Genomic DNA, 56689 nt, shown 5'->3' on the forward strand with positions numbered 1-56689 from the left:
AACTGGCATTCACTTTTGGCAATTTAATGGGCAAATCACCTATAAAAAATCAAGTTATGAATAATGCAGGTAAAGCTTTCTTTTTGTCTGATAAATGAAGCTGTGTACTAAATAATCGATCAAGTTTTATGTATTTAAAAGGAAAAGCAATCATCACATCAAAATTCGAATAACCTTTACCAACATCATCAAGCGCAAATTGGAAACCATACTCGATTAGCTTTTGAATTATATGAAAAGAATCGATCAACTGATCCATTTGTTCAGATTCAGAAATTTCTAAAACAATTTGATCTGCTCGTAATTGGTTAGTGTTTAGTGTGTGATAGATAAATGCAGAAAATTTAGGATTGATCAAAGTAGAAGGCAGTATATTTATGAATAAGACCGCATCTTTATCACTGAGTTTTGACTCTCGATATGCCCGCATCGCTAAATCGATCGAGGCCGTATCAAGCTCATACAGTCGACCAGCGCGCTTGGCAGCTTCAAATGCCAGCTCAGGATTGGGAAAGTCAACTGATCGCAACAATGCTTCAAAACCAATACAATTATGACTATGTAAATGATAGATGGGCTGAAAATTATGTGTAAAAAGCCTTTTTTCGATAAAATGATCGATTAACATATAATAGCCCCCAAACAAGTTGATAAACTGACACTTTCTATTATAACAAATCTAAAAAATAAACCAATATGATGAGTCGTGAAAGAACATTCAGGTAAATGTTCTGTTTGAGAACAAATTAATGAACTCACTGACACGTGTGAAATGTTAAATTTAGAATTAATCTTCCACATTGACAACTAATTGTGCTATAATGTTTTCTGTATAATTTTGTCCATCTATACATCGGACACACTCAACGAAAACATTGGAGGATCAAACTAAATGGAGGAAACAATCACACTCAAAGAGATCGCTCAGATTGTAAAAAAGAGACTCGGATTAATTATATCCCTAACAATAGGAGCCGCCATAATTAGCGGTATATTTACATACTTTTTTATTACACCGATTTATCGAGCGAATTCGCAATTTCTTGTTAATCAAAATCAATCGACATCAACAGTGGAGTTAAATGAAATAAGGACAAACGTTGAATTAATTAATACGTATAGTGTCATTATTAGAAGTAATCGAATCCTTAACGAAGTCGTCGACGAATTACAATTGACGATCACAGCAGGAGCTCTTGCTGAAAAAATTTCCGTCAGTAATGAAGGCGGATCACAAGTTGTTACCGTAACGGCGACAGATCCCGATCCAGCTATGGCAGTTGATCTTGCTAACGTAACAGTTGAAGTATTCCAAGATCAAATTGATGAATTAATGAATGTTGATAACGTCAATATTTTAAACCCAGCAGTATTACCAGCAAATCCATCGCCAGTCAGTCCAAACCTTACTATGAACATTGCGATTGCATTCGTTCTAGGTGGTATGGTCGGCGTAGGACTTGCGTTCTTACTTGAATACTTAGACACAACTGTGAAAACGGAAGATGACGTTGAAAGAATCGTCGGCCTTCCGGTTATCGGTATCATATCAAAAGTTAAAGACAGTGATTTAATCAATCCGCACCAACAAGCACTCACACGTACAGGAAGAGAAAGGGGCGCAACATTCGATGGCCAAACAAAAAAGACCAGTTAAACAATCGATCAGACATTTAATTACAAAATTGAATCCACGCTCACCAATCTCAGAGCAATTCCGAACGATCCGGACAAATTTGCAATTTACCGCAGTTGATGGTGCCCTCGAGACAATGCTCGTAACATCAGCCGGTCCATCAGAAGGAAAATCATTTACGATCGCTAACTTAGCTGTCGTTTTTGCCCAACAAGAAAAGAAAGTGCTCTTAGTTGATGCAGATATGCGCAAACCAACTGTCCACTATACATTTAGAGTCGACAACCGTCGTGGACTAAGTAGTGTGCTTGTCGGTGAGCACGAACTTGATGAAGCAACGATCAAATCAGATATCCCAAATCTAGAGATCTTACCATCCGGACCGATTCCACCGAATCCATCGGAACTGCTAGGCTCAAATAAAATGCGTCACTTAATTGAAGCAGCAAAAGAATTATACGATCTCGTGGTTTTTGATACACCACCTGTTTTGGCGGTAACCGATGCACAAATTCTAGCTAACTTTGTTGACGGCTCACTACTCGTCATCCGTAGCAAACAGACAGATCAAGAATCAGCAATCAAAGCGAGAGAATTACTCGAACCAGCTAAAGCCAAACTACTTGGCTCCGTCCTAAACGATCTTGAAACATCAAAAGATCAATATTACTATTATGGTGAATAAAACTTGTGCAACTCGCACAAGTTTTTTTGTTGTCAGAAGTCAAGCATGGCTCAAGTTAATGATGAAACAGAATAATTATAGTAAAAAAATAATGTAAATTAGAACTATGCTCCAATTTATTTTTAAAAAAGGTATATTTATTACCGAAAAAGAATATAATGTTACTAAGTTGTGTTATAATAATATCAGCTTAATTAGGGGGGATTCCATGTCTAGTATAATTAGAGTTAAGAAAGTTGAAATTAGGAATTTAAAAAATGTGAAAAAGGGTGCCTTTAATATTAATGTGAATTTCGACAACATGGATAAAGCTGATGTAATCGGATTATATGGTCAAAATGGTTCGGGAAAAACCGCTGTTGTTGACGCATTTCAATTACTGAAAACGTTATTATCCCCTAAAAATAGGGGGTTGCCAAAGCTAGATCAACATTTGATTTATCATAATGAAGAAGCGATTCAACTAACTTTTACTTTTATTAAAAAAAATATAGATGGTGAGTTTTTTATAAAATATCGAGTAACATTAAAAGCAAATGAATCCAATGACAAGGATGATCAGGTTTTGAAAGTATACCAGGAAGAACTTTCATATCGCGAAAATATAAAACATAAAAGGTATAAGTCACTTATTAAAAAAAATAATGATGATATTTCAATCCGCAATCATCATGTAGATTCGATGAGTGAGACTGGGAAAGTATCGGTATTGGTGGCTAATAAGATGTCGAAAGGAAATTCAACGTCATTTGTCTTCAGAGAAGAACTAAAGGAAAGCTTAGAATTGTATTTAAGTAAAGTGGAAAGAAATATTATCAACTGTTTATTGCATGAATTTGATAAAGATTTTCACGTCATTAATACAACGCATTATGGGTTATTAATTGCTAACATAATGATGCCATTTAGTGTTCATATTGATAATAAACGTGGTCATATTCCTTACGATTTAGAGGATACAATGGTTTTTCCTGAAGAGGTTTATGAAGTAATGAAAAAAGTAATCGAGCAAACAAATATTGTTTTAAAAAATATTGTTCCTGGATTAGAAGTAAAAATCAATATGATAAGCAAAGAAAAAATGGATGGAGGGATACAAGGAATACGACTGGAATTACTATCAGTCAAAAATCAGATCGAGCTTCCTTTACGGTGTGAATCAGAAGGAATTTTAAAAATTATTTCAATCTTAACTACTCTAATTGCCGTTTATAATAATCCAAATGCATGTGTGGTGATTGATGAACTTGATTCTGGTATCTTTGAATATCTTTTAGGTGAAATTTTAGAGGTTATATCTGAAAGTGGTAAAGGTCAACTCTTCTTCACATCTCATAATTTGAGGATTTTAGAAGTATTACCGATCAATAATTTATGGTTCACTACTGCAAATGCTGAAGATCGCTACATTCAACTAACAGGTGTAAAGAAGTTAAACAACGCAAGAGATGTTTATTTGCGTGCAATTCAATTGGGTGGTCAAGAAGAACAAATATACGAAGAAACAAATTCATTTGATATTAAGCGGTCATTTAGAAAAGCGGGCATTTCAAATGAGTAGACGGCTAAAGAAAGTGATCATAGTGCTTGTTGAAGGTGAGACGGAAGAAATATTGTTGATAGAAAGATTGCGAAAGATTTTTCCGGAAAGCCAGATTCATTTTGATGTTCAAAGAGGTGATCTGTTTTTTGATCTTAACAGAAGACAGAGCGCGATAAAAAACGTTATTGGAGATGTAATAACATCAATTATGAAAGTAAGGAAGTATAAAACCGTTAGAATTGGCATCCGCCAATTCTCTCAACCGCACAGAAAAAGCGATCATCGTGAACAAATGAACTAAACTGACGACTTCCTGATCCATGATTGGGAAATCGTTAGTTTTTATTTTGTAGGAGAAAATTTATGTTACAATAAAAGTAAAGGCATCAAAATATGAGACATTAAAAAGGGAGTTGCTAGCAATGGAGAAAAAAATCAAGGAACTGACTCTACAATTGCTATATTTAACATCATGGCAAGAAGATGATCTCCCCGAAAATATGAGGAGGAGCTGGAAAGGGTATCCATTTGATATTTTAAATGAATTAACGGATCAAGACCTTATTCGGGGGAGTTATAAAGCGAAATCAGTCTATTTAACAAAGGCGGGTATTGAAGAAGCAAGACGCCTACTTGATGAAAATGACATTAATGATGATGACAGATAATTGTAAAACTGCAAATAACATTAAATATGAACGGAGTGAGAAATATGACAAAGGTCGGCAGGAATGATCCATGTCCTTGTGGAAGTGGCAAGAAATATAAGAAATGTTGTATCAATAAACAAAATCAAGTAGAACGGAAACCAATCGAACCATTTTTTAATCATCTATCATATGAAGAAGTGGATGAATTGAGTACTGAACAGATTATTGCCCAATTAAAAGATTTAGGTGTCCCTTTTGAACGAGACCAATTTTTAAAAGATATTGAGGAGTATTATTCAGCGGAGGATATTTCAGAAGATTGGTTTAGCGATTATCAACTCGTTATTGGTGGAAGAATGGAAGACTTCCCTTGGTTAGCAGCATCTATTTTGTGGGATCGATTGGCCAAACCAAAGAATTTATCGATGGAAAAAATGTATCAATTGATTGAGGATGGTTATGATTGCTTAGGGAAAGATGATCCTGTTTCAGCTTGTGATCATTGGTTGAAAGCTTGGGAGGGGATTAAATATAGGGTAAGCCCTGTCTTTCAAACCCTTGATTACTTGGAAGAACGCTACAGAGGAAGCTTTTATGTCAGTGAATTTTGTCAAAACTTAGAGATGGAACTTTTCAATGCAAGTTTAGAAGATCCTACTTATTTAGAAATTAGAATACAGTATTGTCAGGAGTTTTGTCGTCTTTTCCCTTCTGAGGATCAGAATATTATGTTTAATATGAGACGTGCGATTGCAGACTCTTATGGATCGCTAAAACAATTCAATGAAGCGGAAGCTGCGTTCGAACAATTAGCCAAAGATTTTAGTGATAATCTGTGGACCTTTATTGCGTGGGGAGATTATTATTCTGAAAAGCAAGATCGCGATATCCAGAAGGCGAAGGAAAAGTATGAAAAAGCTTTATCTATTGGGAAAGCCACCAATGACGCAGATGCTTTTGTGGTGGAAGAGCGCCTGGAAAGTTTAGAGGAGTACCCTTTTTAAGAAAAAAGGGAGGGAACTGGCCAGTGCCAGTTCCAACTGCCATCGAATCGGTCAAATCCTTCAATTTGTGAGCGATCGCCCGCAACCATCGTGCGTTCGCCCACAAATCGAAAATATCGCCCGCAACGACTGTGCGATCGCCCGCAAATCCCAAATTTCGCACGCAAACGCTGGATTTCGCGCGCAAACGCTGGATTTCGCGCGCAGATCGAAAATTTCGCGTGTAAATCCCAAATATCGCGCGCAGATTCACAATTTCGCGCGTAAATCTCAAATTTCGCGCGCAAATCCAAAACATCGCGCATAACCCAATATATTCCACCCAACCCAAACAGTCAGATCCCTTGCAACTCCACCCCAAATCCTCTATAATGGTACCAGGTAATAAGAAAAGTAAATAGTTCAAGCCTACAAGGGGAGCTGATTTAAGTCGGCTGAGAAATAACACGTATTGTTCTGACCCTATGAACCTGTTAGTTAATTCTAGCGTAGGGATGGTGGCTTTTTTGATGGCATTTATGCAAAGTAACGAGTAATGTGAGCGGGTTCCCCATCAGGAAGCATCCCCTTGGCACATTACTTTTTTTATTTTCTAAACGGTGTTCAAAAAGTCCGGAAAAAATGACACGGCGAATTTCTTTGTTAGCTTGCTTTTTTAGTTGCTCATGTATTTAAACACATACATTGTGCTACTCAAAGCTGCGCTGCCTCGAAAATCTTGGCCCATTTTATCCTCCTTTTGAACTCGATTAAAAGCAAAATCCAAAAAACAAGGGGGAATTTTTACAATGCAATCAAAAAGAACGTTATTTTTAATCGAAATTGCAATCTTTACAGCACTAGCACTCATCTTAGATCTACTACCGTTTCTATCATTTAAAGTTTGGGCACAAGGTGGATCAATCTCATTCGCGATGATCCCAATCTTTATTGTTGCCTTTCGTTGGGGATTAAAAGGCGGGCTAATTTCAGGTTTCCTATTAGGTATCCTTCAAGTCGCAACAGGAACCGCCTGGATCGCACACCCAGTTCAAGGGCTACTCGACTACCCAGTCGCATTCTTAGTCCTGGGCTTTGCAGGTTTGCTCGCGCCAGCCGTCCAAACAGCCTTAAAAAATAACAATACAAAACGCTTTATTAGTATGGTCACACTCGGCGTACTGATCGGCGTGACACTCAGATTTATCGCCCACTTTGTTGCGGGCGTCGTTTTCTTTGACTCACTAATTGATGGTATGAATATCTGGGTCTACTCACTCGTTTACAATGGCTCATACCTCATCCCATCATTTATCATTAACGTCGCAGCAGTTAGTTTCCTATTCAACAAACGCCCGAATCTAATCGCAGCAACAACAAAGTAAACAAAATCAGATCCGCTCACATTACCAATCAAAAATCGGCACATCCCACCAGATGCGCCGATTTATTTATACAAACTTAAACCAAACGTCATAAATGTGAACAAATAGTGAAAAATGACCATTTTTAAACACACTAAAAACACTCTAAAAAAATCATGCTATTAAGTACATAGAACAATTGTTATAATCGGCTCGCAATTAGTTCTAATTACCCTAAAATAACCTAAACGCCCACCAACGAATAGGCAATTGTACTCAATTAAAAGTATAGAATTATGGTAAAGAGTCACAAAGCTGGTTCCATTCTATGAAGATAACTGGTATAATTAAAATGCTGTAGAAAAATAGAAGCTAAGGAGGTTGTTAATCGATGATTGACATCCATTGTCACATTTTACCCGGCGTAGACGACGGTGCTAAACACCTAGAAGACAGTGTCGCCATGGCACAACAAGCCATAACAGAAGGCATTCATACGATTATCGCAACCCCACATCATAAAAACGGGCGCTACAATAATCCAAAAAACTCAGTCCTAGCCGACCTGACCAGACTCAACGAGCGAATCCAACAAGAACAGATTCCACTCACGATCATACCGGGACAAGAAGTCAGAATCCACGGCGAACTGATCGAAGGCTACCAACAAGACGAAATCCTAACATTAACAGGAACAAGTCGCTATCTCTTTGTCGAATTACCAACAAACCATATTCCACGCTACACGGAACAAATACTATTCGACATCCAAATGCGAGATCTCGTCCCGATCATTGTGCACCCAGAACGAAACACGGCACTCCAAGAACAACCAGAGCGCCTCTATCACTTCGTTCAAAACGGCGCACTAACCCAAATTACCGCCGGCAGTCTAACAGGCAAATTTGGCACAAAAATCAAAAAATTTACCAATGAAATAATCGAACATAACCTAACCCACTTCGTCGCATCAGACGCACACAACACGAAATCACGCGGGTTCAATATGCTCGACGCCAATCAAGAAATCAACCAAAATTACGGGCAACACACACTCTACACATTCATGGACAACGCCCAACATATACTCGACAACGAGAAGATCTACATTGATGAACCAGCAAGAATTAAACGCAAAAAATTCTTCGGACTCTTTTGAAAAAACTCACCCTACTTATATAGAGGGGACTGACAGATTCACTCACGAATAACGTTGGCACACGCTAACGAATAGATACAAAAAAAGGGGCAGATTTGAAATGGCAAAAGTTAAAAAGGCAATTATTCCAGCAGCAGGTTTAGGGACACGATTTTTACCAGTGACGAAAGCAATGCCAAAAGAAATGCTACCGATTGTTGATAAACCAACAATTCAGTATATCGTTGAAGAAGCAGTCGCTTCAGGGATCGAAGACATTATTATCGTGACTGGTAAAGGAAAGCGTGCGATTGAAGATCATTTTGACTTCGCACCAGAACTCGAACAGAATCTAAAAGAAAGAAACAAGCTCGACTTATTACATAAAGTTGAACAATCAACGAACTTAGCTGATATTCACTATATTCGTCAAAAAGAACCGAAAGGACTTGGACATGCGGTTTGGAGTGCCCGGAAGTTTATTGGTGATGAACCATTTGCCGTTCTTCTCGGTGACGATATCGTTGAAAGTGATGTGCCATGCTTAAAACAATTAATCAACCAATTTGACGAAAAACAATCATCGATTATCGGTGTTCAAACAGTACCAACTGAACTTACTGAACGTTACGGAATTGTCGATCCAGGCGAGAAGGTCAATGGCCGACTCTGTGAAGTTGACCACTTTGTTGAAAAACCAAAACTAGGAACAGCACCATCAAATCTAGCAATCATGGGACGCTACATCTTTACACCAGAAATCTTCCGCTTTTTAGAGCGCCATCAAATTGGTGCAGGCGGAGAAATTCAGCTAACAGATGCAATCCAAATGCTAAATGAAATTCAAAAAGTATACGCTTATGACTTCGAAGGTCGTCGTTACGACGTTGGAGAGCAACTTGGCTTTATCCAAACGACGATTGAATTTGCACTTAAAAACAAAGAAATCGGCGCAGACGTGAAGAAAATGCTACTCGACTTAACTGACAAATTTTAATGAATAAATGGAAAAGTGGTGGGGTCTCCCACCGCCAACATCAATGACTTTCAGAATTTTCAAAAAAGGAGCGAGTGATCATGTCCTATCGCAAACGACTAACTCTACTGATATTGCTTGACTCACTAATCGTCGGATCAGCTATCTTTCTAGCATCATGGGTCGTTTACCCATCAAGACCGCATTGGTCAACGAGAACCATTGTTATTAGTGCAATTGCCTTACTCACGTTTCACTTTGTATTCGCCTTTTTGTTTAAGCTCTACCAAAAGGTCTGGTCATATGCGAGTATTAGAGAATTGCAAGCAATTGTTTATTCAGTCACTTTAACGAATTTAGCAACAGCGATCGTCCAATTCTTAGTCAATGACTTTACTATTTATCGCCGAGCAATGCTCGTAACCTGGCTGATTCATATTACACTCATCGGAGGCTCACGTTTTATTTGGCGCGTCTTCCGTGATCATTATATCAATCCGAACCCAAATCAAAAACGCACACTCATTGTCGGTGCAGGTGATGCCGGTGTGATGATCGTCAGACAACTGACAAATGGTCAAACAGACACGGATTTAAGACCAATCGGCTTCATCGATGATGACCCAGCTAAACAAAAAATGCACGTCTATAATTTGCCTGTACTCGGAACAACACTGGACATTGAACAAATTGCAGAAACACAAGCAATCGATCATATTGTGATCGCCATCCCGTCATTACGAAATGGCGAACTCGCAGATATTGTCACACGATGCAACGAGACAGATGCAAAAGTTCAAATCTTACCGAAAATAGAAGACCTTGCAACAGGAAAAGTTTCCGTCCAAATGTTACGAAGCATTGACGTAGAAGACGTACTCGGGCGTCCGCCAGTCAAACTCGATATCGGTTCAATCTCAACATATGTCACTGGCAATACAGTCATGGTCACAGGCGCAGGTGGCTCAATCGGATCCGAAATCTGCCGACAATTAATGCGCTTTACACCAGCTAGAATTTTATTAGTTGGCCATGGCGAATTCAGTATCTATTCAATTGAAAAAGAATTACAAAAAAAATATGGAAAAACAGGCACAGAAATCATTCCAATTATCGCAGACGTACAAGATCGCGACCGGATTTTTAATATCGTTAAACAATATCAACCGTGGATTATTTACCATGCAGCAGCACACAAACATGTGCCATTAATGGAACATAACCCACACGAAGCAATTAAAAACAACGTGATCGGAACGAAAAACGTCACTGAAGCAGCCGATGCTTTTAACGTACATACCTTTGTCTTAGTCTCAACCGACAAAGCCGTTAACCCAACAAACGTAATGGGCGGGACAAAACGACTTGCGGAAATGATCGTCCAAGACTTAGCAAACCGAAGCAAAACAAAATTTGTTGCCGTCCGCTTTGGTAATGTACTCGGGAGCCGTGGCTCAGTCATCCCATTATTTAAAGAACAAATTGAAGAAGGCGGACCAGTCACGGTGACACACCCTGAAATGACCCGTTACTTTATGACCATTCCAGAAGCAACAAGACTTGTGATCCAAGCAGGAACCCTCGCCCGAGGCGGAGAGATTTTCGTCCTTGATATGGGCGAACCCGTCAAGATTGTCGACCTAGCCAAGAACCTAATTAAACTATCAGGCTATTCAACTGACGAAATCGAAATCAAGTTTTCAGGCATTCGCCCAGGCGAAAAAATGTACGAAGAACTACTCGGAGAAGACGAAATTGATCCAGAAGAAGTCTATGAAAAAATCTATATTGGCCGAACCGATCAAGTTGACATCACAGAAGTCTTACAATTAATCGATCAATTCGAACAACTTGATAACATCCAAGTCAAAAACGCCATTATGGACATCGTTTTTGCCGAACAAAAGATCAAATCTAGCATTTCTTAATCAAACTGTAATCATATGATGTATATTTTTTAACAAATCTCAGTTAAAATAAAAGTTAAGTCTAAGAATGTGAGTTTAACTGACAAGTAACAGTACACAGGGGGAAAACAATCATGAGCTACAATGACCATCAAGAGACTAATCGACATTTTATTATCACTATTAGGCATCATTTTGTTATCCCCCATTTTTCTTATTCTAATTATTGCTATTAAAATTGACTCGCGAGGACCCGTGCTTTTCAAACAAAAGCGCATCGGGCTCCACAAGAGTCATTTTTGGATGTTGAGGTATGGTTAAATTACGCGCAAAGAGAGTGAAATATAAGTAGGCATTGAAAACAACGTGGGGCTATTTTTGATGAAACTGGTTGCTATGATTGCAATATTGGGAATTTTTAATGTGGTAGCTGTTCGAAAATTAAAGGGATTCAAAAGCAAGGCGTGAGAAAGTGCGGACCGCTGATTTAAAGGGCTGGATATGGAGATTAGGGGACTATATAAAATGTGCGGATGCGAGTGGCTGATAATGCATGTAAAGTTACTCGTGAAGATGCTAAAGGCAAAGCGGATTTAGAAGATGAGAAGTACAAAGCAAGGATCAAATAACAAAAGTAAAGAGTGATTTTATTGAACATGTCAAAAGGACACAAAATAAATTGTAGAAGGATAAGAGTTAATCCTATTGAATTCGATGCGCTTTAAAGTCAACTGAAAAGGATTTCTTTAGAACTCAAATTAATGATTAATTTACAAGGTGAGAACAATGGATAAAAAACCCGATGGCTTTACTTTAATAGAATTAATTGTTACAATCGCAATACTAGGCATCGTTGCTGCGATAGCTATTCCTAGATTAACTGGGTTTAAAAACATGGCAGATGAAAGGGTATGTGTTGCTAATCGAAAAATTGTAGAAAAGACGTACACCGCTTTTCTGCTTGAGAACGAGATAGGTGACGTTGGTTTTAATAGTTTTATGTTAGCGAATTTTAATGAAGTCTGTCCATCTGTCGGTGTGATCGGTTATGAAGATGATAAGGTTAAGTGCAGTGTACATGAAGTTGGAAGTGAAAGTGATGAAGATGATCCGTCTGGGGATGAAGTTCCTTGGTTATAAACGGCTCTCCGCTATCTAGTGTTGAAGTATTAAATTGCTAGTGATAATTTAGTACAATTGTTTTGAATCACTTCATGATGTATCTACTATTGACAGTGACTTGCTCAAAGCCAAATGGGACAAAGGAATGAGTTCAATTGCTCACTCAACATTCACCACCTGTTACGCAAATAACTGGGCTCGATTTAGATTTTAAGCAGTCAGTTGAATTAAACACAATATAGCGAGGAACCTTATAAACTTTTTATTGAGTCGAAAAGACAATTACAGGCTTACAATTAGTTGTTTAAATGATCGTAGAGTTCTGTAATTAATTACTAATTCGGCAAACTCTTCTATTGGATGTATATGGCGAGGAGAGTATCGGAATAAAATTACTATATACGGTATGTGATAAATGTTCTCATACAATATATTGCGCAAATTTCATCTATTTAATATATTCATTTCGACGTGAGTATGCTAATAGGATTACAAGATATAGTAGCTCAAAAATATCGGACCACAACATTTAGAATTGAAAAACTGTAATTTGTAATTAACTCGAAAAGATAATTACAGGCTTAAAGCCAGTAAAATCAAGGCTTGCAGAGATTTTGTAATTTGTAATTAAGAATTCGCCAAACTTTTTATGTATTTAACGCCGAATCGACGTGAGTATGCTGAAAGGATAAAGAGGCTGTAAGTCAGTGATATCAAGGGTTTGAACAGAAAAACAAAAATGTACATTTTGAAAAATCAACATAATACATAAATTTGAAAATTAAGGTGCTCAACATAGGAGCACTTGTACTTACATAGGAAATTACATTACATGAAGTGAGGTATGGAAGATGAATTATTTAGTAGTAGTAGCACATCCAGATGATGAAGTTTTAGGCGCAGGAGCGACTATGTATAAACTGGCACAGGAAGGTCATACAGTGAATGTGTGTATTATGTCTGGAGAAGTTAAAGCAAGAAACCATAGACCTGAAACTGATGAACTTCTTGAGGATGTTAATAACTCATTAAGCTTATTAGGCGTTAAAAAAGTCATTAAAGGCGAATTTCCAAATATCGAATTCAATACAGTACCTCATCTCAAATTAGTTCAATTCATAGAAAAAGCAATGGAAGAAACTAGGTCTGAAGTTGTTTTCACACATCACCCATCAGATTTAAATAATGATCATCTACATACGTCTCTTGCATGCCAAGCTGCAGTAAGACTTTTTCAACGAAGACCAGAAGTTAGTCCATTAAAAGAACTTCTATTTATGGAAGTACCTTCAGCTACTGAGTGGGCATTAAATAAATCTATGAATCAGTTCAACCCAAATACATTTATCGAAGTAGGAGAAGAGGCTGTAGATAAGAAGATAGAAGCTCTATCTATGTATAGAGGAGTAATGAGACCCTATCCACATCCTAGAAGCAATGAAGCTTTAAAAGGTCTTGCTGCTTATAGAGGCGGACAGGCCGGAATGGTTTACGCTGAAAGCTTTGAAAGTGTGTTTAGAAGAGGGTTTTAATTTCTAGCAAACTCAACATTAAATTGGAGAGGAATTGAAAATATGAAGAAGAAAAGTGCATTTACAACTTGTGTCCAACTGGGTTTAAGTTGTATTGAAGAGATATATAGAATCGGTGGAAAATTAGATCTTCTTATTACATTGAAAGATGAAAAGGCGAAGAACAAGTCTGGAAGGATCTATCTTGATGAAATAGCTGAAAGAGAGAGTACGCCACTTCTAAAAATCAATAATATTAACGATCCTGAGGTCATTGAAGCTCTTAAAAAGCATGAGATTGATTGGCTTTTCATTATTGGTTGGTCACAGATTGCTAAGAAAGAAGTTTTAGAAACACCGACCAATGGTTGTATTGGAATGCATCCTACACTTTTGCCTGTTGGTAGAGGTAGAGCAGCTATTCCATGGGCTATTATTAAAGGGCTAGATAAGACTGGTGTTACTATGTTCAAGCTTGATGAAGGTGTAGACACTGGTGACATTATCGGTCAGGGTGTTATTGAGATTAATGAGAACACTACAGCAACAGATCTATACAAGAAGGTTGATGAGATGCATGTAGAGCTAATATCAAAGTATTGGGATGCTATTGTTAATGACAGAGTAGTTCTTACAAAGCAAGATGAGTCTAAGGCTACTGAGTGGCCAGGAAGAAAACCTGAAGATGGGGAGCTTCTGAGTTCAATGACAATGGATGAAGCAGACAAACTAGTTAGGGCAGTTGCACATCCTTATCCAGGAGCTTTTTATAAAGTTGGAGATAAGATAATTAGAATTTGGTCAGCTAAGGTTGATCCAAATGAAGGAGAAATAAAACTAAGCAATGGGTACTTAACACCGATCGATTATGAAATAGAGGGATAGTATGCAGAAGGCAATTAAAAGGTTAATAGATATCATTCTTTCATTAATAGTATTAATAGCATTTTTGCCTATATGGATTATCGTTGCCATTCTTATTAAAACAACCTCAAAAGGACCTATTTTCTTTCTACAAGATAGACCAGGGCAACACAAGAAGATATTCAAGGTTTATAAGTTTAGAACCATGAAGCCTGGATCTGAAAAGATGGTTAAAGGGCAAGAAGTTATGAAGGATGATGACAGAGTAACTTCCATAGGTAAGTTTTTAAGAAGAACAAAGATAGATGAAATTCCACAGGTGCTTAATGTTCTAAAGGGTGAAATGAGTCTTGTTGGCCCAAGGCCAGAAAGAATCGCATCTCTTGAGGAGTACGATGAGGAGATTTCAAAGAGGCTTAATATGAGGCCTGGCATGACTGGACTGGCTCAGGTGAGTGGGAATATTCATTTGAACCTTCAGGATAGATATAAACATGATGTTTACTATGTGGAACATTATAGTTTGTGGCTTGATGTCAAGATTATCTTTAGAACCGTAGGTGTTGTATTGTTTGGTGAAGATAGATATGTGGATAAGCGTTTGGTTGATCTAAATTCTGCTCAGAGAGGCACATCGGTATGAAAAGAATATTGATTACAGGAGCTGGAAGTTACATAGGCACTTCATTTGAGAATTGGGTTAGTCAATGGCCTGAGAAGTATCAAGTAGACACCATTGATATGAGAGGAAACGAGTGGAAAGACAAACTATTCAGTACATATGATGTGATTTATCATATCGCTGCAATTGTTCATGTCAAAGAGAATGATACTGAGAAGTATTTTAGTGTGAATAGAGATCTCGCAGTTGAAGTCGCAAAGAAAGCGAAAGCAGAAGGCGTTAAGCAGTTCATCTTCTTAAGTACAATGGGAGTTTATGGTAAAGAGACAGGGTTTATAGATGAAAATACTAAGCCGAACCCCAAGACACCATATGCTCAGTCTAAGTTAGAGGCTGAAGAATTATTAAAAGGATTAACGAATGATTCCTTTAAGGTTGCTACATTAAGGCCACCGATTGTTTATGGGAAAGACTGCAGAGGGAATTATCCTAGACTTGCTGGTATGGCTTTGAAGTTACCTATTTTCCCGAAGGGAAAGAATGAACGAAGCATGATTTTTATTGATAATTTGTCTGAATTTGTGAGACTAACGATAGATAAAGAGTTGAGTGGACTGCTCTTCCCTCAAAATAAAGAGTATGTTAATACGACTGAGCTTGTGAGGTTAATAGCTAAAACTCATGATAAAGAACTTAAAGTAACTGGAGTGTTTAATCCATTTGTGTATTTAGGGATAAAGATGTCAGAGACCTTTGGAAAAGTGTTTGGGTCATTTACCTATGACAAGCAAATGCCAGGTGGTCCTGAGGAGTATAATTATGAAACTTGTTCGTTTAAAGAATCTATTGAGCGGACAGAGAAATAGATATTGGAGGAGTTAATCTATGAACTACCCTAGTTTTTCTGTGTTAATGTCAGTTTACATTAAAGAGAAACCAGAATATTTAAGAGAAAGTATTTTGAGTGTTTTAAATCAAACAGCATTACCAGATGAAATTGTTCTAGTTAAAGATGGGCCATTGACGATTGAGCTTGAAGCTGTGATTAATGAATTTATAGATAATGATATTCTTAAAATAGTTGAAATAAAAGAAAATGTTGGGCTTGGAAAAGCTTTAAATAAGGGGTTATTAGAATGTAGAAATGGAATCATTGCGCGAATGGATACTGATGATATAGCAAAACCAGAAAGATTTGAAAAGCAATTAGAACACTTCATGCATAATCCAACATTAAGTGTTCTTGGATCTGCAGTTGAAGAATTTATCGATAATCCAAATAATATTATAGCGTATAATACTGTCAAAACAGAATATGAGAGTATAAAGAAAACGATAAAGTTTAGAAATCCTATAATTCATCCAACTGTAATGTTTAAAAAAGAAGATGTGATTAATTCCGGGAGCTATAAAGATTGGCACTTGAATGAAGATTACTATTTATGGATAAGGATGATACAAAGAGATTATGTGTTTAAAAATATAAACGAACCTCTTGTATCTATGAGAATCACTAATGAAACATATCTTAGGAGAGGTGGATGGAGATACTTTATCACTCAGAAGAAATTATTTGATTATATGCTTAAGAGTAAAACGATAAATATCTTTGAATACCTTTATAACAATGGGATTAGATTTGTAACAAGAATACTGGTTCCCAATAACATCAGAAAACAAATGTATTTGAAAATGTTAAGAAAGAAGAAAGTGTAAATGTTTTCAAGTTTATTTATAACATAGACAATTAAATGCAATTATGAAAGCTTCATAGACTAGTTAAAGAAATTAAGGATTCAAATGGAACATTTCTTGAATTAAGGGCTTTAGTATAGGGGTGAAAATGTGAAAAAAAGCGGAGTACTATTATTTTTTGTAATATTGATACTTTATTTAGCATCAATGTTATTACATTTAAATGGAATTTTTGATAACGAATTGGGCCTAAATCTATTAAAAATTCAATTAATAGCTCTATTTGGAACAGTGTTACTATTTGCAATAAAAAAGTTTGGTATATATAGCTCATGGTCCCTATTTCTACTTGCATTTTTTCTATTTAATTTATCAAGATTTTTTCTTGATATACTAGGAATCGCTTCGGTAAGCGCATCCGATAAATATGTATTTTATACAATCAGTAGAGAAACAATCATAACGATTTTGAACTCATATGTTGTTTTCTTAATTTTTTATTTATTATCCATGATAGTGATAAAGCAAAATAAAAATGCATTAATTCGCATTGCTAATTCACCAAACTTAGAAAAGGCTACTTCAACTATATTATTATTAGTTGCCCCTTTTGTTGCAGTCAAACTAATAAATGACATTATACAGGTTTTATCAAACAGTTATTTTTCATTATACTCAAATAATTCATCAACATTCAGATTGTTGAACCCATTCTGGTTTGTTTTTTATTTTACGGTTCCAATTTATTTGGCTTCAATACCAAAAAAGAAATACAAAAATCTTATTATATTTATTATTGTTATTATTATCGTGTTAGATTCGATGAAAGGATCTAGAGGGGCACTCTTTAGACCATTATTATTTATTGTTTGGTATTATGCATTATTAGGAAAAAAACTAAGTACAAAAACATCAATATTGGCTGTTGTTTTGACACCTATAGTATCAAATTTATATGTTTTTTTTAGAGAAGGTGGAATTGTAATTAAGAGTTTTTTAAGTTCGTTTTATACTTTTTTATATTCGCAAGGAGTAACAGCCGTTTTCTTTGCAAACTTTTTAGATTATAGAGATGGATTTTCAAGAAACACGAGGTTCTATTTTCTGTCTGGCTTTATAGAACCTGTAAGAAGATATATTACGCAAAGAACAGCGTATAGTTCTGGAAGAAGTCAAAGGTTTGTTGATGTTACTTATTCACTTGACCACAAACTAATGCATGAAATATCTCCAGAGTTATACGCTCAGGGAGTTGGTTTTGGTAGTAATATTGTCGCAGAATTTTACGCCTTTGGTGGATATATAGGAATTGCTATTCTCACAATCCTATTATGCTATTTAATAAACTTATTTGAAAATAAAAGTCGTATTAATAGGGTGATGCTAATAGTTTCCTTCTATTGGGTACAAAACTTAATTTGGGCACCAAGAGGAACTATGTTACCAAACCCAATATTCATACTTTTAAGTTTAATAATATACTATTTTATTAATACTGTAGTTAATAAAAATGATGGAAATTTTAAAAAAAGCAAAGAAGGGGTGAGCTAATGAAGGTTTCAATTGTATATATGGGAGATGTGAATGCTAAAAATGGAGCTTCTAAGGTAGTTAAGTCACTAATAGATAATAAAGCGGAATTCATAAATAATGGGATAACTATTAATAATTTATATGCTTCGAAGCCATATAATCAGGCTGATCAATTTTGGAATAAGAGTAAGAAAAATAATTTGGAATTTAGAGCTAAATTGAAATTGTTTCTTGGTAAAACAATGATAGGTAGTATTATTTCCTTATATCTACAATACTTTAGAAATGCAAAAATATCGGTTAAGAAAGTTATTGAAAGTGATGACAATAGTGATTTGTTAATATTTCATGACATTTTTTCTTGTTATACCTATTATAAGAAGAAGAAAAATTTTGATGAAAACGTAATTTTAGTTTTGCATACCAATGGAGATACATGGAAGATGGTGTATGAATATTTCCCAAAACTGAATAAGAAATTATTTAATAGGTTTTTTAATTACGTAGAAAAGTATGTTTGTGAAAATTCAAATAGAATTGTCTTTGTTTCTGAAATGTCAGCTGCAAATTTTGTAGGTTTGAGACCAGAATATAAAGATAAGATAGCATGTATTTATAATGGAATTGATAGTTCTAGTGATTTAGCGAATGAAATTGATATAGAACGATTAAGAATGATTAGTGTTGGAACTTTAAATAGTAGGAAAGCACAGAATTTGATTATAGAGAGTTTAGCACAGATTGTTGATAAATCAATTAAACTCACTTTGGTGGGAGATGGTGAGAAAAAAGAAGAGTTCTATGAAATTGCAGAGAATAATCAGGTGTTAGATCAAGTGGATTTTTTAGGTAGTAGAAATGATGTTGAGGAGATACTTCGAGGTCATAATCTATTCATAATGTCTAGTAAAGATGAAGGATTACCAATTTCAATTATTGAAGCAATGAAACATGGGTTACCTATTATTGCAACAAACGTGGGAGGAATTCCAGAATTAATAGATGGAAATGGAATTCTTGTAGAGCCTGATGTTGAAAGTATAAAGAAAGCTATTGAAGAACTAAATAATAATAAGACTACTTTAAAAGAAATGTCAATTAAATCAAGAAAAATCTTTGAACAAAAATTTACTGTTAATCGAATGATAAAAAATTATTCCGATTTAATAAAAGAGGTTATTTATGAAAAAAATTAAAGATCTTTATCATAAAAATATTGTAATAAACAGAGTCGGAAGATTAGGAATAAATATAAGAAATTATCCGTTACAAGACTATGAAAAAAGTTGTAGTATAAGAAAAATCCTAGATGTTTGGAATTGCGAAAAGCTTTCAAAAGATATGAAAATGTATTTAGAAGACAGTTCTCCCGATGGAGCACTTTATGGAATTCTCCATTGGATAAAAAAATATGCCGGTATTAGTAAAAAATTAAATTTTTATGTGGAACATGGTCTGTACTTTGGTGATTTAGTTAGAGAAAACGCAGTGGACTCTATATATGACGGCGTAATTACATTCAGTAAACACAGGGCAAAAATAATTAATGAAAAATCAGATAAGAGAGTCTTCACAATTGGTCCATATATTCATTATGCGGATGATTATTATGGGCTTGAAGAATTTAAAAAAATCAAGGCCAAGTTAGGTAAGACACTTCTGTTTTTCCCACCGCATTCTATTAAGGGGCATGATGCAAAATATGATATTTCAAGTATTGTTACAAGATTAAAAGAATTTAAAACCGAATACAACACAATTATGGTATGTATGTACTATAAAGATGTGCAAAGAGGTCTACATAAAGAATTTGAGAACGAGGATTTTTTTGTTGTAACAGCCGGACATTTTTATGATTATAATTTTCTAAGCCGATTAAAAAGTATTATAAAACTCTCTGATCACACTGCATCAATGGCTATTGGCACACATATAGGATACTGCTTACAGCTAGACAAATCACATGAGATAATCAACAAGGACTCAAGCATAACTATTCCTGATGATACAAATAAGTTGTTTAGTAGTATAAAGGAAAGTGAAATCGAAAATAGAGGGCCTAATTATTTGAAAACTTTTACAGAGGATGAAGAAACAATATTAAATGCATTTTTCAATATGGGAAGTATTATAACAATCGAACAACAAAAGATAAGTGATAAATACTGGGGGCTGTCTGAGATCAAATCAAAACTTGACTTAAAAAAAGAACTATTAGGTAATGACGATGGATATTGATAAAAAAGATATAATCTGGAGCTATTTTTCACAAATACTTCAATTTGCAGCAAGTATAATAATCTTACCTATTGTATTGATTAGACTTTCAGAATTCGATATTTCAATGTATTATATTTTCACATCAATAGGTCTTTTCATAAACTTAGTGGATTTTGGATTACAGCCCACGCTATCGCGCTTTGTTTCATATATATACTCTGGTGCACAAACACTTATAAGGGAAGGTTTTGTTGGTAGTGAAACAAATTCAGTTAACTATCGATTATTAAAAGAACTAGTAGTAAGCGTAAAACGAATATATGGATTTTTGACAATCAGCATACTACTAATTTTAGGTACTCTTGGCACTTTTTATATAAGCAGTTTAGCCAGCCAAGACTATAGAACTACAATGATTGCTTGGATTTTATACTTGATTTCTGCATGCTTTAATTTGTTTTACTATTATTACACACCATTATTAATTGGGCGAGGACTCATTAAAGAGTCTCATAAGACAATAGTTTTCTCTAAACTATCATACATTCTTATTGCATATATCGGTGTAGCATTGGGCTACGGTCTAATAGCAATATCGTTAGCGAATTTAATAGGAAGTTTTGTCAATAGATTTTTATCTCACATTATGTTCTTTGATGAAGAGACAAAAAGAAAATTCCAAGCTATTGATGTACGAGTAAGAGTTAAAGAAACGTTAAGCATTATAGGGCACTCTTCAATAAGAATGGGGCTAGTCTCGTTGGGAACTTTTTTAACTTATAGATCTAACATTTTCTTTGCATCTAAATATTTAAGCATCGAACAAGTTGCTTCCTATGGTTTGTCAATTCAAATAGTTACATTGTTAGTGAAAATCGCAACATTGTTCTTTAATACGATGCTCCCTAAATTTAATAATTTACGATTTTTAGAGAAGAAAGATGAATATAAGAGACTTTTTATTATGAGTTGGGGCATCATGGTTATTACTTACTTGTCTGGGGCAACAGTAATAGTTTTGTTTGGAAATAGAATCTTAGAAATAATAGGATCGAATGCGCTATTGTTAAGTGATGAATTGTTACTGTTTATGTTGCTTACATTTCTATTGGAGATTAACCACGGAATATCAATGTCTTTTCTTAGTACAAACAATATTATTGAATATCATAGAAGTTCAATTTTTACCGGAATAGCGACAGTTGTAATTGCATTTATATCATTGGAGTATCTAAACTTAAATGTTTATGGACTCTTGATTGCTCAATTTATATCATCATTAGCTTATAATAATTGGAAGTGGCCATTAGAAGTGAAGAAGCTGCTTAGCTCTAATTATTACGAGTATATAAAAACATTCGTCGATATATCAAAACATGAATTAAGAAAGGTGAGAAAAAATGCTTAATAACAAATCAATTCTAATCACAGGTGGAACAGGTTCATTCGGAAAACAATTCACGGAAATGGTACTTAAAAAATATGATCCTAAGAAAATTATAATTTATTCACGGGATGAATTTAAGCAAGATGTCATGAGAAAAGATTTAGCACAAAAGTTTCCAGAGGAAATTTCGAAATTGAGATTTTTCATTGGAGATGTAAGAGATAAAGATAGACTGTATCGGGCATTTAAAGGAGTAGACTATGTCATCCATGCTGCTGCAATGAAGCAAGTGCCTGCATGTGAATATAATCCTTTTGAAGCGATTAAAACAAATATTCATGGAGCTCAGAATATTGTTGATGCAGCGATTGATTGTGGTGTTAAAAAAGTTATTGCTCTTTCAACAGATAAGGCAGTAAACCCAATTAACCTTTATGGGGGAACAAAGCTAGTTTCAGACAAATTATTTGTTTCAGCAAATTCTTATCGTGGAGATGAAGGAACAGTATTCGCAGTAGTTCGGTATGGAAATGTTTCCGGAAGTAGAGGATCGGTAATTCCTTTCTTTAGAGAATTACTAAACAATGGTACCACGGAACTTCCAATAACAGATACAAGAATGACGAGATTCTGGATGACTCTTGATGATGCAGTAGATCTAGTTGTAAAAGCAGTAGAAGAATCAAAAGGTGGAGAAACTTATGTATTTAAAAATCCATCATACACGATTACTGATATTGCAGAAGCTATGAATCCTGGGGGCAAGATAAATGTTGTTGGAATCAGAGAAGGCGAAAAACTTCATGAAGTTATGATTACCAGCGATGATTCAAGAGGTACCTATGATTATGGTGATCATTATATAATTTATCCAAATTACATTTGGTGGTCAAAGGATCATTACTTTAAAGAAGGTGGCACTTTAATTGAGGAAGGCTGGGAGTATAACTCAGGAACAAATACTGAGTGGTTAGATGTAGAAACATTAAGAAATAAGATTAAAGAATTAGAATTATAGTTGGGAGGAATAATTGTGAATAAACTTGCTATATTAGGCGGCAAACCGACAAGAAATACCTATTTGTCATATGGTAAACAAACTGTAGATGAATCAGATATACAAGCAGTTGTTGATGTGTTAAAAGGTGATTATCTAACCACTGGCCCATTCGTAAAGGAATTTGAAGATAAGGTAGCTAACTATGTAGGGGCTAAGTATGCTGTTGCAGTTTCAAACGGTACTGCTGCTCTTCATATGGCTTGTTTTGCAGCTGGAATAAAAGAAGGTGACGAAGTCATAGTCAGTCCTATGACGTTTGCAGCTTCGGCCAATACTGTACTTTACTGTGGCGGAACTCCCGTTTTCGCAGATATTGATCCAGTGACTTATAACATTGATCCAGATAGAATTGAAGAGAAAATCACAGATAAGACCAAAGCAATTATTCCGGTAGATTTTTCAGGCCAATCTGTTGATATGGACAGAATTAAAGAAATTGCAGATAAACACGATTTAATTATCATAGAAGATGCTGCCCATGCATTAGGTAGCGAATATAAGGGAAGAAAAGTTGGCAGTCAAGCGGATATGGTTGAGTTCAGTTTTCATCCTGTGAAACCAATCACAACTGCTGAAGGTGGAATTGTAACTACAAATAGTGAACATTTATACAAGAAGATGATGATTTTTAGAACACATGGAATCACACGAGATCAAGAAATCTTAAATGAAAATCATGGTCCTTGGTATTATGAGCAACAACACCTTGGATACAATTATCGATTGACTGATGTTCAAAGTGCACTTGGAACAAGTCAAATGAATAAAATTGACGAGTTTATCACTCGAAGAAGAGAGATAGTCAAACAGTATAATGACGCCTTTAAGGACTTAAAAGAAATTAAGACACCTTTTGAAGCTGAGTTTTCTAATTCAGGTTGGCACATTTATGTGATTAAAGTTAAGCCTGAGTTATTAACTGTAACACGTAAAGAAATCTTTGAAGCTTTACAAGCGGAGAATATTGGTGTTAATGTTCATTACCTTCCAGTATATCTTCATCCTTATTATAGAGATTTAGGCTATGCAAAAGGCATATGCCCTAATGCAGAAGAACTGTATGAAAACATGATCACTTTACCACTATTCCCAAGCATGTCTAATGAAGATGTGAATGATGTTGTGGTAGCAGTGAAAAAAGTAATAGATTATTACCGAAAGTAGGTAAGAATATGAAAATAGGTGCAATAATTCAAGCAAGAATGGGCTCAACCAGACTACCCGAAAAGGTTATGAAAAACCTTCAAGGGAAAACAGTTTTAGAACACGTCATAGAAAGAGTTAGACAGTCTAAATTGATTGATGAAATCATAATTGCAACAACAACTCATGAGCGAGATGCAGTGATAGAATCTGAGGCTTTAAGATGTGGCGTAAAAGCTTTTAGAGGAAGTGATGATGATGTCCTATCAAGATACTATTATGCTGCAAAAGAGAATAATCTTGACGTAGTTGTTCGCATTACATCAGATTGTCCCCTTATTGATTCGGTAGTACTAGATGAGATTGTCAAGTTCTATCTAGAAAACAATTATGATATTGCTTCAAATGCTGGTTCTGATTTATCAAATAGAACATATCCTAGAGGGCTTGATACAGAAATTTTTTCTTTTGAAGTTTTAGAGAATGCATTTAATAATGCAAAAGAGAAATACCAAAGAGAGCATGTTACTCCATATATTTATGAGACTTCTGATAGTAATTATTATTATAAGAATAGTGTAGATTACTCGAAGTATAGGTGGACATTAGATACAGATGAAGATTTTGAACTTATTTCAGAAGTATATAAGCATTTATATCATGGAACCCATGATTTTTATTTAAGTGATATCGTCAGATTATTTGAGAAGATGCCAGAACTTTATGAAATAAATGCTCACATTGAGCAGAAAAAAATCTAGGAAATAGGATTGATATCGATGAAAGTTAAAATTTTAACTGAAGGTGGAAAGAATATAGGATTAGGACATATCTCGAGATGTATGTCACTTTATGCTGAAGTTTCAAGGAGAGATATTTCAATTGATTTTATAATTAATGGCGATGTGAGCAGTATTGATTTTTTACATGGAATAACATTTAAGAATGAAAACTGGCTTCAAGGAGAATTTTTGCATAATTATATAACTTCAGATGATTATGTTATCATTGATTCATACAAGGCAGAAAAAGCAGTCTATGATTCTATCGTCAAACTTTCAAGCAAAGCAATGTTCATTGACGATATTGGTAGATTAGATTATCCCGAGGGAATCATTGTGAACCCTTCTTTGGATTCAACCAGTATTGATTATTCAAATTCCCCGAATAGCATTCTTTTAACAGGTCCAGATTATGTCATTGTAAGGCCACCTTTTGTAGGTATAAAAAGAGAAACTGCTTTTAATGGCCTAAATAGAATTCTTATTACAATGGGCGGGACTGATATCAGGAAATTAACACCTCTTCTTATTAATAATGTCTGTAAGAATCTAAAAGATATTGTATTTGATATTGTGATTGGTTCAAAAGAGACACATGAACTTTATGATCAATATTTAGGGTTTAAGAATGTTGCCATACACTATAATATTGATGCAACTGAAATGTTTGAATTAATGATGAGCTGTGATTTGGCTATTACAGCTGCTGGTCAAACAATTTATGAATTATTGGCTACACAAACACCGTTTATTCCGATTCAAATTATTGAGAATCAAGAAAATAATATCAGATCATTATTAAAATACAATTCGAATCAGATTGTTCTAAAATATGATAATAACAATTTAGTAGAAGGCATATTCAACGCTTTGGATATCTATGATGCGAGTGGATATAGACAAGAACAAAACAAACCTTATGAAGGTCTTATAGATGGATACGGAGCAAAAAGAATCATTGATAAACTATTGGAAGATTTGTAGGTGAAAAAATGAAGAAAGTTATATTCTGTGGTTTTGGGAAACTCGGCAGAGACTGCATGAAAGCAATACTTGAAAATGGGTATCAAATTAAATATGTCATGACCCATAGAGAAAATGAGGTCAATAGTGTAGATACATTTGCACAAAGCGCAGGAATAGAATACAGTTATGTAGATGCAAGAAAAAATCTGAGAGACTTAACTGAGCAAATTAAAAGTATAAGTCCTGACTTTCTAATCAGTGTTAATTATAGGTACATAATTCCAAAAGAAATATTTACTTTAGCTGATTTTGCGCTCAATATTCATGGATCTTTACTGCCCAAATATAGAGGCCGTACACCTCATGTCTGGAGCATAATAAACGGTGAAACTGAAAGTGGAATCACATGTCATTTGATTGAAGAATCGGTAGATACAGGTGATATAATATCGCAAAAAGTGATTCCAATTGAACTCAAGGATACTGGATATTCTCTATTAAAGAAATTTGAGTCAGAATATCCCACACTTCTGATTGATTCAATAGAAAAACTAATTAATGGAAGTGACCTTACTAAGCAAGATGATAAATTTGCAAGTTATTATGGGAAGCGAACTCCTGACATGGGTTATATTGATTTTAGAAAGAAGGCAAGTGAAGTTATTGATTTTGTTAGGGCTCAAGCCGAACCTTATCCCGGAGCATATTATTATTTACTGGATGGCAGAAAAATTATTATCAATAGAATTGCTATACATGAAATAAATGATTTCAATACGGAAATCGGTGTGATAATAGAGATGGATAATCGTTACTATGTTCGGTGTGAAGATCAAACACTTAGGATTGAAGATTACAGAGTCATAGATTAGAATGGAGGAAAATTATGTCGATAACAATTGGAGATTTTACAATTGATAATAACAGCAAGACGTTTATTATAGCTGAATTATCAGCTAATCATGGACATGACATCAATATCGCTAAAAAAACAATAAAAGCAGCTAAAGAATCAGGTGCTGACGCTATTAAAGTGCAGACATATACAGCAGATACTCTAACCATTGACTGTGATAATGAATATTTCAAACTAGATAGTGGTACCATCTGGGATGGCCGTACGCTTTATGATTTATATAGTGAGGCTTATACTCCTTGGGAGTGGCAAAGAGAATTGATGGAGTATGCGAGGAGCATAGGACTTATCTTCTTTTCAACTCCATTTGATAAGACTGCAGTCGATTTTTTGGAAGAGTTAGAAGTTCCAGTATATAAAGTAGCTTCTTTTGAGATTATGGATATTCCATTGATTGAATATATTGCATCAAAGGGTAAGCCAATGATTATGTCTACAGGGGTTGCTTCCTTAAGTGATATTGAACAAGCAGTGGATGCATGTAAACGTATGGGAAATAATCAGATTATTTTATTAAAGTGTACATCGGCATATCCTGCGAAAATTGAAGATGTAAACCTTAATACAATTCCAAACATGAAAGATACATTTGGAGTAGAGGTAGGATTATCAGATCATACTCTTGGAATTACAGTTCCAGTCGTGTCAATTGCTTTGGGTGCAAAAGTGATAGAGAAGCATTTCATATTAGACAAATCAATTGGAGGACCCGATTCGAGTTTTTCGCTTGAACCACTTGAATTTAAACAAATGGTCGATTCTGTAAGAGATGCTGAAATGGCTCTAGGTAAAGTTGATTATAGTATGAACGAAAAGAAAAAGAATAGTCGAATATTGGGTAGATCATTATTTGTTGTAAAAGATATTAAAGCAGGAGAGGCATTTACTGAAGAAAATGTTAGATCTATACGACCTAGCAATGGACTCGCTCCAAAGTACTTTAGTGAAATAATTAATCGAAAAGCAACTACTGATATAGCGCGAGGAACACCATTAAGCTGGGACAAAGTGAAATAATCAACCATGAGTTTTGGGGGAGGTGACCAATTAAAATGCCAATACTAATAACCGGAGGAGCTGGCTACATAGGCTGCCATACGGTAAAATATTTTCAAAAACAAAATGAAGAAATCATCGTTGTAGATAATCTGCAAAGTGGCCATGATGCTTCTATTATTGTGGACCATTTGTATAGGATTGATATTAGAGATAAAGATCAATTAGACGAGGTTTTCAAGACTCATAATATCGAAGCAGTTATTCACTTTGCCGCGAACTCTCTAGTTGGAGAGAGCATGGAAAAGCCATATGAATATTACCATAACAATGTCTTTGGAATGCTTTGTCTTCTTGATGTAATGAAAGAGAATAATGTAAATAAGATCGTATTTTCATCAACAGCAGCTACATATGGTGAGCCGAAGAGCATCCCAATCATGGAAGCAGATGAGACAAGCCCGACTAACGCCTATGGCGAGACCAAACTTGCTATGGAAAAAATGATGAAGTGGTTTGACCAGGCTTATGGAACAAAGTATGTATCCCTAAGATATTTCAATGCTGCAGGAGCTTATGAGACAGGTGAGATAGGAGAAGACCATCATCCAGAGACACACCTTATTCCACTTATTCTTCAAGTACCACTTGGAAAACGTGATAAGATTTACATGTTTGGAGATGACTATCCAACTGAAGATGGAACATGCGTAAGAGATTATATCCATGTTATGGACCTTGCTTCAGCTCATTATAAAGCACTTGAGTATCTGAGGAAGGGAAATGATAGTGATATATTTAACCTTGGAAACGGCAATGGTTATTCAGTTAGAGAAGTAATAGAGACTACAAGAAAAGTAACTGGTCATCCAATTCCAGCAGAAGTGAAAGAGAGACGTGCAGGCGATCCAGCAACTCTGATAGCTTCATCTGAAAAAGCAAAGAGCGTATTAGGATGGAAACCAGAGTTTGATTGGCTTGAGAAGATTATTGAAGATGCCTGGAGATGGCATAAGAGTAATCCTAACGGATATGAGAAGTAGATATATAAAGCCCTAACACTGTTTAGGGCTATTTCAACATAGAAGGGCTATCAACACAGCCCAAATACTAAATAGGGGGAGGTCTTAACATCACATGAAAGTACGCAAAGCAGTCATACCAGCAGCTGGCCTTGGAACGAGATTTTTACCAGCTACAAAGGCTATGCCAAAGGAAATGTTACCAATTGTAGATACACCTACAATTCAATATATTATACAAGAAGCAATTGATAGTGGAATTGAAGAGATACTTATCATTACAGGGAAAAGCAAGAGAGCAATCGAGGACCACTTTGATAAAAATGTTGAATTAGAACTGGAACTTGAGAAAAAGGCCAATGAAGAATTATTGAAAGTAGTTAGAGATATTACAGATCTTGTCGATATACATTATATAAGACAAAAAGAAGCCAAAGGATTAGGGCACGCCATCTACTGTGCAAAGACTTTTGTAGGCAACGAGCCATTTGCCGTTATGCTTGGTGATGATATTGTTGAAAATGGAGATGGGAAGCCTTGCCTGCAGCAGATGATTGAAGTTTATGATGAGTATCAAACTTCAGTGTTAGGCGTTCAAACTGTTAAAGATGAAGATGTATGTAAATACGGCATTGTTGATGGAGAGCGTGTATCGGATAGAGTCTATACCGTGAAGGGCTTAGTTGAGAAGCCTGCTGTAGATGAAGTGCCATCGAATGTTGCAATATTAGGAAGATATATCATCAATCCAGGTATCTTTGATATTCTAGCTGAAACCAAGCCAGGCAAAGGTGGAGAAATTCAATTGACGGATGCTTTAAAAGAGCTGGCACTTCAAGAAGATATGTATGCTTATGACTTCATCGGCAAAAGATACGATGTAGGAAACAAGCAGGGATTCCTTGAAGCTACTGTGGAGACAGCTCTTAGAAGAAGTGATTTGAGAGAAGAATTCTTATCTTATTTAGTGAAGGTAGTTGAGAAGGAAGTTGGATCTTTGGGTGAGGTTGCTGCTGGGGGAGAATAGACATCATGATTTGGTATTATGGGTCATTCCACAACCCAAACTCCCCCACAACTCCCCAAGAGACTTTTCAACCACATAAGTAAATTTTGGGAATCGTATATGGGGCGTTAGAAGTAATAAGGGTTACATCAACTAAAGCTTAGATTTGAGAGGTGCCGGGCACGGACAAGTTAACAAGTTGATTAGGGTGATGGAGAGATGAGCAGCTATACAGAATAAACAGATAGGCAAATAGGCTGGTATCAAGATCGGTAGTGAGGGTAACACCTAGATGTGCTGTAATGGTAAACATCACAGATAAGCAGTGATGGTAACTTTTCAGATTAGCAGTGAAAGAGAACTGACAACGGATCAATATTGACTTAACAGAATAATACAGACATAACACATCAAAGAAAACGGGCATGAAGAGAGTAAGTTAGATAGCTTTGCCCGTTTTATTTATAAATGAAGGGGTCAGAATATTGTATTAATGGGTGGGTTTGGTGTTGCTACTATTACAAAGGAGTGATTGTTGGTATGTTCGCAGGATTTAATTTAAAGATTGATTTGTCTGAGATGTTGGATAAAGATGAGTATTATTTTTTGGGCAAATCAATTGATGAAAAGAACAAAAAAAGCATTGAAGAAGACCTAGAAGCATTTATTATTGATGGTGTAATTGATGGATCTTCTTTACAAGAAGAATGGTTCCCGCAGATAAAAGCAGATATATTTATTTCTCATTCACATAAGGACTTGCGCCTTACATATTGCTTAGTTGGTTGGCTTTACAAGAGCTTCAAGTTGAAAGCGTTTGTGGATTCAAATGTGTGGGGATTTGCTGATAATTTGCTTAGAAAGATAGATGACAAGTACTGCGTAAACAATAGCTCTGAAAGTAAATTCTATTCATATGAAAAAAGAAACTACTCCACAAGCCATGTCCACATGATGTTATCAGTAGCTTTAAATAAAATGATTGATAAAACTGAATGCTTATTCTTCCTGAATACACCAGAATCAGTGTCGATAACGGATACAGTACAAAATACAACATTTTCGCCATGGATTTATTCAGAATTATTCACATCTGAAGTGATCCGTAAACAGGAGCTATCTAGATATAGAAAAGGTATTATGGAGAAAAAAGCTATGTTTGAGTCTGCTGAGCTAATTATAAGATACAATATAAGTACGGATCATTTGATCGATCTAAATAAGAAAGACTTGATAGAATGGAGAATGACAAGAATGATCACAAACAACGTTGAACCACTAGATCAACTAGATCAACTTTATTATTTGAAGGGGATCTTTACTATTACTAATTGACTCAATTGTTGCGGAAAAGTTATTAGAAAAGTTGAGTGGGAGGTGAAATATATTGAGCGTAGCAAGTATGAAGGAGTTTGAGAGAGAATATCTTAAGGCTTTACAAGAAGAAAGCGCAGGGCTATTTGCAGGAGCTGGCTTATCAAGAGCATCAGGATATGTTGATTGGAAGGAACTGTTAAGAGAGTTTGCTGACGATGTAGGATTAGAAGTTGAGAAAGAAAATGATTTAGTCGGACTTGCTCAATATTATTATAATGCCAAAGGTAAAAATCGAACATCAATTTCCAGTAAAATCGTATCCGAATTCACGAAGGATGCAAAAAATAATGAAAATTTGAAGATACTTTCGACACTGCCAATTAAGGTTTATTGGACTACTAACTATGACACTCTTATAGAGGATACTCTGAGAGATTGGGCTAACAAGAAGGTTGATGTAAAAAGAACAGTTGAGAACTTGTCGATAACTTTACCAGGAAGAGATGCTATAGTTTATAAAATGCATGGGGATGTATCGTTATCTCATGAGGCTGTAATTATTCGAGACGACTATGAAGCTTACAATGAAAAAAGACAACTTTTTACAACAAGCCTTCAAGGTGATTTGGTTTCTAAAACATTTCTATTTATTGGATTTAGCTTTGAAGATCCAAATCTAATGTATATTTTAAGTAGGATTAGAATTTTATTAGGTGAAGAACATACTAGACCACATTATTGTTTTATTCGAGAGGTCAACGAAAAAGAATATGATAATAAAGAAGATTATATTTATGACAAGACAAAACAGGAATTGCGCGTTCAAGATTTGGGTAGATATGGAATCTCTGCAGTGATGGTCAAAGAGTACGAAGATATTACAGAAGCATTAAAGAGAATTCTATTTAAACACAAGCTAAAGAAAATATTGATTTCTGGTAGTGCTGAAACTTATGGGGATATGAGTACTGAAGAGGCTAGTCAGTTCATATATAATCTTACTCGACAACTAATCAAACGAGACTTTAAAATCATTACTGGGTTTGGCAAAGGGATTGGCAGCTATGTAATTTCTGGAGCAATAGAAGAGATATTCGAAAATAAATATGGTCATGTTGGTGAGTACTTGATTCCACGACCGTTTCCTTTCTTGAGTTTAAAGGAAAAGCAAACTAATGAAATTTCAGAGAAATATAGAAAAAGTTTAGTTAATGATTGTGGTGTTGCAATTTTTGTATTTGGGAACAAATTGGACGAAGAGAGCGGGAAAATCGTCAACGCCAATGGAGTTTATGAAGAATTTAAACTGGCTAAAGAGATGAATAAAGTGATAATTCCTATTGGTTCAACTGGTTTTATGGCAAAAGAAATATGGGATTATGTGAATTCTAATATCGATGAGTATGATTATTTAAGAGACTCAATTGAAATATTGAAAGAAGAAAAAGAAGCAGATAAAATTTTTGCGGAAATATCAAAAATAATTACAATGATGAAAGGGGTTTAACTATGGCACGAAAAGCATTTTTTAGTTTTCATTTTGAACGCGACTCATGGAGAGCCGGACAAGTAAGAAATTCAAACTTAACACAACCTATAAATGGCTATATTGATAAGGCTAAATGGGAGGAAGTCAAAAAGAAGGGTGATCAAGCAATTAAGAATTGGATTGACGAGCAGCTAAAAGGGACATCAGTTACAGTTGTTTTAATTGGAAAAGAAACTGCGGATAGAAAATATGTTAAATACGAAATTGAAAAGAGCATAGAAAGAGGAAATGGGTTACTTGGAATTTATATTCATAATGTGAAAAATGTCCTTGGTGAAACTGATGAAAAGGGAAGAAATCCATTAGATAATTTCACTATAACGGTCAATGGACGAACTAGAATAGCATCAAATTATTTCAAAACTTACACTTGGTCATCAGTTAAAGGATACAATCACTTAGCAAGTTGGATTGACGAAGCTGCAGAACTTGCAGGGTTATAGAGTCATTTACTACTGAGAATTCGTATGGTTAAGAAGGAGGAATTATTATAATGAATGGCCAAAGTTATGCAATTGAGATTGAACATATTATTAGAGAAGTTTTTTCATGTGAAAGATTTGGATTTGGTGGCGTTGCTAATTCTGACTTTATTAGATCTCAACCGTTCACTGCGATCATCGCAGCCTTAGCTTATCAATTTTCAACAGCTGATGCAAACCACAGAAGTGAGATTGAGAAATTTATTGAAGACAATTCATTTTACTCTGATTTCAGCATTGATGAACTTCTTTTTTTTGAGACATCAGAAAAAATAATTGAAGGGACACATATAGATATTGGATTTCCAAATGGTGAAGAGGCAATAAAGAAAATTATCCTGGATTTTAGGAAGGTAGTTAAGTGATACAATTTTTGTATCTGTCGGATATTATCTGGAAATCATCATATAGTTCCAATTTTGAATTTGAGTAAACATGTCCGCTTATTCATGAATACCAGTATCACGTAAAGAGGTGAAGTCGTGGCAGAGAAAACAGACTATTTATTGAAGTGCATAGATTGTGGGGCTGATTTTTTTACAGAAGGAGAAAAAGATTTCTACCTAAGTAAAGGTCTCCATATGCCCAAGCGATGTAAGCCTTGCCGAGATAAAAAGAAGGCCAGGTATAAGGAAGAGGAATCGAAAGCTGCATTTGAAAAAGCTCTTGCAGCTTCACCTTATAAGTACATCAAGAAATCGAATTTACCCAAGAATGATCCTGATACTTCACTTTACATAATAGGAAATGGATTCGATCTAATGCACGGTGTTAAGTCCAGCTATTACAGTTTCAGAGATACATTGGGAAATAATTCATTACGTTTTGCTCTTGAAACCTATCTGAATGTTGAAGATTTATGGGCTGATTTTGAGGATGCTCTTGCTCATATTGATAGAGATGCCATGTTTGGTGTTGTTGATATGTGGCTTGACGATTTCGATGCCTATAATCCTGATGCCCAGGCAGCAGATTTCTTTGCAGCTGTTGATACAGCTACCGGACCGTCACAGACAATAACCCAGGACTTGCCTCGGAGATTTAGAATGTGGGTTGAGTCTTTGAAAGTGCCAGATCTGTCCTTTAGACCGCTTATTGACGTTATAACAAATTCTAAAACACTGAACTTTAATTATACTGAGTTTATTGAAGATCTCTACGGAGTAGACAAAGAGAATATCTGTTATATCCATGGTTGCAGAAGAAAAGTAAAATATCAACAAAAAGAGAAATTGATACTTGGCCATGTTCCTGGCGCAGGAGACACTGGTTCAGTTGGTGACTATAGATTACCAAAGCATAAGAGTGGTTACAAACGATATATGATAGAAGCAGCGGTAGAAACCGCAGCCCGAAACCTTTCATGGTATGATGATGAAACTACTAAATACTCCAAGGATATTATAAAGGGTCATCAAGAATTCTTTGATGAGCTTTCAAATGTAAGTCAGATAATCGTAATTGGCCATTCTCTTTCTCCTGTGGACTGGGATTACTTTAAAGAGATAATTAGTGTGAATCAAAAGAAGCAGGATGTTGAATGGTATTTTAGCTGTCATAGTCCACGCAATATAGAAAGTATTAAGGTTTTTTCGGGAGCTATGGGAATAGAAGCTGAACAGATTACATTATTTATTACATAAAGGATAGAGAGACTTCTTGTATTTGGAGGTGTTTATAATTTGAAGTATGAAAAGCTACCAATAGAGTATTGGGAGAAACGTGATTATTTATTATTTGTTTATGATGTTCTTGGCGATATGCTAAGAAAGGCTGATAAGCTTAGGCTCTCTGATTTTGAAATAAAGTTTGATTCAGAGGAAATAATTCATGATTTTGAAAAGGCAGAGGATATGTTTGAGTGGATGGATAGAAATAACCATCATGATACTTCTCTACAGATGTTTAAGAATCATACCTTTTTCAGCTTGTTAAAAGACTTTTGCTTTTTCATTTACGAATCTCTAAGTTGTGCAAGTAGAGGTAAGGTAACTGTAGCATATTCGTAAGCGTCAAATAATCCCCATCTAAAAATAGGTGGGGATTATTTGACGCTTACTCAATCACGTTAAAGTGATTTTGACTGAACTACTACGTTTCCACTGAAACACTGTAAATGGTACAGTGAACAACGGTAAATAAAATAAGAAGTCGTGAACAGGTCGAGTCTATTGATTATCTGGCGAGACAGGTGAGGTGCGGGAACTTTGTAAGAAAGTAAAATGAAAAATTGATTAGTAATTGGGTAAGGGAATTTTTCATGAAAAAAGGTTTTAGGTATGTGGATTATACTCATTAGGAAACTACATTGAGATGTTTGGATGAGTTAATTAAATCGCTAATGGACTTCACACAAACGATCGAAGAGCATTTAGGTATCAAAGCTAAGAATGAATTCTTACCAATGCAACCAGGTGATGTTAAAGAGGGGTATGCTGATATTGGTGAACTGACTGAATACGGCATTACAATTCGTCCATTAGTGCGGAACTTTCGTCCACAAATGTTGGAGTAAAAGTCCGTAGAAGTGGAGCTATTTTTCAGCAATATTCACAGTGGTCCAACAAAAACCAGTACGTTTTGAAATTTCATTGATAGACAATGATTTATTATTTCTTAAATTTTTGATATGATTGATTTCAGGCATTGCTAGCATCCTTTCATTTCCTCCCACCATTAATTGATTAGACACCATTAACGGTAGGATATTTTTAAGGGGTTGGCAAGCCTATTTTTATTGTGCAACCTTCTCACATTTTGATTGCAATACTCTCAACTTTTATTATGCATTAAACAGCTTGAGTACTTTCACCAATGTTTGATGCCCACTTTAGAGCTTCTTCAGACGTTTGTTCTAAATATAAACGATGATTTGGTGGCATATGCTCTTTTAGTGTGGCGAACTGGCCGAACTTCCCATATAATGTTTGATGAGAGGCAACTCTCATATGATTGAAATAGATCTCAATTATACTGTCTGATACTTTTACATCAACGTCTTTACCAATTAATTCATAGGGTACAGAATAAAACATACTGTTGATAGAGACATGATAATCAGATCGTACTTTGGCGGTACGCCATTCAGACAGTCTATAAGGCATCTCCGGGAGAGGGGAAAGGGCAAATTTCTCTTCTTCCAAAAATGCTGCCCACCTTGATCCTTTTCTGTTTTGAAAAGGTCTATGATTTAATGTCTCTAACTTTCTCCATATTTCCTCATTAAGTTCCTCTATTGAAAAGAATTTTGTATGTCTTAATGCTTGGCTAATCCACGTCGTTACAATATTTACGGATCCTTCTACTTTAGCTTTGTCTTTGGGTGAGCGGACGCGAGCTGGCATAATGATAGATTGATAATGCTCTGCCATTTCTGCATACGTTTTATTTAACACTATTTCTTTATTGTATGTTTTGTAACGCCTGTCCTTAAATTATCAGGCACAAGAATTTGTGGTGCTCCACCTAAATGATCAAAGGTATGCTGATGAAGCCGTATCCATGAAGGCAAGTCCATTCGATAAGAGCCTTCTACATAAAATAATTGAGAACAGGGAAGCGTTGCGATAAAAATATAAACCTTTTGTTTTCCCCTGTATCCGAGTCAATAACCGACATTGTTTTGCCGCCCAATCTACCTCGAGAATTTCACCAGGCTTTCTTCTAATACGCATTGTTGCTTTATACTTTAAGGCATAATCATGATAATGCTCTGCGAAAGTGAGATAAGCGTATGGGATTCTTCCTACACTTTTCGCCTCCCTCACATACTCATCATGCAATAAAGTCAATGTTACGTTGGGCTTTGCCAACTCGTCATGGACTTTATCAAAGTCCATCATATGGCGACCACTACTTTCTTGTTTCTTCTCTGGATAGAGAAAATCTTCTAACCAAGAATCGTTTATACCTTCCTCAAAAGGAAGCTTTACTCCTTTCTTTTCTGCAAGATTGATTACTTCCGTTACTTTCTGACGTGAGTGTTGTGTAATGGAAGCAATACTTCTTAACGACACGCCTTCACTGTGCAGCTTCAGTATCTTCTGATACGGAAACATAAAAAAACCTCCTATACATTTAATGTCACGCTTGAATACGACAATTATCGATAGCGTGCCCATTAAATATATAGAAGCTATATTATTAGTGGTACATTCTTCCGCAAAAAGTGGTAAACTCGTCCGCAATTAATGGTAAAAAGAACCGCAAGGTTGGTACAAATCAAATGCAATAATCAATATTAAGTATTTTTCTGACATATGGGCCTTCCTCATAATTTAATCTAAAATAATTATCTCATAAAGGAAAGTGCCTAGATACGTGTGTATTATTTGACGCTTACTTTTATTCTCACAAATTATACTTATTTTTTGTATTGCCGACAATGTTCGACAACATTTGCGGTATAACTCTGTTATGATGTACCTAAATAACAAATCACAAAGTATTGTTACTATCAGAATTATTTGTAGACTTAATAAAATCAAATTGATAAATACTTCAATTAACAAACACTGAGAATTAAAGAAAGAGACATTACAACTTTCTTATTGCATCATTCATAAAAAAGATGATCCACTCGCTAGAAAATAGCACTATTTTAACTAAAACTTTAGATGCTCATAACCATAGTACTATTTTTATTGTAGAAAGATCAAGGAGCATCACCGAGTGAAACTTAGAAAGAATTCTCTGTGATTGTTAATGTTGTAGATGGAACTATGAAGATTGTTTTTCACTGTCTGTCACAAAAACCATACACGTATACTTCCAAGATTAATGATAGTGGGATTATTGCTATATTCTTGATTAAATATACTGGTTCTTACTTGGGAGCTCTAGATCAAAAATTGTGTACTAAAATGGACAGAAATATGACATAAATGGAACATCTTCATGACGGTAATCAAATAGAAACCGTTACATTACCTATTCTGCATAAAATAATTATATGTATATTAAAATGATTATTGAAATCATCGCTACAGAAGTACTGTTTTAAAAATATATGTAATTGGGAGGGTTTTTGATGATATTAAAAGAGGTTATTCTAAAAAACTTTAGGGGGTATAAATCTAGTACGAGGATCACACTAGGCAAATTAACCGGGTTTATTGGTCAAAATGATTCAGGGAAATCTACAGTATTGGAAGCATTAGATATATTTTTTAATGAGAATAAGGGTGTAGTGAAAATTGACAAGACGGATACCAATATAAATGCTGATTCGAATGAAATCATTATAGGTGTTTGTTTTTCTACGTTTCCAGAAGAATTAATAGTTGATACTAGTGTGACAACTTCCTTAAAAGATGAATATTTACTAAATGAAAATGGTGAGCTAGAAATACACAAGGTCTATATTAATGGTTCATTAAAAAAGACGCTACTTATTACTAATTACCCTGCTAATCCAATTTGTGATGAATTACATTCAAAAAAGAAGAGTGATTTGCTTAAGATTATTGATGACCATGGTATTGAAGTGTCGGATAGAAGAACATCTTCTTTGATAAGGAAGGCGATTTTTTCCTCTATCTCTAACCCAACATTGGTACAGAAAAAAATATCTATCGATAATGAAGGTGGAAAACAGATTTGGACTAAATTAAAAGAGTATCTACCAATTTATGAACTTTTTCAATCAGATAGAAAAAATGAAGATCAAGATGGAGAAATTCAAGATCCAATGAAGTTGTTAATTAAGGAACTACTACAAGATGATGAGATCTCTTCGGTCTTAGAAGGTGTCTCTAATAAAGTCAAAAAAGAGTCGGAGTTACTAGCAGAAAAGACCTTAGAAAAGTTGTCTGAAATGAATCCAGAGATTGCAAAGGAATTAAAACCAGAGTTTAAGGATCCTACCTGGAATAGTGTTTTTAAATTTTCTATAAACAGTGATGAAGGTATAGCGCTAAATAAACGGGGGAGTGGCGTCAGAAGATTAATTTTACTCAATTTTTTTAGAGCGGAAGCGGAAAGGCGACGAAATGAAAGAAATGTACCAAATATAATATATGCATTTGAAGAGCCAGAAACTTCCCAACATCCAAATCATCAAATAATGCTAATTGATGCGTTTAAGGATTTAGCAGCAGAAGATATTAATCAAGTTATACTAACTACACACAGTCCTGCAATTGCTAAAATGTTACCTGTTGAATCTCTTAGATTAGTTAGTCAAAATGAAAATGGAGAGAAGTTAGTTGAAGAACATGGAGATGGGATGTTAGAAAAAATCGCCTCTAATTTGGGTGTGTTGCCAGATGTTGATGTAGAAAACCTATCCAATGTAAAAGTTGCTGTATGTGTAGAAGGAAAGAATGATGTATTCTTTTTAAGAAATATTAATGCTGCAGTACCAGAGTTGAAAGAAATTGTAGATTTAAATGATGATCGGATAATATTTATTCCGATGGGAGGTAGTACACTTCAATTTTGGGTGAATGAGAACTATTTAGATAAATTAAAATTAGCTCAAATTCATATTTATGACAGTGACATTGGTTCTAAACAACCAAATAAGTATAGTCATTTGATAGATACTATAAGAATTCGTGATAATAGTGTCGCATTTGAAACCCAACTAAGAGAGCTTGAAAACTATATCACACCAGATTTATTTTTAGAGGAACATCCTGGAACATTTGATAGGGATTCCTGTGATTGGGCCAGCTTTGATGTGCCAAGATTTTTAGCTCAAATAACGCATAAGTCTAGTGAATCAGCTACTTCTTGGGAAGACCTAGAGGAAAAGAAAATGAAGGATAAAATAGGTAAGTCAAAAAATAGAATTAATGGTGAATTAGCGAAAAAAGTGACTAAAAAACACCTAGATAAAAATAATTATTATGATGAAGTTTCTAATTGGTTTTATGAAATATCTAGAAAAATAAACTAACAGCTTCATAAAGGTTAGAATATTAGCAGTAAGACAAAAGACAAATCATCCTTGGGCTTCGATGGACGATTTAGAAGGACTAAAAAGTGCGGGATTATATTTGGCTGACCCAAATACAGGAAAAGAGGAAATAACTTTAGCGGGAATCCTGATTTTTGGTAGTGAAGAATTAATACATTTAGCTCTTCCACATCATAGAACGGATGCTCTTCTTAGACGAGAAAACTTGAATCGTTATGACGTCCGAGATGACATTAGTGCAAACCTTATGAGAAGCTATGAAAGATTGATGCAATTTACAGCAAAACATCTTAACGATAAATTTTATCTGGAAGGTGATCAGCGCGTAAGTTTAAGAGATAAGATTTTTAGAGAGGTCATTTCAAACTTATTGATCTATTGAGAATTCTCAAATCCATTCTCAGCAAAATTTATTATTGAGAAAAGCAGATTCTATATTGAAGATAGTAATAAACCACATAGAAATGATGTAATTGATCCAAAGAGTTTTTCTCCATATCCAAAGAGACCAACCATTGCGAAGTTCTTTAAAGAGATTGGATTAGGTGTCAGAAATATTTATAAATACAACAAAATATACTCAGATGCAGATCGTAAATTTATCGAAAGTGATGTGTTTAAGACGATTAATCCGTTGGTGGCACCAAAGATTAGTGAACAAGATGAAATCCAAGATACTACAGTAAAAATTACTGAATTTTGTAAAGAGCCTAAAACAAGAAAAGAAACTCAAGAGTTTCTGGATATTCAGAGTAGGAGTTATTTAAATCAAAAGATAATGCGACCATTGATTAAATGAGGCTTGTTAAGGCTACTTATTCCAGATGGACCAACAAGCAAAAATCAAAGGTATTACTCTAATAGATAAGATTTTTAGGCTAATAACGAGTAAAAGTCATTTCGGTGGATAATTTGATCAAAGGTCGGAGTTAATTTAAAAGTGAACCACATTGGCAATTGAATATTGAACCACTCGATCATCTCTCTAAATTATTCTGATTTAGAGAGAGGTTCGAGTGACTATTTTTACATTATTTTTAATTAAAGCGTCTGTTTCTAGTGTCTTTCGCGTTAAGTTTAATATTTTACGTATTTCTTAAGACACCCAAAATACCCCCTTGTAACAGTTTTTCACCCCCTGAGAACTAGGGTTATTTAATTACTCAATAAAAATTTATCCTTATTTACTTTCGACTCTCCTAATTGAAATGCTTCAGTCATTTTTATTAGGTATTTTTTCACTGTTTGTGGCTCGAAATGCTAAATTTACTTATTGAGAACCTCTAATAGAAGTCAATCATCGAAGTTTATATCGAGTTTTCTCTTAAAATACCTCTATAATTGTCATTCCAAATAAAATCATAATGATGATTGAGATTATGACCGCCGTTAAAATATCAAGTTTTTCAACTGATCATCACCTTTTTTGCTTTTTTCATTGTCCACCCATTCTATTGCATTGCAAACTAGAGAGAGTGAATAATTTTTATAAAGTACAGTAAAAATTAATCTCAAATCAACCTTTACATGCGAACGTGTATTCTATATAATGGATTCAAAGGGAGGGGAACAGGTGTACTAAATACTGTTATAAAGTCAATTAGATATAATCAACAATTAATAATGATTTACATGGATATTGAAGGATTGATAACGAAAAGATGGGTTAAAGCTCTTAGTTTATCAGAGGACTCATTTAGAGCTCATTGTTATTTAAGGAAAGGAACGCGTACGTTTAAGGTTGAAGGTGTATTGGCGCTTGTTCCTGTGGTTAGAGATGAAATGGCGGCTACCTTGGTTTGAGGAGGCATAGAAACTTAACAACTCATGTCTAATTGTCACAATTGATTGATGTATCTGTACTTTAACTCTATAATATTATTAAGAATATTATATTATAGCAACTTGGGAAAATGATGTAAATTTCATGAAAATTTAAATAAAGAGCAACTCAATAAAGATACGTAAAATCATTCTATTTCCAAAGAGAACTCTATTGGTATGGGTGTTAATGTATTACACAATCATTTTATAAGGGGGCTTTCGATATGAATTTACAGGAGAGAGGTATTTTAAGAGTGATGTTGCAAAACAAACTTTTTAAATCTGATGGCCAATCTTTTGAGGATCTGTTTGTATCGATCATGAATTATGTGGATAATGACTTTCAATCGATTAAACCTTGGGGGAATATCGGAGATAGAAAAAATGATGGCTATATAAAGAGAACAAATACATACTATCAAGTTTATGCGCCGGAAGAGATTGAAAAAGCATATATGCAGTCAATAAAAAAGCTTGCAACAGATTTTGATGGTTTAATGCAGCAATGGTCTCCGGTAAATTGCTTTTACTTTGTTTTAAATGATAAGTACAAAGGTATTCATCCAGATTTAATGCCTGAAATTCAGAAAATCAAAGATAAACATCATTTAGAAAGTGCAGGAATTATTACGGCTAAGGATATTGAAAATATGTTATTTACTTTAAAAGACGACCAAATTATTAGTATTGTAGGAATACCACCAGATCCATCAAATATCAAAAATATAGATTACTCAGCATTAAATGAAGTGATTACGTATATAATGGAACTCCCTATCCAAACTAAACTAGATGACGATTTGGTATTACCTGATTGGGATGAGAAAATTCAGTTTAACGGGTTGTCCCAAATCATAGCGGACTTTCTGAACACAGCTTCTTATCAGCTGCATAATTTACAAACTTATTTATCAAATAACGGGCACTTTGTTGCAGATGAATTGAAGATTAGAGTAAATGAAGTGTATCAGCAGGAAAAATCAACCAAAAATGGTGATCAGCTTTTTATGGCCATGGTTGAGCAGTTAAGTCCAAAGCAGACTCAGTCATATCAAAATACTGTTATTATTATAATGGCAAAATATTTTGAGACTTGTGATATTTTTGAGGAACCTAAAAAGGAGGAGAATGCATGATTATGCCAACTAAACATACCCACTATCCCCAATCCCTGCTAGGATTTGGTAGCTACCTCCTGACAAAAATTGATTACAAAAGAACAATAGATTCATTATGGCATGAGTATCAAAAGGATTTTTCCTCAAATAACTATCCAGTTAGACAGACTTTTGACAACTTTTTATTGACTCTGGTATTTCTTCACTCTGTTGGGGCAATTGAAGAAAGCAATGGGGGTGTGATCAAGTGCAATTGATAAAGGTATCCTCAAATAAAACAAGTTTTAAAACAGTTCATTTTAATAAAAGTGGTCTCAATTTCATAGTTGCAAAACAGAAAGATGCAGAGAATAAAGAGGTTGGTAGAACTTATAACGGTGTAGGGAAATCTTTATTAATTAAGATTATTCACTTTTGTCTCGGAGCTAGTAAGAAAAGTTATAAAACGTTTTGTAATCAACTACCTGGTTGGGAGTTTACATTAGAATTTGAAGCACAAGGAAGAAATTACGTTGCTAAACGAGCTACTGAGTATCCAAATAAAATCATTTTAGATGGTGAACCTTTAACCCTAGCTAAATTTAATAAGAAGATGGCTGAAGTAAGTTTTAATTTACCTGATGATGTTAGTTATTTAAGCTTTAGGTCTTTACTGCCTTCTTTTATTAGATCGAATAAAAAAAGTTATGTTAGTTTTTATGATACTTCGGGTGCACATCAATCATATCAAAAGATGATATATAATGCTTTTTTGTTGGGCTTAGACGTATTCTTAGCACAAGAAAAACAACAATTAAGAAAAGAGTATAATCGAATTAAAGATTTTGAAACGAATTTTAAGAAAGATGAATTACTCCGGGACTTTTTCTTTGGACAAAAGGATGTTGAGCTGACCATTGATGACCTTAATGATAAAATTGCAAAATTAGAGATGAATTTGGCGGAATTTAAAATAGCCGATGATTATCATATGGTTCAAAAAGAAGCAGATAATGTAGAGAACGAGTTGTTTGAATTAAACAATAAAATCATTTTATTGAAAAATCAAATCCGATCAATAGATAATAGTTTAAAAATAAAACCTAGTGAGGGTAATTTAGAAGATATTAAAAAGATTTATGGAGAAGTAAATGTTCATTTTTCTGATTCTGTAACAAAGACTTTGTCTGATTTAGAATCATTTTATGAAAAGCTGATTTCTAATCGGAACAGAAGATTATTGGAACAGAAAAATAAAATTAAAGCAGAAATAAAAGATAAAGCTAGCTCTGCAGAAAAAATGCAAAAATCATTTGATCAACTGATGAAGTATTTAGGAGAGCATGAGGCTTTAGATGTTTTTGTAACAATGAGTGAAAGATTATCTGACTTAAAATCAAAACGAGATAATTTAAAAAAATATCAAACGCTACAAAAAGAGTATAAAGAAAAGCTTCGTGAAATTGAAAAGGTCCAAATTGAACAGTCAGAGGTAACAGATAAATACTTAGAGAGTATGAAGCCCGAAATTGAAGAAATAAGACGTTACTTTCGGAGTCTTGTTAAACGATTTTATCCAAATAGTGTAGCAGGGTTAAAGATTGAAAATAATAGTGGTGATAATCAAGAAAGGTTTATTATTGAGGCTAAAGTAGAATCGGATAATTCAGATGGTATTAACAATGTGAAAATATTCTGTTATGATTTAACAATATTATTTAAAGGGCAAAATCATAATGTGAATTTTGTTTTTCATGATAGTCGTTTGTTTGATGGCATAGACGAACGTCAAAAAGGTGAGATGATGAAAGTTCTCTTTGAGGAATTTTCAAATACAGATCATCAATATATAGCTAGTGTCAATCAAAATCAACTTAACGAAATAAAAAGTGTATTAGGAGATGAATTATATAAAAGTATTATTGAGGATAATACAGTATTAACACTAACTGATGAAGACCCATCCGAAAAACTTCTTGGTATTCAAGTTGATATTGAAGAAAATTAATTTTAAATATGGCTATAAGACTAAAGTTTTAGATAGCCCCATAGTTACGGGGCTGCTTTTTATTATTGTGAATGCCACAATAACGCCGGCGAATTTTTACTGGTGATTATAACAGGTTTAACTGAGTATTGCCGAATGTTTTACTATTTCAAAACTCTAGTCTTTATATCGATGCATCAAGAATTGGATCATCTGATGTAATTGGTGGAATGATTGTTGACTTAGTTAGCAATTATTTGATCGAGAAAGAAGGAATTAATCCTTTTGTTATGTTTATTGATGAAGCCCACAGATATACGAAGTCATCGAATCTAGAAAATGATTATTATACAGGACTCACATCAATAGCGAGAGAAGGGCGCAAAAAGGGGATTTTTTTGTTTTTAACTACTCAAAACCCAAAAGATATATCAGATGTTTTATTAGGCCAAGTTGGAACATTTTTAATACATCGATTAACTCATTCTGAAGAAATAAGAGTGATACAGAATCACTTGGATCCAAATACTATAGGACAAATAAGAATGCTTAACAAGGGTGAAGCGATATTAACGAGCATTAACTTGCTTCAAGATATTCATTTAAAGGTGAATAAGTGTAGTAGAGTTCATGGAAATGAGCCCCCCTTTATAGAACAATAAAAATATGCTTTAGTTCTATTATTCATATCATCTTGCTGATTGAGATATTCTCTCTATTTTTAAGAAAGGTGTGTAAATCAATGACACTACAACAATTAAGATATTTTATCGAAACGGTCAAACATGGGTCAATTAATAAATCGGCGGAGAGTTTATTTATTTCCCAGCCGAGCTTATCTAAAGTGCTAAAAGAATTAGAAGCTGAAATCGGTTTGGAATTATTGATTCGTACACCTCGTAGGATTACCTTAACGATTGATGGTGCTGAGTTTTTGGGTTATGCGAGACAAGTGGTTGAACAACACGATTTACTCGAGCGGCGTTGGTTGAATAAAACACCGTCACGTAGACTGTGTACGATTTCAACGCAACATTATGCTTTTGCGGTTAATGCTTTTGTAAATATGGTGAAAAAAACTGACGCACTAGAATATGAGTATACATTGAGAGAAGCGCGGACGTTTGAGATTGTTGAAGATGTCAAAAATTTGCGGAGTGAGTTAGGGATTTTGTATAAGAGTAATTTTAATCAAGAAGTCATCGATAAGTTACTGAAAGAAAATCACTTGCTGTTTCATCCGCTTTTTACTGCTAAACCGCATGTATTTGTTAGTTCGACGAATCCACTGAGCCAGCAGGAACTTGTGACATTGGAAGATTTAGAGGACTATCCAAGGCTTTCATATGAACAGGGTGAGTTTAATTCGTTTTATTTCTCAGAGGAAATTCTGAGTACAGAGTATGCGAAGAAGGATATTAAAGTCGGTGACAGGGCAACAATTTTTAATCTAATGATTGGTTTAGACGGTTATACGATCTCTACAGGTATTGTGAGTGCTGATTTAAATGGTGATAATATCGTCGCCGTTCCACTTGATGTTGATGATGATATAACAGTAGGCTACATCACGCATAAAGATATTCAACTTACCCAACAGGCAAAACTGTATGTGAGAGAACTAATTGATGTCATTAAAGCATACGATGTCAAATTAAATGTCTAGTTATAGTTAAAAGCTATAACTAGGCATATTTTTTATGTCTTAGTAATAATCCCAATGATGTGCTTTAATAATTAACATACGATTCAAATAAATATCAAAAGACAGAGGAGCATTTATCATGAGTGAAAGATTTCAAATTGTCGGTAGTTTATTGAGACCACAAGGATTATTAGATTATAAAGAAAAAATTGAGCATCGGGATGATATTACATATCCATTTTATGCTGATTTTTCAGGTTATGAAGCATGTGAAGCCGAAGCGATTAAAGCTGTCGTGCAAAAACAAATTGACCACGGACTAACGGTTATTAGTGATGGTGAATTTTCTAAATCATTATGGCACTTAGATTTCGTCTGGGGATTCCAAGGTATTGAGCGTTATATCGCAGACCACGGCTATTTCTTCTGTGACCTCGATGGCACTGCAAAATATGAAACACGAAGAGACATCGGCTTAAGAATTACAGCTGAATTAGACGCGCAAAACCATCATTTTATTAAAATTTTCAAGCAACTCAAAGAAGCAGCTGGAGATCATTCACTGAAACTATGTGTCCCATCACCATCACATATCTATGGTGAGTTATCATGGTCTGACAACATCGGTGGTAAAGAATCCATCTACCAAGACGCACAGGCATTAAAACAGGGCTTAATCAGAGCTTATAAAACATTTGTTGCAGATTATGTTAAAGCAGGCGGAAAGATCTTGCAGTTTGATGACTGCCTATGGTCAATTTTTGCCGACGATAACCCAAACTCGCCATACACGGGCGAGCAGATTAACCAAGAAGAAGTAAAAGCACTTGCAGCTGACTTCATTGAACTAAATAATACGATTATTGATTATGGTCACAGCCTAGGTTTAAAAATGTGGACACATAACTGCCGTGGAAACTATGATTCTCGTAATATGGGTGGCGGTTCATACAAAAAAATTGCCCACCTATTCTTAAAACAACTTAAATATGATCGTTTCTTCTTAGAATGGGACGATGAGCGCGCCGGTTCCATTGAAGCATTGGAAGTATTTAAAGATAAACCAACGACAGAAATTGTCTTAGGTCTCTTATCATCAAAAACGAACACGTTAGATGACGAAACACGCGCGCTAAACTTACTAGAAAAAGCAGCAACGATTATTGATAAAGATCGTCTATACCTCTCACATCAATGCGGATTTGCCTCATGTGACGGAGGAAATGAACTAACAGAACAAGAGCAATGGGCAAAAATTGATCAAGGCCAACGCTTGGCTAAACAATTTTTTGGTGAGTGAGATTGATGTTAAATGAGATAGGAAAATAGTGTGGTGAGTTGAGAAGCTCCTGGTGGGAATATGTTGAAATATATTTCTGGTGGGGGCTTTTTTTTGGTTTTGAAAGTATGGTGTGAGCGCTACATCGGACACATTTCAATGTGAATACTCAAAATCTGTCTGAAGTTGGTGCTACATCAGACAGAGTCAATTTATGATGTGTGATAGTTACTAGTGAATTATATTTTTAAAAGTTGAGAAGTGTTAGACATAATGAAATCATATTTACATAAATAAGTGAGATAAGAGAAAGTTTAAAAGATGCTAAAAAAGCGTTAGAAGCTGTTCGAAAAAAGAACTTTAAAATCAAATCGGCTAATAAAAGCTCAAAATATACGCTGTAAATTAACATGCTAATAAACATTGTTATTAACAGCTAATGAAGATATAATATTAATAAAGGAGCTGATAAGTTTGACTAATATTAAGCCTGTCTCTGATTTAAGGAACTATACTGAGGTTCTGAATGAAGTAAGGGAAAATAGCCCCGTTTATTTGACTAGAAATGGCCGAGGGGAGTACGCCATAATCAAACTAGAAGAACTTGATAAGTTAAAAGCGACGATTAAATTACTTGCGAATCTTGCACAAGGAGAGAAGTCAGCAAGAGATTCAGGATGGATTTCAGCGGATGATGTTGAATCCATGTTCGGTTTTTAGTGATGACTATGATCGAATACTCACATCAAGCTGTAGAAGATCTAAAACAAATTCAGAGTCGAATTAAAGTGAATTGGGGAGATGAGAGTGCAACGAAAATATTACAGAATATTTTCGTACAAATTAATAGGTTGAAACAATTCCCTTTTTCAGGAACTAATCTCGCTGAAATGATTGATGTACCAACGAATTACCGGTATATTTATGTTGAGAAGAATTACGTTTTTTACTATATTGATTCTGACAAAGTACGGATTGTGCGAATATTAAATGAACGCCAAGACTTTTTATATCAGCTATTTGAACGTGATTTAAAATCTGTTGATGAAGAATATAATGATCAAGAATAAAAGTCAGCTACCATCAGGAGAATAGAACTGTTAAATATAAGGATATACACCAGATCCCTATATGTGCGAAAAATATTAGGAACATTGCAGCTCATAACAGTCCTATTTTAATGGATCTTTCAAGAACTAATCAGAGCAGACCAGACCAAATTGTTAAGCCAATCCCTATTTTCACTAGTCAAATTGAAGGGTTATCCGCAAAGGAAAAAATCGGTTCGCCCGGTTTGTAATAGTGGGGTCTTACTTCACTTGAGTTTAGCGTCAAAAACCACCCACCATTTTTGGTGGGTGTTTTTTTGCATTTATGAAGTGGCATATAGTTGCTCTTGCACGGTGGGAGCTTCTATCATTATTGTGAATGACATAATAACGATGGAGAGTTTTTGACAGAGGATTTAAATCGGCTTAATTTTGATAGATTGCTAACTCAAAGGTGGTTGGCACTCCTGGGGTAAGAATGGAGGGGTGCCTATGACGGTGTACGAGGCCTGTATGCTTTGTATTGGTATTGCAGGTTTGATTTTTACGGCACTTGACTATAGAAATAAACAAAAAAAATAACCCACCTTTGAGTTGAGAGCTCGGTGGATTATCTTGTCTACCCTGCCAATCGCCTTTGAAGCGAAGCAGTCTGCATTGCTGTTAGTGTTAGCGCACTAACAGCTTTTATTATTTACTTAATGCAGTATTTATATACTATAAGCAGTTATTATTAATCATACATAAAAATGTTGTGTAAATCAATCATTTTATCGATATCGTTAGTACTTTATTTTGTATCTCGCTACTTTAAAATATCTGTGTCTTGAAAATCACTTTTAAAATTGAACGTAATTTTCACTTTTCTTGTTACATAAATGGGGCAATTTCAATCGGTTAATCATCCAGTCAGTTTATATGCGGCCACGAAGAAATCAAATGAATTAATGGCACATACATATAGTCATTTATTCAACGTACCAACAACAGGATTGCGCTTCTTTACGGTATATGGTCCAATGGGACGTCCTGAAATGGCCTATTTCTCATTCACTAAGAAGATCTTAGCTGGTGAAACAATTCAAGTCTTTAATAACAGTGAGATGATGCGCGATTTCACTTATATTGATGATATTGTTGAAGGCATCGTTCGGTTGATCGATCAGCAACCAAAGGCAAATCCAGATTTTGATCGTGAAAATCCAACAGCAAGCGGAAGCTATACGCCATATAAGGTCTATAATATTGGTAACAACCAACCTGTAAAACTAATGGACTTCATTCAAACGATTGAGAAGCATTTAGGCATTGAAGCGAAGAAAGAGTTCTTACCAATGCAACCAGGTGACGTTAAAGCAACATACGCTGATATTGACGACCTGACAGAAGCAACAGGCTTTAAACCATCAACTTGTTGAATAAGTATATGGCGTATGATCAAAAGAAGTAACTAAAGTGACAACTGTTATTGTGTAAGTTAAACACCCAAAGATTTGTGAAATAACACAAATCTTTGGGTGTTTTTTGTATTTATATAAATTTTAATCTCTGAAATCGCGCTAATATCGAAATTATGGTTACTCTTATTACATTATTTACACAAATTGAACATATATCTTTCGTTACCGACAATGTTGTGACTGCTAAACTAAAGTAGTCAATTATTGCTCAATAAGATTGAACACTTTTTGTTTAAATATCGTTGATGGTAGTATTGCGAATGTTTGTACCAATGTTTGCGGTGTGCTTTACCACTATAGAATAAAGACAAAACGGCATAAGGTCACGATTTCATATCGATTCTTATGCCGTTCATGTTTCTTGACTTGCTTTAATTAATTATCTTTCAGCTACTTTTAAGCCCTGTCTTTCGTGCATTGAAATGGCTCCATCTGTTCACAAAATTACTTAGCCCTTGGTAGATCTTGATTGCAATGTGTTTTTGTATTAGTGTCTGTTCCTTTAGAGCAATCAATGGGGTTTCGCGTTTATTCTTTGTTCTTCAAATAATTAAAGTCACTAAAGTTAATATAACCATCATGTTGCAATCTTCCTACTACTATTCCTGGAAGAACTTTTTGGCTGTTTGCAAATTGTTCAATTGTTGCTTTGTTAAAGTTATTTAAAGAAGTGAAGTTTTCGTAGTCAGTTTGGTTTATGAAAAAGTCACGTGCAAATTGATTTGCCTTCTTTTCTTCTTCGGACCGGTCAACACTTTCTTGATCAGCTTCCATTGTAACGACTGCTTCCTTAAATGGGTAGTGATGAATAAGGTGACCAATTTCATGTAAGAGAGCAAACCAAATATGGTCATGTGTCTTGAATCGATCGCTTAAGAAGATCGCAGGATTTTTTCGGTAGGTTGTTAAAGCACCTCTAACTTTACTGTTAGGAAGGGCTTCTTGTAAAACTAAATAAATTCCTAATTGATTTAAAAACTTTCTTGCGCTTTGGATTGATTTTTTGTAATCACGATTTAAAGTGATTAATTTTAATTTGTCTAGAGAAGCGAGTAAATCCTTCTTATCATACTTCTTCTCTGATAGGTCTACATTTTGAATGATAACCTCCTCTTCAGCTAAATTTAGCCAAGTTGCAATTGGTTCTATTCTTCCTCCGTCTTCCATAAAGTTAACCTTTAAATTTGCGTAAACTGAATTGAACTGTTCAAAACTACTTATTTTTAATAATTTAAGCATTTCGTTTGCTTGCTCATTTAAACTTAAGCCCAATTCAGAAAACAAACTAGAGAATTTGAATCTTTGATCTAGTTCCTTAAGTTCATTTTTATCAATGTCATTCATTAAATCATTTCTTGTTTTATATTCACGGTATTTAGTTTCATAATTTAGCCAATATGAGGCGGGAGCTGCGTGAATGATTTTTTCTAATTTAATGGCAAATTCTTCAGTGAGTTTAGATTTTCCGTTCAAGACGTTAGATAAGTGCTTTTCACTTAATCCCATCCTTAAAGAGAGCTCTTTTTGATTTATATCTAACTCATCCAGATAATCTTTTATGATAAATCCAGTGGGTACAAGAAATTCAGTATTCATGGTTATTCTCCTTTCTAATGGTAATCTTCAATATCAATAATTATACAATCTGTTATCGTACTCAGATCATGTTCATCGTAAGATCCTTGTGGTTTGATAATGATGCGAAAATTTCTTGAAATATCTATTCCCCAGCATTCTTTTAGTGATCCCGTTAGCTTGTGTCTTCTAGGGGGAGGGTCTGAAGGTATATCGGCTAATGAAATTGCTGCCCGAAGTTCTGAAAGCCTATTCCTCAGTTTAATATGTTGCTTCGTGTAGTGCCTTTTTATTAACCTTTCATTCGTAAGTATCTTTTCTAGTCTACTTGTGGAATATGAAACACGCATTTTTTTCTTCCTCTCAATAAGAATATTTTAACATAATTAACCCTTTAGGTCAATTTCGGGTGTGTGATGGACGAATTGTTTGGTAATATGTATAATGATTTTAAGGTGGGAGTGGTTAATAAATGATTAACAAAAACATTAATTATTTCGATTATGCTCAATTATTGTTCAAAAATTATTCAACAGCGTTAAGTGATGAACGAATTAAAGATAATATATTTAATATTTTTGAAGGTAATATCTCTCCTGATTTTTTTGTGGAAAATAACATTGAGCCAAGAGTATTTATTAATGATTACTTGTTACGGCATTATCCAAATGAAACAACGATTAAGGCTAGTTTCATAAATCATGTATTATTAAAGTCAAAAAATCATGTAACAGTATTCGAGTTAAACGTAGGTGGTAGTAGACTAGATTTGTGCAAGATTAATGGTACCAGTATAGCTTATGAAATTAAAACTGAACTGGATTCACCGGTTAGATTAGAATCTCAAATGACTGATTATTTTAAAACTTTTGAAAAGGTTTATTTGATTTGTTCTGAGAAAAATTTAGACAAAATGTATGATAAGGTACCAAAGGAATGTGGGATATACACGTATTACTTAACAAAAACAGGAAGATACGTTTTTAAAAAGAAAAGAAATGCGACAAAATCGAATCGAATTTCTCCTGAAATCCAATTAGGCACCTTAACTAAAAGGGATTTAGAAACCTATTTTAATTGTGAAAATGAAAGTAGTAAGGATAGTATGATTGAAAAGATCGGTGTTGCATACTCAAATAAAGAGATAAATCAATTATTTAAAAGATGCTTAAGAAACAAATTTTCTGACAAATGGGCGTTTTTATTAGATAATCAAGCTAATATTCTAGAGATTGACTATCAATGGTTTTATAAAAATTCAATAGCACCAGAAATAGTGTATCAATAAACAGAAGTGATCTATTATTTAGTTGCTTGCTGATGGATATATCTACCTATACTATAATAATTCCAAGTTCCCCAATTTCCATACTTTTTCTTATTAGCTTCCGAATTTATTTTAGTCAATATCGGGCAATCGAAGTTTGGATCTATTGTAGCTCTATTATTTAGTAAGTCATCTACAACTGAATTGTAACCTTTCATCCCTAAAGAACTGTTCTTATTAACAACAGAGAAAAATTGGTTTTTTGCTTTGCAATAGATCAATGCTAGAGCGCTGCCAGTCCCGCCACCAGTACTCGAAGGTAAAGTATCTTTATATCCGGCAAAATCACCGAAGCCATCAAATTTGTAGGAATTAAATTTAGTCGCACAGATGTTATTAATTTTTTGGGTAAAAACAAGGTTTTCATACTCTCCGTTGTACAGTTCTCTTAGTCTAGGTGAATTCAATACGATTTTTCTAGCATGACATTGCAGCTGCTTAAACTCTTGTAACTCCATAAACATAGCTTCGAAGTTCTGTTGTCTAATATCTAGCATAATAAAATCTTGATCAGTTAACTGATTCGTTAGTAGGCCTGAATACCTTTCTAGTAGGTCATCAGTAATTCTAATTGCTATTGAGCCGTTTTGTTTTCTCAATTCATCTATGAAATTAGTAAGATTCCTGAGGCTAGGCTCAAATTCATCTTTAATTGATATAGTAGGGATCAAGTTAGGAAACTGCCCTAATTCTAGCATTCGCTTATGGTAGAGCTTATTGTCTCGACTAAGAGTAAATGACAATTCTACTTTGCTTACATCATAGTTTACTCCTTTATATTCTTCATCAGTAAATCTAAAGAAATCAATAAAAGCTTTCTTTTCTTGCAGAATCCCACTAATCTCAGATAGCGTTATAATATCTTCTTCTGTTTTTGGTAATGCAATTTTTTGGCGTCTTCTATTTCCATCTGGCTTTTCCATCAGATATCTTCCTGTTTTAGGGTCTGTTTTGTATCTTTTCTCGTATTTATCAGTGATAATTTCAATCAGTGGGACAATCGATTCATCAAAACAATATTGAAAATCTTTTAGAACTTTCATTTCCTGTGTCCGATTCTTCATTATTGGGGTGTACATAAATATCCTCCTCAACATTAGCTGTATAATGTAAGGGCTTACATTATACGTTAAATTTTAATTTCATAATACGTCAAAAAATTGATTATATAAAAATAATATCATATTTAGTAAAAGATTTGAAGTAATTCAATGATTTAGTTACTAGTGAATTATATTGTAACTGTTAAACTAAAGTAGACAGTTGTTACTTTATAAGCTTGAACTGTTATGTTCAGAATTACGTAGAGAAATTAATAATAGTGATGCCTATTTTTGTGTTACACTATTTTCAAGAGTATTATAGTCAAAATTAATTTGAAAACATGCTCTCACTTGGCGTGACTTGCAATTTTATCATGACCGCAAGATTCTCGTAGGTGAATTTTTAACGAATAATCATTAAAATAGATTGGAAAGGGTGATGGGTGATGCAAGTAGCACTGACTGGAAAATTAGCGAAGGCGATGGGGGTTGAGTTAGAGCCTGTTAATGACGAGGAAAATCCACTGTTTACTTGGACGGCAAATTGGACGACAGTCTGGGATAATCGGCGGGCGGAGGATTTGCTTGTTTTGGTGAATCATGCGACTCGGTTCACTGTGGCGGTTTATCAGGTTAAACGAAAAGATCTGAAGGGTATGCCGGAAATGATTAAACGGGCGATTGCTAATACGTTGTTGTATATGAATATAAACCCTGAGATAGTTGAGGAGTATATGGCTTTGTCTGGTGATGTGACGTTTACTCGCAATAGTAATCGAAAGGCAGCGGCATGGGTAACAAGAGCGGGGTTGGATACTGCAGTGTATATTGGCCATGAGTATAATGGGATTGAGAAGATGTTCCGTGATACGGTTGGTGCGTCAAATAATTATCTTCTTGTCAACTATTCAGGTAATTCTGATGATGGATTTTATCCTTATCAGAAAATGGTGAGTGCTTTAACTGAATTGACTGGAAAACAGGCTTATAAATATCGTGCTTTTGAATTAATGGTGACGCTTGATTTAGATGTGTATCAAGCAGAGCGAAGGATCATTGTGCCTGCAGATTTTGAATTTACGAGGTTGCATGAGGTGTTGCAGTCTGTGTTTGGTTGGAAGAATTACCACTTATATGATTTTACTTTTTTTGATGAGAAGAGTGAGCGAACAACGGTCTTAACGGAGCCGCTTGATGAGTATTGGCCAGGTGATGAAGAGATTGTTTTAATCGAGGGTCGTGTATTGGCTGATTTTATGCCAGAGCACGAGACGATGGTTTATACGTATGATATGGGGGATAACTGGGAGCATGAGATTAAGCTTTTGCGTGTGATTGAGGATTACGATCAGGAATCACCTTATTTGCTTGAAGCGAGTGGTCAAACGCCGCCTGAAGATGTTGGTGGTGTTGGAGGATTTGTTGAGTTCCGTGAGATTATGCTGAATCCTGATCATCCGGACTATGAAACAATGAAAGAATGGGCAAGGTTTTGGTCACCTGAGCTGCAGGATTGGGAAATGCGACCTAGGGCCATTCGTGTATGATGGGGTAATTCAGGTTAAAGGTAGCGATTCAATGGATGATTTCATCTGAAAGTGTAGTAAAGTAATCGAAAATGAGATTCGTAGCGGTTAAATAAAAACAGACTCAATCTGGGTTATTGTTAATCTAAGTAATTAAGGAATAGGTGTGTTTAGTCAATGATGAGAAGAGTAATTTCATGGTTACTGGTCATTTTGTGGATGGGATTAATTTTTTATCTGTCCCACCAACCTGCTGTCGAATCAGCTAATTTAAGTTCGGGGATTATGGAAAGAATTCTTGTCTTGATTGACAGGGTAATAGTGGGTCTGAGAATTGATCCAGATCATTTTCATTTTATCATTCGAAAGAGCGCTCATTTTATTGCTTATTTTATCCTAGGTATATTAGTTATCAATGCTTTAAAAACTAGTAGAATGATGAGTCTAAGGAGCATTTTTATTGGCTTGGCGATCTGTGTTCTATTTGCGATATCAGATGAAGTCCATCAACTATTTGTTCCTGGAAGAGCTGGGCAAGTGATGGATGTCGTGATTGATACGACAGGTGCGATTGCAGGAATAAGTGGATATTTAGGGTTGGAAAAGTTGTTGAGAGGTTGAGTGTCTTGATTGAAAAATGCCTCTGTTTGTTACAAAACTTAATAGATAGCATATGAAATAATTTTGATTTGTTACAGTAGCTATTGTCATAAAACGTGATTACCTGAACTAGGTGAATTGCGTTTTTTTTAGTTGGAAACAGCTCTATACTTTGCTTCTTATGTGAATGAATGATTGGATGAAGGGCTATGGAGCTGTTGCATTAATGCACAGAATGAATGAAAACCCTAATAAATATGCAAGTCATGTATTGAATATT

The 56689-nt window shown here is 34.7% G+C and carries 55 protein-coding genes, 2 pseudogenes and 1 riboswitch; of the genes and pseudogenes, 50 read left to right on the top strand and 7 right to left on the bottom strand.

The window, feature by feature from the left end; all coding sequences use genetic code 11:
* Positions 1 to 49: 49 nt before the first annotated feature.
* Complete coding sequence (locus ABD814_RS06570; RefSeq protein ID WP_344911521.1) at positions 50 to 628, bottom strand: EAL domain-containing protein; 579 nt, start codon at positions 626 to 628, stop codon at positions 50 to 52.
* A 264-nt stretch (positions 629 to 892) separates the two neighbouring features.
* Between ABD814_RS06570 and ABD814_RS06575 the strand changes: the two genes are divergently transcribed.
* The 6 genes from ABD814_RS06575 (at position 893) to ABD814_RS06600 (ending at position 5518) form a co-directional block, all read left to right on the top strand.
* On the top strand, positions 893 to 1657 hold the full coding sequence (locus ABD814_RS06575; protein ID WP_344911523.1) for a YveK family protein: 765 nt from the start codon (positions 893 to 895) through the stop codon (positions 1655 to 1657).
* On the top strand, positions 1632 to 2321 hold the full coding sequence (locus ABD814_RS06580) for a CpsD/CapB family tyrosine-protein kinase (RefSeq protein ID WP_344911525.1): 690 nt from the start codon (positions 1632 to 1634) through the stop codon (positions 2319 to 2321). The genes ABD814_RS06575 and ABD814_RS06580 overlap by 26 nt, the downstream gene beginning before the upstream one ends.
* Before the next feature lie 208 nt (positions 2322 to 2529).
* Entirely contained in the window at positions 2530 to 3882 is a 1353-nt protein-coding gene (locus ABD814_RS06585; RefSeq protein WP_344911614.1) for an AAA family ATPase, read from the top strand.
* A complete protein-coding gene (locus ABD814_RS06590; protein WP_344911527.1) occupies positions 3875 to 4165 on the top strand; it encodes a hypothetical protein in 291 nt (96 codons plus the stop codon). Before ABD814_RS06585 ends, ABD814_RS06590 begins: the two co-directional genes overlap by 8 nt.
* Before the next feature lie 121 nt (positions 4166 to 4286).
* Complete coding sequence (locus tag ABD814_RS06595) at positions 4287 to 4532, top strand: DUF6429 family protein (protein ID WP_344911529.1); 246 nt, start codon at positions 4287 to 4289, stop codon at positions 4530 to 4532.
* Positions 4533 to 4576: 44 nt separating this feature from the next.
* The gene (locus tag ABD814_RS06600; protein WP_344911531.1) at positions 4577 to 5518 is read left to right on the top strand and encodes a YecA family protein; all 942 of its coding nucleotides are present in this window, start codon (positions 4577 to 4579) and stop codon (positions 5516 to 5518) included.
* Here ABD814_RS06600 and ABD814_RS06605 read toward each other — a convergent pair.
* Positions 5515 to 5823 carry a hypothetical protein gene (locus ABD814_RS06605; protein WP_344911533.1) on the bottom strand — a complete coding sequence of 103 codons (309 nt, stop codon included), beginning with the start codon at positions 5821 to 5823 and terminating at the stop codon, positions 5515 to 5517. The genes ABD814_RS06600 and ABD814_RS06605 overlap by 4 nt on opposite strands.
* A gap of 98 nt (positions 5824 to 5921) precedes the next feature.
* Positions 5922 to 6030: riboswitch (TPP riboswitch) on the top strand.
* A gap of 276 nt (positions 6031 to 6306) precedes the next feature.
* Between ABD814_RS06605 and thiT the strand changes: the two genes are divergently transcribed.
* From thiT to ABD814_RS06755, 30 genes and pseudogenes are all read left to right on the top strand, one after another.
* Entirely contained in the window at positions 6307 to 6882 is a 576-nt protein-coding gene (gene thiT / locus ABD814_RS06610) for an energy-coupled thiamine transporter ThiT (RefSeq protein WP_344911535.1), read from the top strand.
* 370 nt (positions 6883 to 7252) lie between these two features.
* On the top strand, positions 7253 to 8020 hold the full coding sequence (locus ABD814_RS06615; protein WP_344911537.1) for a tyrosine-protein phosphatase: 768 nt from the start codon (positions 7253 to 7255) through the stop codon (positions 8018 to 8020).
* 100 nt (positions 8021 to 8120) lie between these two features.
* The gene (gene galU / locus ABD814_RS06620) at positions 8121 to 8996 is read left to right on the top strand and encodes a UTP--glucose-1-phosphate uridylyltransferase GalU (RefSeq protein WP_344911539.1); all 876 of its coding nucleotides are present in this window, start codon (positions 8121 to 8123) and stop codon (positions 8994 to 8996) included.
* A gap of 80 nt (positions 8997 to 9076) precedes the next feature.
* Entirely contained in the window at positions 9077 to 10903 is a 1827-nt protein-coding gene (locus tag ABD814_RS06625; protein WP_344911541.1) for a polysaccharide biosynthesis protein, read from the top strand.
* A gap of 123 nt (positions 10904 to 11026) precedes the next feature.
* Positions 11027 to 11197, top strand: a pseudogene (locus ABD814_RS06630) (sugar transferase); the annotation flags it as partial.
* A 471-nt stretch (positions 11198 to 11668) separates the two neighbouring features.
* Positions 11669 to 12022 (top strand): type II secretion system protein, encoded by a 354-nt coding sequence (locus ABD814_RS06635; RefSeq protein ID WP_344911542.1) that lies wholly within the window; start codon positions 11669 to 11671, stop codon positions 12020 to 12022.
* 833 nt (positions 12023 to 12855) lie between these two features.
* Complete coding sequence (locus tag ABD814_RS06640) at positions 12856 to 13536, top strand: PIG-L deacetylase family protein (RefSeq protein WP_344911544.1); 681 nt, start codon at positions 12856 to 12858, stop codon at positions 13534 to 13536.
* Positions 13537 to 13578: 42 nt separating this feature from the next.
* Positions 13579 to 14400 (top strand): formyltransferase family protein, encoded by an 822-nt coding sequence (locus tag ABD814_RS06645; protein WP_344911546.1) that lies wholly within the window; start codon positions 13579 to 13581, stop codon positions 14398 to 14400.
* 1 nt (position 14401) lies between these two features.
* The gene (locus ABD814_RS06650) at positions 14402 to 15022 is read left to right on the top strand and encodes a sugar transferase (RefSeq protein WP_344911547.1); all 621 of its coding nucleotides are present in this window, start codon (positions 14402 to 14404) and stop codon (positions 15020 to 15022) included.
* On the top strand, positions 15019 to 15867 hold the full coding sequence (locus ABD814_RS06655; RefSeq protein WP_344911549.1) for an NAD-dependent epimerase/dehydratase family protein: 849 nt from the start codon (positions 15019 to 15021) through the stop codon (positions 15865 to 15867). The genes ABD814_RS06650 and ABD814_RS06655 overlap by 4 nt, the downstream gene beginning before the upstream one ends.
* A 19-nt stretch (positions 15868 to 15886) precedes the next feature.
* Positions 15887 to 16717 carry a glycosyltransferase gene (locus tag ABD814_RS06660; RefSeq protein ID WP_344911550.1) on the top strand — a complete coding sequence of 277 codons (831 nt, stop codon included), beginning with the start codon at positions 15887 to 15889 and terminating at the stop codon, positions 16715 to 16717.
* A 129-nt stretch (positions 16718 to 16846) separates the two neighbouring features.
* Positions 16847 to 18247 carry an O-antigen polysaccharide polymerase Wzy gene (wzy, locus tag ABD814_RS06665; protein WP_344911552.1) on the top strand — a complete coding sequence of 467 codons (1401 nt, stop codon included), beginning with the start codon at positions 16847 to 16849 and terminating at the stop codon, positions 18245 to 18247.
* Positions 18247 to 19425, top strand: a complete 1179-nt coding sequence (locus ABD814_RS06670) for a glycosyltransferase family 4 protein (protein WP_344911553.1) — start codon at positions 18247 to 18249, stop codon at positions 19423 to 19425. Before wzy ends, ABD814_RS06670 begins: the two co-directional genes overlap by 1 nt.
* Positions 19412 to 20467, top strand: coding sequence for a hypothetical protein (locus ABD814_RS06675; protein ID WP_344911555.1), 1056 nt, complete (start codon positions 19412 to 19414; stop codon positions 20465 to 20467). Before ABD814_RS06670 ends, ABD814_RS06675 begins: the two co-directional genes overlap by 14 nt.
* The gene (wzx, locus tag ABD814_RS06680) at positions 20457 to 21857 is read left to right on the top strand and encodes an O-unit flippase-like protein (RefSeq protein ID WP_344911556.1); all 1401 of its coding nucleotides are present in this window, start codon (positions 20457 to 20459) and stop codon (positions 21855 to 21857) included. The genes ABD814_RS06675 and wzx overlap by 11 nt, the downstream gene beginning before the upstream one ends.
* A complete protein-coding gene (gene pseB, locus ABD814_RS06685; protein WP_344911557.1) occupies positions 21850 to 22854 on the top strand; it encodes a UDP-N-acetylglucosamine 4,6-dehydratase (inverting) in 1005 nt (334 codons plus the stop codon). Before wzx ends, pseB begins: the two co-directional genes overlap by 8 nt.
* Before the next feature lie 9 nt (positions 22855 to 22863).
* Positions 22864 to 24060 carry a UDP-4-amino-4,6-dideoxy-N-acetyl-beta-L-altrosamine transaminase gene (pseC, locus tag ABD814_RS06690; RefSeq protein ID WP_344911616.1) on the top strand — a complete coding sequence of 399 codons (1197 nt, stop codon included), beginning with the start codon at positions 22864 to 22866 and terminating at the stop codon, positions 24058 to 24060.
* Between the two features lie 8 nt (positions 24061 to 24068).
* On the top strand, positions 24069 to 24800 hold the full coding sequence (locus ABD814_RS06695) for a cytidylyltransferase domain-containing protein (protein WP_344911559.1): 732 nt from the start codon (positions 24069 to 24071) through the stop codon (positions 24798 to 24800).
* Between the two features lie 18 nt (positions 24801 to 24818).
* Positions 24819 to 25805 carry a PseG/SpsG family protein gene (locus ABD814_RS06700; RefSeq protein WP_344911560.1) on the top strand — a complete coding sequence of 329 codons (987 nt, stop codon included), beginning with the start codon at positions 24819 to 24821 and terminating at the stop codon, positions 25803 to 25805.
* Positions 25806 to 25813: 8 nt separating this feature from the next.
* Positions 25814 to 26659, top strand: a complete 846-nt coding sequence (locus ABD814_RS06705; RefSeq protein ID WP_344911561.1) for a methionyl-tRNA formyltransferase — start codon at positions 25814 to 25816, stop codon at positions 26657 to 26659.
* Between the two features lie 11 nt (positions 26660 to 26670).
* Entirely contained in the window at positions 26671 to 27720 is a 1050-nt protein-coding gene (gene pseI / locus ABD814_RS06710; protein WP_425549064.1) for a pseudaminic acid synthase, read from the top strand.
* A gap of 35 nt (positions 27721 to 27755) precedes the next feature.
* Positions 27756 to 28742 (top strand): UDP-glucose 4-epimerase GalE, encoded by a 987-nt coding sequence (gene galE / locus ABD814_RS06715; RefSeq protein WP_344911564.1) that lies wholly within the window; start codon positions 27756 to 27758, stop codon positions 28740 to 28742.
* Positions 28743 to 28836: 94 nt separating this feature from the next.
* Positions 28837 to 29748: a UTP--glucose-1-phosphate uridylyltransferase GalU gene (galU, locus tag ABD814_RS06720; RefSeq protein ID WP_344911565.1), complete on the top strand. Its 912-nt coding sequence runs from the start codon at positions 28837 to 28839 to the stop codon at positions 29746 to 29748.
* A gap of 519 nt (positions 29749 to 30267) precedes the next feature.
* On the top strand, positions 30268 to 31062 hold the full coding sequence (locus tag ABD814_RS06725; protein ID WP_344911567.1) for a hypothetical protein: 795 nt from the start codon (positions 30268 to 30270) through the stop codon (positions 31060 to 31062).
* A 52-nt stretch (positions 31063 to 31114) separates the two neighbouring features.
* Positions 31115 to 32551, top strand: coding sequence for an SIR2 family protein (locus ABD814_RS06730; RefSeq protein ID WP_344911569.1), 1437 nt, complete (start codon positions 31115 to 31117; stop codon positions 32549 to 32551).
* 2 nt (positions 32552 to 32553) lie between these two features.
* Positions 32554 to 33036, top strand: a complete 483-nt coding sequence (locus ABD814_RS06735; protein ID WP_344911570.1) for a TIR domain-containing protein — start codon at positions 32554 to 32556, stop codon at positions 33034 to 33036.
* Positions 33037 to 33086: 50 nt separating this feature from the next.
* Positions 33087 to 33440: a hypothetical protein gene (locus ABD814_RS06740; RefSeq protein ID WP_344911571.1), complete on the top strand. Its 354-nt coding sequence runs from the start codon at positions 33087 to 33089 to the stop codon at positions 33438 to 33440.
* 117 nt (positions 33441 to 33557) lie between these two features.
* Positions 33558 to 34718, top strand: a complete 1161-nt coding sequence (locus ABD814_RS06745) for an AbiH family protein (protein ID WP_344911573.1) — start codon at positions 33558 to 33560, stop codon at positions 34716 to 34718.
* Positions 34719 to 34757: 39 nt separating this feature from the next.
* Positions 34758 to 35084: a hypothetical protein gene (locus tag ABD814_RS06750; protein WP_344911575.1), complete on the top strand. Its 327-nt coding sequence runs from the start codon at positions 34758 to 34760 to the stop codon at positions 35082 to 35084.
* A gap of 299 nt (positions 35085 to 35383) precedes the next feature.
* Positions 35384 to 35590, top strand: a complete 207-nt coding sequence (locus tag ABD814_RS06755) for a hypothetical protein (RefSeq protein WP_344911577.1) — start codon at positions 35384 to 35386, stop codon at positions 35588 to 35590.
* Positions 35591 to 35608: 18 nt separating this feature from the next.
* Here ABD814_RS06755 and ABD814_RS06760 read toward each other — a convergent pair whose 3' ends face one another.
* The 3 genes from ABD814_RS06760 to ABD814_RS06770 form a co-directional block, all read right to left on the bottom strand.
* Positions 35609 to 35731 (bottom strand): hypothetical protein, encoded by a 123-nt coding sequence (locus tag ABD814_RS06760; protein ID WP_344911579.1) that lies wholly within the window; start codon positions 35729 to 35731, stop codon positions 35609 to 35611.
* A gap of 133 nt (positions 35732 to 35864) precedes the next feature.
* Positions 35865 to 36470: a Mu transposase domain-containing protein gene (locus tag ABD814_RS06765; protein WP_344911581.1), complete on the bottom strand. Its 606-nt coding sequence runs from the start codon at positions 36468 to 36470 to the stop codon at positions 35865 to 35867.
* Between the two features lie 78 nt (positions 36471 to 36548).
* Positions 36549 to 37133: a transposase gene (locus tag ABD814_RS06770; RefSeq protein WP_344911583.1), complete on the bottom strand. Its 585-nt coding sequence runs from the start codon at positions 37131 to 37133 to the stop codon at positions 36549 to 36551.
* Positions 37134 to 38104: 971 nt separating this feature from the next.
* On the opposite strand from ABD814_RS06770, the gene ABD814_RS06775 reads away from it, so the two are divergent.
* The 11 genes and pseudogenes from ABD814_RS06775 to ABD814_RS06825 form a co-directional block, all read left to right on the top strand.
* Positions 38105 to 39976, top strand: a complete 1872-nt coding sequence (locus ABD814_RS06775) for an ATP-binding protein (RefSeq protein WP_344911585.1) — start codon at positions 38105 to 38107, stop codon at positions 39974 to 39976.
* 61 nt (positions 39977 to 40037) lie between these two features.
* Positions 40038 to 40379 (top strand): hypothetical protein, encoded by a 342-nt coding sequence (locus ABD814_RS06780; protein WP_344911587.1) that lies wholly within the window; start codon positions 40038 to 40040, stop codon positions 40377 to 40379.
* A gap of 1666 nt (positions 40380 to 42045) precedes the next feature.
* Positions 42046 to 42957, top strand: coding sequence for an ABC-three component system protein (locus tag ABD814_RS06785; RefSeq protein ID WP_344911589.1), 912 nt, complete (start codon positions 42046 to 42048; stop codon positions 42955 to 42957).
* Entirely contained in the window at positions 42954 to 43196 is a 243-nt protein-coding gene (locus tag ABD814_RS06790) for an ABC-three component system middle component 6 (protein ID WP_344911591.1), read from the top strand. Before ABD814_RS06785 ends, ABD814_RS06790 begins: the two co-directional genes overlap by 4 nt.
* Entirely contained in the window at positions 43187 to 44926 is a 1740-nt protein-coding gene (locus ABD814_RS06795; RefSeq protein ID WP_344911593.1) for a DUF2326 domain-containing protein, read from the top strand. Before ABD814_RS06790 ends, ABD814_RS06795 begins: the two co-directional genes overlap by 10 nt.
* A 128-nt stretch (positions 44927 to 45054) precedes the next feature.
* Positions 45055 to 45567 (top strand): ATP-binding protein, encoded by a 513-nt coding sequence (locus ABD814_RS06800; protein WP_344911594.1) that lies wholly within the window; start codon positions 45055 to 45057, stop codon positions 45565 to 45567.
* Between the two features lie 80 nt (positions 45568 to 45647).
* Complete coding sequence (locus ABD814_RS06805) at positions 45648 to 46571, top strand: LysR family transcriptional regulator (protein WP_344911596.1); 924 nt, start codon at positions 45648 to 45650, stop codon at positions 46569 to 46571.
* A 118-nt stretch (positions 46572 to 46689) separates the two neighbouring features.
* Positions 46690 to 47850 (top strand): cobalamin-independent methionine synthase II family protein, encoded by a 1161-nt coding sequence (locus tag ABD814_RS06810; RefSeq protein ID WP_344911598.1) that lies wholly within the window; start codon positions 46690 to 46692, stop codon positions 47848 to 47850.
* Between the two features lie 453 nt (positions 47851 to 48303).
* The gene (locus ABD814_RS06815; protein WP_344911600.1) at positions 48304 to 48549 is read left to right on the top strand and encodes a type II toxin-antitoxin system Phd/YefM family antitoxin; all 246 of its coding nucleotides are present in this window, start codon (positions 48304 to 48306) and stop codon (positions 48547 to 48549) included.
* Between the two features lie 2 nt (positions 48550 to 48551).
* A complete protein-coding gene (locus ABD814_RS06820; RefSeq protein WP_344911602.1) occupies positions 48552 to 48899 on the top strand; it encodes a type II toxin-antitoxin system RelE/ParE family toxin in 348 nt (115 codons plus the stop codon).
* 872 nt (positions 48900 to 49771) lie between these two features.
* Positions 49772 to 50296, top strand: a pseudogene (locus tag ABD814_RS06825) (NAD-dependent epimerase/dehydratase family protein); the annotation flags it as partial.
* Positions 50297 to 50866: 570 nt separating this feature from the next.
* On the opposite strand, the gene ABD814_RS06830 reads toward ABD814_RS06825, so the two are convergent.
* Positions 50867 to 51934: a helix-turn-helix domain-containing protein gene (locus ABD814_RS06830; RefSeq protein WP_344911604.1), complete on the bottom strand. Its 1068-nt coding sequence runs from the start codon at positions 51932 to 51934 to the stop codon at positions 50867 to 50869.
* 451 nt (positions 51935 to 52385) lie between these two features.
* On the opposite strand from ABD814_RS06830, the gene ABD814_RS06835 reads away from it, so the two are divergent.
* Positions 52386 to 53201 (top strand): sce7726 family protein, encoded by an 816-nt coding sequence (locus ABD814_RS06835; protein ID WP_344911606.1) that lies wholly within the window; start codon positions 52386 to 52388, stop codon positions 53199 to 53201.
* A gap of 14 nt (positions 53202 to 53215) precedes the next feature.
* On the opposite strand, the gene ABD814_RS06840 is transcribed toward ABD814_RS06835, so the two are convergent.
* Complete coding sequence (locus ABD814_RS06840; RefSeq protein ID WP_344911608.1) at positions 53216 to 54319, bottom strand: beta family protein; 1104 nt, start codon at positions 54317 to 54319, stop codon at positions 53216 to 53218.
* 410 nt (positions 54320 to 54729) lie between these two features.
* Here ABD814_RS06840 and ABD814_RS06845 point away from each other — a divergent pair, with 410 nt between their 5' ends.
* Positions 54730 to 55830, top strand: a complete 1101-nt coding sequence (locus tag ABD814_RS06845) for a plasmid pRiA4b ORF-3 family protein (RefSeq protein ID WP_344911610.1) — start codon at positions 54730 to 54732, stop codon at positions 55828 to 55830.
* 156 nt (positions 55831 to 55986) lie between these two features.
* Positions 55987 to 56430 carry a VanZ family protein gene (locus ABD814_RS06850; protein WP_344911612.1) on the top strand — a complete coding sequence of 148 codons (444 nt, stop codon included), beginning with the start codon at positions 55987 to 55989 and terminating at the stop codon, positions 56428 to 56430.
* Positions 56431 to 56689 lie beyond the last annotated feature (259 nt).

The sequence above is a fragment of the Amphibacillus indicireducens genome (genome assembly GCF_039539605.1).
In the GTDB taxonomy this organism is placed as follows: domain Bacteria; phylum Bacillota; class Bacilli; order Bacillales; family Amphibacillaceae; genus Amphibacillus; species Amphibacillus indicireducens.

Coding starts and splice junctions, on each gene's coding strand:
- ABD814_RS06570 (WP_344911521.1), bottom strand. CDS start 628: ATGTTAATCGATCATTTTATCGAAAAAAGGCTTTTTACACATAATTTT.
- ABD814_RS06575 (WP_344911523.1), top strand. CDS start 893: ATGGAGGAAACAATCACACTCAAAGAGATCGCTCAGATTGTAAAAAAG.
- ABD814_RS06580 (WP_344911525.1), top strand. CDS start 1,632: ATGGCCAAACAAAAAAGACCAGTTAAACAATCGATCAGACATTTAATT.
- ABD814_RS06585 (WP_344911614.1), top strand. CDS start 2,530: ATGTCTAGTATAATTAGAGTTAAGAAAGTTGAAATTAGGAATTTAAAA.
- ABD814_RS06590 (WP_344911527.1), top strand. CDS start 3,875: ATGAGTAGACGGCTAAAGAAAGTGATCATAGTGCTTGTTGAAGGTGAG.
- ABD814_RS06595 (WP_344911529.1), top strand. CDS start 4,287: ATGGAGAAAAAAATCAAGGAACTGACTCTACAATTGCTATATTTAACA.
- ABD814_RS06600 (WP_344911531.1), top strand. CDS start 4,577: ATGACAAAGGTCGGCAGGAATGATCCATGTCCTTGTGGAAGTGGCAAG.
- ABD814_RS06605 (WP_344911533.1), bottom strand. CDS start 5,823: ATGCGCGATGTTTTGGATTTGCGCGCGAAATTTGAGATTTACGCGCGA.
- thiT (WP_344911535.1), top strand. CDS start 6,307: ATGCAATCAAAAAGAACGTTATTTTTAATCGAAATTGCAATCTTTACA.
- ABD814_RS06615 (WP_344911537.1), top strand. CDS start 7,253: ATGATTGACATCCATTGTCACATTTTACCCGGCGTAGACGACGGTGCT.
- galU (WP_344911539.1), top strand. CDS start 8,121: ATGGCAAAAGTTAAAAAGGCAATTATTCCAGCAGCAGGTTTAGGGACA.
- ABD814_RS06625 (WP_344911541.1), top strand. CDS start 9,077: ATGTCCTATCGCAAACGACTAACTCTACTGATATTGCTTGACTCACTA.
- ABD814_RS06635 (WP_344911542.1), top strand. CDS start 11,669: ATGGATAAAAAACCCGATGGCTTTACTTTAATAGAATTAATTGTTACA.
- ABD814_RS06640 (WP_344911544.1), top strand. CDS start 12,856: ATGAATTATTTAGTAGTAGTAGCACATCCAGATGATGAAGTTTTAGGC.
- ABD814_RS06645 (WP_344911546.1), top strand. CDS start 13,579: ATGAAGAAGAAAAGTGCATTTACAACTTGTGTCCAACTGGGTTTAAGT.
- ABD814_RS06650 (WP_344911547.1), top strand. CDS start 14,402: ATGCAGAAGGCAATTAAAAGGTTAATAGATATCATTCTTTCATTAATA.
- ABD814_RS06655 (WP_344911549.1), top strand. CDS start 15,019: ATGAAAAGAATATTGATTACAGGAGCTGGAAGTTACATAGGCACTTCA.
- ABD814_RS06660 (WP_344911550.1), top strand. CDS start 15,887: ATGAACTACCCTAGTTTTTCTGTGTTAATGTCAGTTTACATTAAAGAG.
- ABD814_RS06670 (WP_344911553.1), top strand. CDS start 18,247: ATGAAGGTTTCAATTGTATATATGGGAGATGTGAATGCTAAAAATGGA.
- ABD814_RS06675 (WP_344911555.1), top strand. CDS start 19,412: ATGAAAAAAATTAAAGATCTTTATCATAAAAATATTGTAATAAACAGA.
- wzx (WP_344911556.1), top strand. CDS start 20,457: ATGGATATTGATAAAAAAGATATAATCTGGAGCTATTTTTCACAAATA.
- pseB (WP_344911557.1), top strand. CDS start 21,850: ATGCTTAATAACAAATCAATTCTAATCACAGGTGGAACAGGTTCATTC.
- ABD814_RS06695 (WP_344911559.1), top strand. CDS start 24,069: ATGAAAATAGGTGCAATAATTCAAGCAAGAATGGGCTCAACCAGACTA.
- ABD814_RS06700 (WP_344911560.1), top strand. CDS start 24,819: ATGAAAGTTAAAATTTTAACTGAAGGTGGAAAGAATATAGGATTAGGA.
- ABD814_RS06705 (WP_344911561.1), top strand. CDS start 25,814: ATGAAGAAAGTTATATTCTGTGGTTTTGGGAAACTCGGCAGAGACTGC.
- galE (WP_344911564.1), top strand. CDS start 27,756: ATGCCAATACTAATAACCGGAGGAGCTGGCTACATAGGCTGCCATACG.
- galU (WP_344911565.1), top strand. CDS start 28,837: ATGAAAGTACGCAAAGCAGTCATACCAGCAGCTGGCCTTGGAACGAGA.
- ABD814_RS06725 (WP_344911567.1), top strand. CDS start 30,268: ATGTTCGCAGGATTTAATTTAAAGATTGATTTGTCTGAGATGTTGGAT.
- ABD814_RS06735 (WP_344911570.1), top strand. CDS start 32,554: ATGGCACGAAAAGCATTTTTTAGTTTTCATTTTGAACGCGACTCATGG.
- ABD814_RS06740 (WP_344911571.1), top strand. CDS start 33,087: ATGAATGGCCAAAGTTATGCAATTGAGATTGAACATATTATTAGAGAA.
- ABD814_RS06760 (WP_344911579.1), bottom strand. CDS start 35,731: ATGCTAGCAATGCCTGAAATCAATCATATCAAAAATTTAAGAAATAAT.
- ABD814_RS06770 (WP_344911583.1), bottom strand. CDS start 37,133: ATGTTTCCGTATCAGAAGATACTGAAGCTGCACAGTGAAGGCGTGTCG.
- ABD814_RS06775 (WP_344911585.1), top strand. CDS start 38,105: ATGATATTAAAAGAGGTTATTCTAAAAAACTTTAGGGGGTATAAATCT.
- ABD814_RS06780 (WP_344911587.1), top strand. CDS start 40,038: ATGGACGATTTAGAAGGACTAAAAAGTGCGGGATTATATTTGGCTGAC.
- ABD814_RS06785 (WP_344911589.1), top strand. CDS start 42,046: ATGAATTTACAGGAGAGAGGTATTTTAAGAGTGATGTTGCAAAACAAA.
- ABD814_RS06790 (WP_344911591.1), top strand. CDS start 42,954: ATGATTATGCCAACTAAACATACCCACTATCCCCAATCCCTGCTAGGA.
- ABD814_RS06805 (WP_344911596.1), top strand. CDS start 45,648: ATGACACTACAACAATTAAGATATTTTATCGAAACGGTCAAACATGGG.
- ABD814_RS06810 (WP_344911598.1), top strand. CDS start 46,690: ATGAGTGAAAGATTTCAAATTGTCGGTAGTTTATTGAGACCACAAGGA.
- ABD814_RS06820 (WP_344911602.1), top strand. CDS start 48,552: ATGACTATGATCGAATACTCACATCAAGCTGTAGAAGATCTAAAACAA.
- ABD814_RS06830 (WP_344911604.1), bottom strand. CDS start 51,934: ATGAATACTGAATTTCTTGTACCCACTGGATTTATCATAAAAGATTAT.
- ABD814_RS06835 (WP_344911606.1), top strand. CDS start 52,386: ATGATTAACAAAAACATTAATTATTTCGATTATGCTCAATTATTGTTC.
- ABD814_RS06840 (WP_344911608.1), bottom strand. CDS start 54,319: ATGTACACCCCAATAATGAAGAATCGGACACAGGAAATGAAAGTTCTA.
- ABD814_RS06845 (WP_344911610.1), top strand. CDS start 54,730: ATGCAAGTAGCACTGACTGGAAAATTAGCGAAGGCGATGGGGGTTGAG.
- ABD814_RS06850 (WP_344911612.1), top strand. CDS start 55,987: ATGATGAGAAGAGTAATTTCATGGTTACTGGTCATTTTGTGGATGGGA.